Origin of the sequence: Streptomyces sp. NPDC058985 (assembly GCF_042740985.1) — a bacterium.
Lineage (GTDB): Bacteria > Actinomycetota > Actinomycetes > Streptomycetales > Streptomycetaceae > Streptomyces.
The window spans coordinates 6786-63423 of sequence record NZ_JBHYJX010000018.1; the positions used below are offsets into that span (position 1 = coordinate 6786).

General features: G+C 72.2%; 51 protein-coding genes and 1 pseudogene (1 of these 52 running past the window's edge). 25 read left to right on the forward strand and 27 right to left on the reverse strand.

Translation table 11 applies throughout. The features are described 5' to 3' along the window. Window positions 1–161: 161 nt before the first annotated feature. The 5 genes from ACFW01_RS17915 to ACFW01_RS17935 form a co-directional block, all read right to left on the reverse strand. Complete coding sequence (locus tag ACFW01_RS17915; protein ID WP_234953496.1) at window positions 162–1160, reverse strand: TerC family protein; 999 nt, start codon at window positions 1158–1160, stop codon at window positions 162–164. A 256-nt stretch (window positions 1161–1416) separates the two neighbouring features. Continuing rightward, on the reverse strand, window positions 1417–3456 hold the full coding sequence (locus ACFW01_RS17920) for a TerD family protein (RefSeq protein WP_234953498.1): 2040 nt from the start codon (window positions 3454–3456) through the stop codon (window positions 1417–1419). 125 nt (window positions 3457–3581) lie between these two features. Continuing rightward, complete coding sequence (locus tag ACFW01_RS17925) at window positions 3582–4160, reverse strand: TerD family protein (RefSeq protein WP_122615064.1); 579 nt, start codon at window positions 4158–4160, stop codon at window positions 3582–3584. Window positions 4161–4301: 141 nt separating this feature from the next. Further along, window positions 4302–6443: an excinuclease ABC subunit UvrB gene (gene uvrB, locus ACFW01_RS17930; protein WP_384504479.1), complete on the reverse strand. Its 2142-nt coding sequence runs from the start codon at window positions 6441–6443 to the stop codon at window positions 4302–4304. A gap of 40 nt (window positions 6444–6483) precedes the next feature. Further along, window positions 6484–7362, reverse strand: coding sequence for an MHYT domain-containing protein (locus ACFW01_RS17935; RefSeq protein ID WP_234953502.1), 879 nt, complete (start codon window positions 7360–7362; stop codon window positions 6484–6486). Window positions 7363–7651: 289 nt separating this feature from the next. Between ACFW01_RS17935 and ACFW01_RS17940 the strand changes: the two genes are divergently transcribed. Both ACFW01_RS17940 and ACFW01_RS17945 read left to right on the forward strand, forming a co-directional pair. Beyond that, a complete protein-coding gene (locus ACFW01_RS17940) occupies window positions 7652–8545 on the forward strand; it encodes a glycerophosphodiester phosphodiesterase family protein (RefSeq protein ID WP_234953504.1) in 894 nt (297 codons plus the stop codon). A gap of 82 nt (window positions 8546–8627) precedes the next feature. Further along, window positions 8628–9182 (forward strand): methylated-DNA--[protein]-cysteine S-methyltransferase, encoded by a 555-nt coding sequence (locus ACFW01_RS17945; RefSeq protein ID WP_234953506.1) that lies wholly within the window; start codon window positions 8628–8630, stop codon window positions 9180–9182. A gap of 33 nt (window positions 9183–9215) precedes the next feature. Here the strand turns inward: ACFW01_RS17945 and ACFW01_RS17950 are convergent, their stop codons facing one another. Next, complete coding sequence (locus ACFW01_RS17950) at window positions 9216–9644, reverse strand: VOC family protein (protein WP_234953508.1); 429 nt, start codon at window positions 9642–9644, stop codon at window positions 9216–9218. Window positions 9645–9780: 136 nt separating this feature from the next. Between ACFW01_RS17950 and ACFW01_RS17955 the strand changes: the two genes are divergently transcribed. Continuing rightward, entirely contained in the window at window positions 9781–10689 is a 909-nt protein-coding gene (locus ACFW01_RS17955; RefSeq protein ID WP_234953510.1) for a pseudouridine-5'-phosphate glycosidase, read from the forward strand. Continuing rightward, on the forward strand, window positions 10686–11603 hold the full coding sequence (locus ACFW01_RS17960; protein WP_234953512.1) for a PfkB family carbohydrate kinase: 918 nt from the start codon (window positions 10686–10688) through the stop codon (window positions 11601–11603). The genes ACFW01_RS17955 and ACFW01_RS17960 overlap by 4 nt, the downstream gene beginning before the upstream one ends. Before the next feature lie 184 nt (window positions 11604–11787). Here the strand turns inward: ACFW01_RS17960 and ACFW01_RS17965 are convergent, their stop codons facing one another. Continuing rightward, window positions 11788–12582: a methyltransferase gene (locus ACFW01_RS17965; protein WP_234953514.1), complete on the reverse strand. Its 795-nt coding sequence runs from the start codon at window positions 12580–12582 to the stop codon at window positions 11788–11790. 236 nt (window positions 12583–12818) lie between these two features. Here ACFW01_RS17965 and ACFW01_RS17970 point away from each other — a divergent pair, with 236 nt between their 5' ends. Beyond that, the gene (locus ACFW01_RS17970) at window positions 12819–13946 is read left to right on the forward strand and encodes a magnesium and cobalt transport protein CorA (protein ID WP_234953516.1); all 1128 of its coding nucleotides are present in this window, start codon (window positions 12819–12821) and stop codon (window positions 13944–13946) included. 34 nt (window positions 13947–13980) lie between these two features. On the opposite strand, the gene ACFW01_RS17975 is transcribed toward ACFW01_RS17970, so the two are convergent. Next, a complete protein-coding gene (locus tag ACFW01_RS17975; RefSeq protein WP_234953518.1) occupies window positions 13981–14424 on the reverse strand; it encodes a PPOX class F420-dependent oxidoreductase in 444 nt (147 codons plus the stop codon). Between the two features lie 65 nt (window positions 14425–14489). Next, complete coding sequence (locus ACFW01_RS17980; RefSeq protein ID WP_234953520.1) at window positions 14490–15122, reverse strand: uridine kinase; 633 nt, start codon at window positions 15120–15122, stop codon at window positions 14490–14492. Between the two features lie 163 nt (window positions 15123–15285). Between ACFW01_RS17980 and ACFW01_RS17985 the strand changes: the two genes are divergently transcribed. Further along, window positions 15286–15765, forward strand: coding sequence for an anthrone oxygenase family protein (locus ACFW01_RS17985; RefSeq protein ID WP_234953522.1), 480 nt, complete (start codon window positions 15286–15288; stop codon window positions 15763–15765). 156 nt (window positions 15766–15921) lie between these two features. Further along, entirely contained in the window at window positions 15922–17412 is a 1491-nt protein-coding gene (locus tag ACFW01_RS17990; RefSeq protein WP_234953524.1) for a glutamate synthase subunit beta, read from the forward strand. Between the two features lie 99 nt (window positions 17413–17511). On the opposite strand, the gene ACFW01_RS17995 is transcribed toward ACFW01_RS17990, so the two are convergent. After that, the gene (locus ACFW01_RS17995; RefSeq protein WP_161330137.1) at window positions 17512–17787 is read right to left on the reverse strand and encodes a DUF397 domain-containing protein; all 276 of its coding nucleotides are present in this window, start codon (window positions 17785–17787) and stop codon (window positions 17512–17514) included. Continuing rightward, a complete protein-coding gene (locus tag ACFW01_RS18000) occupies window positions 17788–18648 on the reverse strand; it encodes a helix-turn-helix transcriptional regulator (protein WP_384504485.1) in 861 nt (286 codons plus the stop codon). 258 nt (window positions 18649–18906) lie between these two features. On the opposite strand from ACFW01_RS18000, the gene ACFW01_RS18005 reads away from it, so the two are divergent. The 3 genes from ACFW01_RS18005 to ACFW01_RS18015 all read left to right on the forward strand — a co-directional run bounded on the left by ACFW01_RS18005 (window position 18907) and on the right by ACFW01_RS18015 (window position 22280). Continuing rightward, a complete protein-coding gene (locus tag ACFW01_RS18005; protein WP_234953528.1) occupies window positions 18907–19566 on the forward strand; it encodes an ATP-binding protein in 660 nt (219 codons plus the stop codon). After that, entirely contained in the window at window positions 19557–19997 is a 441-nt protein-coding gene (locus tag ACFW01_RS18010; protein ID WP_234953530.1) for a hypothetical protein, read from the forward strand. The genes ACFW01_RS18005 and ACFW01_RS18010 overlap by 10 nt, the downstream gene beginning before the upstream one ends. A 417-nt stretch (window positions 19998–20414) precedes the next feature. Further along, window positions 20415–22280: an ABC transporter ATP-binding protein gene (locus ACFW01_RS18015; RefSeq protein ID WP_234954635.1), complete on the forward strand. Its 1866-nt coding sequence runs from the start codon at window positions 20415–20417 to the stop codon at window positions 22278–22280. A 9-nt stretch (window positions 22281–22289) separates the two neighbouring features. On the opposite strand, the gene ACFW01_RS18020 is transcribed toward ACFW01_RS18015, so the two are convergent. The 5 genes and pseudogenes from ACFW01_RS18020 to ACFW01_RS18040 form a co-directional block, all read right to left on the reverse strand. Then, on the reverse strand, window positions 22290–22475 hold the full coding sequence (locus ACFW01_RS18020) for a hypothetical protein (RefSeq protein WP_125495301.1): 186 nt from the start codon (window positions 22473–22475) through the stop codon (window positions 22290–22292). A 214-nt stretch (window positions 22476–22689) separates the two neighbouring features. Next, window positions 22690–23379, reverse strand: a complete 690-nt coding sequence (locus ACFW01_RS18025) for a DUF899 domain-containing protein (protein ID WP_384504488.1) — start codon at window positions 23377–23379, stop codon at window positions 22690–22692. A gap of 112 nt (window positions 23380–23491) precedes the next feature. Further along, a complete protein-coding gene (locus tag ACFW01_RS18030; RefSeq protein WP_384504490.1) occupies window positions 23492–24859 on the reverse strand; it encodes an amidohydrolase in 1368 nt (455 codons plus the stop codon). A gap of 53 nt (window positions 24860–24912) precedes the next feature. Beyond that, window positions 24913–26769: an FUSC family protein gene (locus tag ACFW01_RS18035; RefSeq protein ID WP_384504492.1), complete on the reverse strand. Its 1857-nt coding sequence runs from the start codon at window positions 26767–26769 to the stop codon at window positions 24913–24915. 174 nt (window positions 26770–26943) lie between these two features. After that, window positions 26944–27512 (reverse strand): annotated as a pseudogene (locus ACFW01_RS18040) (nucleotidyltransferase domain-containing protein). 151 nt (window positions 27513–27663) lie between these two features. On the opposite strand from ACFW01_RS18040, the gene ACFW01_RS18045 reads away from it, so the two are divergent. After that, entirely contained in the window at window positions 27664–28077 is a 414-nt protein-coding gene (locus ACFW01_RS18045; protein WP_234953540.1) for a RidA family protein, read from the forward strand. Then, entirely contained in the window at window positions 28074–28544 is a 471-nt protein-coding gene (locus ACFW01_RS18050) for a GNAT family N-acetyltransferase (protein ID WP_384504495.1), read from the forward strand. The genes ACFW01_RS18045 and ACFW01_RS18050 overlap by 4 nt, the downstream gene beginning before the upstream one ends. Window positions 28545–28716: 172 nt before the next feature. Here the strand turns inward: ACFW01_RS18050 and pip are convergent, their stop codons facing one another. Both pip and ACFW01_RS18060 read right to left on the reverse strand, forming a co-directional pair. Further along, the gene (gene pip / locus ACFW01_RS18055; RefSeq protein WP_384504497.1) at window positions 28717–29682 is read right to left on the reverse strand and encodes a prolyl aminopeptidase; all 966 of its coding nucleotides are present in this window, start codon (window positions 29680–29682) and stop codon (window positions 28717–28719) included. Window positions 29683–29765: 83 nt separating this feature from the next. Further along, a complete protein-coding gene (locus ACFW01_RS18060; RefSeq protein WP_234953545.1) occupies window positions 29766–30479 on the reverse strand; it encodes a uracil-DNA glycosylase in 714 nt (237 codons plus the stop codon). Window positions 30480–30552: 73 nt separating this feature from the next. On the opposite strand from ACFW01_RS18060, the gene ACFW01_RS18065 reads away from it, so the two are divergent. Continuing rightward, window positions 30553–31092: an RNA-binding S4 domain-containing protein gene (locus tag ACFW01_RS18065; RefSeq protein WP_234953547.1), complete on the forward strand. Its 540-nt coding sequence runs from the start codon at window positions 30553–30555 to the stop codon at window positions 31090–31092. 21 nt (window positions 31093–31113) lie between these two features. Here ACFW01_RS18065 and ACFW01_RS18070 read toward each other — a convergent pair whose 3' ends face one another. Next, on the reverse strand, window positions 31114–31533 hold the full coding sequence (locus tag ACFW01_RS18070) for a DoxX family protein (protein ID WP_384504500.1): 420 nt from the start codon (window positions 31531–31533) through the stop codon (window positions 31114–31116). Between the two features lie 108 nt (window positions 31534–31641). Further along, on the reverse strand, window positions 31642–32328 hold the full coding sequence (locus tag ACFW01_RS18075; protein WP_384504503.1) for a class I SAM-dependent methyltransferase: 687 nt from the start codon (window positions 32326–32328) through the stop codon (window positions 31642–31644). 173 nt (window positions 32329–32501) lie between these two features. On the opposite strand from ACFW01_RS18075, the gene ACFW01_RS18080 reads away from it, so the two are divergent. Continuing rightward, window positions 32502–32759: a DUF6343 family protein gene (locus ACFW01_RS18080; protein ID WP_384504611.1), complete on the forward strand. Its 258-nt coding sequence runs from the start codon at window positions 32502–32504 to the stop codon at window positions 32757–32759. A 43-nt stretch (window positions 32760–32802) separates the two neighbouring features. Here the strand turns inward: ACFW01_RS18080 and ACFW01_RS18085 are convergent, their stop codons facing one another. The 4 genes from ACFW01_RS18085 to rpsA form a co-directional block, all read right to left on the reverse strand. Continuing rightward, window positions 32803–33183 carry a M48 family metallopeptidase gene (locus ACFW01_RS18085; RefSeq protein ID WP_122615035.1) on the reverse strand — a complete coding sequence of 127 codons (381 nt, stop codon included), beginning with the start codon at window positions 33181–33183 and terminating at the stop codon, window positions 32803–32805. A gap of 49 nt (window positions 33184–33232) precedes the next feature. Continuing rightward, entirely contained in the window at window positions 33233–33853 is a 621-nt protein-coding gene (gene coaE, locus ACFW01_RS18090) for a dephospho-CoA kinase (RefSeq protein ID WP_384504506.1), read from the reverse strand. A gap of 70 nt (window positions 33854–33923) precedes the next feature. After that, entirely contained in the window at window positions 33924–34862 is a 939-nt protein-coding gene (locus ACFW01_RS18095) for a PAC2 family protein (protein ID WP_384504509.1), read from the reverse strand. Between the two features lie 183 nt (window positions 34863–35045). Then, window positions 35046–36554 carry a 30S ribosomal protein S1 gene (gene rpsA / locus ACFW01_RS18100; RefSeq protein WP_125495358.1) on the reverse strand — a complete coding sequence of 503 codons (1509 nt, stop codon included), beginning with the start codon at window positions 36552–36554 and terminating at the stop codon, window positions 35046–35048. Between the two features lie 372 nt (window positions 36555–36926). Here rpsA and ACFW01_RS18105 point away from each other — a divergent pair, with 372 nt between their 5' ends. Beyond that, the gene (locus ACFW01_RS18105) at window positions 36927–37751 is read left to right on the forward strand and encodes a class I SAM-dependent methyltransferase (protein ID WP_384504614.1); all 825 of its coding nucleotides are present in this window, start codon (window positions 36927–36929) and stop codon (window positions 37749–37751) included. 67 nt (window positions 37752–37818) lie between these two features. Continuing rightward, window positions 37819–40365, forward strand: coding sequence for an ATP-dependent helicase HrpB (gene hrpB / locus ACFW01_RS18110; protein ID WP_384504512.1), 2547 nt, complete (start codon window positions 37819–37821; stop codon window positions 40363–40365). A 76-nt stretch (window positions 40366–40441) separates the two neighbouring features. Here hrpB and ACFW01_RS18115 read toward each other — a convergent pair whose 3' ends face one another. Beyond that, window positions 40442–42247, reverse strand: coding sequence for a lytic murein transglycosylase (locus tag ACFW01_RS18115; RefSeq protein ID WP_384504515.1), 1806 nt, complete (start codon window positions 42245–42247; stop codon window positions 40442–40444). A 270-nt stretch (window positions 42248–42517) separates the two neighbouring features. On the opposite strand from ACFW01_RS18115, the gene ACFW01_RS18120 reads away from it, so the two are divergent. Beyond that, window positions 42518–43372 carry a DUF4184 family protein gene (locus ACFW01_RS18120; RefSeq protein ID WP_384504518.1) on the forward strand — a complete coding sequence of 285 codons (855 nt, stop codon included), beginning with the start codon at window positions 42518–42520 and terminating at the stop codon, window positions 43370–43372. On the opposite strand, the gene ACFW01_RS18125 is transcribed toward ACFW01_RS18120, so the two are convergent. Further along, window positions 43293–43706: a hypothetical protein gene (locus ACFW01_RS18125; protein ID WP_234953569.1), complete on the reverse strand. Its 414-nt coding sequence runs from the start codon at window positions 43704–43706 to the stop codon at window positions 43293–43295. The two genes, ACFW01_RS18120 and ACFW01_RS18125, sit on opposite strands and share 80 nt — an antisense overlap. A gap of 698 nt (window positions 43707–44404) precedes the next feature. Continuing rightward, window positions 44405–47128 carry a DNA polymerase I gene (gene polA / locus ACFW01_RS18130; protein WP_234953572.1) on the reverse strand — a complete coding sequence of 908 codons (2724 nt, stop codon included), beginning with the start codon at window positions 47126–47128 and terminating at the stop codon, window positions 44405–44407. A 209-nt stretch (window positions 47129–47337) separates the two neighbouring features. Here polA and ACFW01_RS18135 point away from each other — a divergent pair, with 209 nt between their 5' ends. The 8 genes from ACFW01_RS18135 to ACFW01_RS18170 all read left to right on the forward strand — a co-directional run. Further along, window positions 47338–49617 (forward strand): FdhF/YdeP family oxidoreductase, encoded by a 2280-nt coding sequence (locus ACFW01_RS18135; protein WP_234953575.1) that lies wholly within the window; start codon window positions 47338–47340, stop codon window positions 49615–49617. A 79-nt stretch (window positions 49618–49696) separates the two neighbouring features. Next, complete coding sequence (locus tag ACFW01_RS18140) at window positions 49697–50176, forward strand: PaaI family thioesterase (RefSeq protein WP_234953578.1); 480 nt, start codon at window positions 49697–49699, stop codon at window positions 50174–50176. Window positions 50177–50274: 98 nt separating this feature from the next. Then, the gene (locus ACFW01_RS18145) at window positions 50275–50691 is read left to right on the forward strand and encodes a hypothetical protein (RefSeq protein ID WP_384504523.1); all 417 of its coding nucleotides are present in this window, start codon (window positions 50275–50277) and stop codon (window positions 50689–50691) included. After that, window positions 50682–51290 (forward strand): Tat pathway signal sequence domain protein, encoded by a 609-nt coding sequence (locus ACFW01_RS18150; RefSeq protein ID WP_234953583.1) that lies wholly within the window; start codon window positions 50682–50684, stop codon window positions 51288–51290. The genes ACFW01_RS18145 and ACFW01_RS18150 overlap by 10 nt, the downstream gene beginning before the upstream one ends. A gap of 287 nt (window positions 51291–51577) precedes the next feature. Further along, a complete protein-coding gene (locus tag ACFW01_RS18155) occupies window positions 51578–52813 on the forward strand; it encodes a branched-chain amino acid ABC transporter substrate-binding protein (RefSeq protein ID WP_234953585.1) in 1236 nt (411 codons plus the stop codon). A gap of 209 nt (window positions 52814–53022) precedes the next feature. Further along, window positions 53023–53955, forward strand: coding sequence for a branched-chain amino acid ABC transporter permease (locus ACFW01_RS18160; protein ID WP_234953588.1), 933 nt, complete (start codon window positions 53023–53025; stop codon window positions 53953–53955). A gap of 5 nt (window positions 53956–53960) precedes the next feature. Next, window positions 53961–55787, forward strand: coding sequence for a branched-chain amino acid ABC transporter permease (locus tag ACFW01_RS18165; RefSeq protein ID WP_234953590.1), 1827 nt, complete (start codon window positions 53961–53963; stop codon window positions 55785–55787). Between the two features lie 5 nt (window positions 55788–55792). After that, a protein-coding gene (locus ACFW01_RS18170; protein ID WP_234953592.1) for an ABC transporter ATP-binding protein crosses the window boundary here: on the forward strand, window positions 55793–56638 show its 5' portion. It continues 69 nt past the right edge of the window; the window shows 846 of its 915 coding nt (coding positions 1–846); its start codon is at window positions 55793–55795; its stop codon lies beyond the right edge, outside the window.

The following is a 56638-nucleotide window of genomic DNA, read 5'->3' on the forward strand; positions in this document are numbered from 1 at the left end:
GGTTATTTGGGCGCTTCGGTGGCTGGGGGGTCGGGCCCCCTATTTTGGTCCAACCGGGCCGGGGGGGGTGGACGCGGGGGGGGCCCCCCCCCCCCCCCCCGCTCCCGGTGGCGGTCGCCTGCGACCGGTCTACGACCGACTGGGGATCGGACCGTGTCCGGTCACGCTTCGACGCTGTCCTTCTCGGCGTCGTCGCTTCCGGCCACCGCTTCCGCCTCGGCCTGCTTCTTGGAGGCCCGCAGGCTGGTGATCGTGGTGATGATCAGGACCGAGCAGATCACGCCGAGCGAGACCGGAATGCTGATCTCGGGGACGTGCACCCCGGACTCGTGCAGGGCGTGCAGCACCAGCTTGACGCCGATGAAGCCCAGGATGACCGACAGGCCGTAGGAGAGGTGTACCAGCTTCTTCAGCAGACCGCCGATGAGGAAGTACAGCTGGCGCAGACCCATCAGGGCGAACGCGTTGGCCGTGAACACGATGTACGGGTCCTGGGTCAGACCGAAGATCGCCGGGATGGAGTCGAGCGCGAAGAGCACGTCGGTGGTGCCGATCGCGAGCATCACGACCAGCATCGGGGTCATGATCCGCTTGCCGTTCTCCTCGATCCACAGCTTGGTGCCGTGGTATCGGTCGGCGACACCGAAGCGGCGCTCGGCGGCCTTGAGGAGCTTGTTCTCCTCGAACTCCTCGTCCTCCTCGTCGGCCCGGGCCTCCTGGATGAGCTTCCAGGCGGTCCAGATCAGGAAGGCACCGAAGATGTAGAAGACCCACGCAAAGCTGGCGAGGATCGCGGCGCCCGCGGCGATGAAGATCGCCCTGAGGACCAGGGCTATGAGGACGCCGATGAGCAGCACGCGCTGCTGGTACTGCGAGGGCACCGCGAACTTCGCCATGATCAGGACGAAGACGAACAGGTTGTCCACGCTGAGGGACTTCTCGGTGATGAAGCCCGCGAAGAACTCGCCGGCGGGCTGGCCGCCGCCGAAGATGAGCAGGCCGACTCCGAAGAGGCCCGCGAGGACGATCCAGACGATCGTCCAGATTCCCGCTTCCTTGATCGATACGTCGTGCGGCTTGCGGCCGATGAAGAAATCGACCGCGATGAGGGCGGCGAGGCCCACGATGGTCAGGACCCACAGGGTCGCAGAAACTTCCACTACGCCTCCGGCAGTGCGTCACACGGCAAATGTCAGCGTCGTCGCTGCCGGAGGTCTCTTCCACCCCGGGTGTCCGGAACGCGCGACGCGTCCGCGGAACCCACGGGCCGACGCCCCGGGATCTGGCCTGATCCGTATTGACGGGGTCGCCGCACAGACAGGGAGTACTCCCCTCCGTACGGATGACAGTACCCCATTCCCCAAGGGAAGGTAAAGAGATTTGCAAATTACGCTCAAAAGCCCAGCTCGGGGCCCTTTACCCGCCCCACGAACGGCGGGCCGCCGCGACCTGAGCGAGGACCTGCTGGAGCACCTGGCTGCCGGGCGGCACGAGCGCCGGCTCGTACGTCCACGCATGTCCGACCCAGGGGTCGGCCAGGTGGTCGTCGGGCACCGGTGTCAGCCGGAGCAGTGAACGCCACAACGGGTCCAGCAGCGGCCCGTACCCCGCGGACTCCTCCCGGTCGGCGACCATCATCAGGTGGACGCCGACGGCCGGCCCCTCGTCGGCGAGGTAGCGCAGCTGGTTCACCGCCCGGTCGTCGAAGCCGTGCGGGAAGTCGTTGACGATCAGGAGCTGCTGGGAGGTGTCGACACCGGGCGGCAGCGCGTCGGGAGCACCGCCGCGCAACGCCATCTGCACCAGGTCGACGCGCTGGGTGAGGCGGGCCAGCACGTCCGCCGTCCCTGCCGCGCCGAGGGCGGGCGGGGCGGCGAGCACTCCGGTCTGCACGAGGGGTGCCAGCGGCTGGGCACCGGATCCGGCCGGGTCGATGACGTGCACGGTGAACTCGCCCGCCGGGTACACGGCGAGCAGCCGGGCCGCGTGCGCGACCGCCGTCTCCAGGCCGAGCCGCCGCGTCTCGTGGGAGTCCGAGACCGAACCGTCGAGCGAGGCGGAACGCCCGCTGTCGATCCACAGACCGCGCTCCAGCGGCAGCCGCATCAGCAGCGGGATGCGTACCCGGTCGGCCTCCGGCAGGTGGAGATCGCCCAGCCGCAGGGCCATCGGTATCTCCATGGGGACGCGGTAGGCGTGCCAGACCGGGTTGTCCCAGCGCGCGAACGCCGCGGGGAGGGCGGGCTCGACGACCTCGGCCTCGGCGACCAGCTGGGCGACGTCCCGGTCCAGGACCTCCCTGGCCTGGGCGACCAACTGGTCGTGCCGGGCCCGTGCCGCCTCGCGGGCGGCGTCTCCCTGTCCACCGATCCGGCTGCGCGGGTCGGAGAGGGCCTGGTCGAGTTCCTTCTCCATGCGCGAGTCGGCGAAGTCGACGGCGCTGCGGTACGCGGCCGTGGTGCGGGACAGGTCCTCGAACATGCCCCACACCTGGTTGTAGAGCCGCTCCTCCATGGACCAGCCGGTGGCGTCACCGGCGACGGGCCGGGCGGGCCGTCCCGGTTCGGACGGGGGCGCGGCCGGCGGAGGCGGAGGCGGGGCCGCGTTCTGACGGCGCGGGTGGCTGTAGTCGATGGGGCCGCCGCCGGTGGGCGTGGACGCCTGGCCGGCCGATGCGGGGTCGCCCGTGCCGCCCCGATGCGGCTGCTGTGCCCCGTGCTGTCCCGGCCCGCCGGGTGTCTGCGGGCCGGCAGGGCTCTGGGTGTCGTACGGGGACACCGGCGATGCGGGGCCGGGCGTGCCCTGGGGTGCGGCGCCGTGGTCGGGACCGTGCGCCGGGGCGGCGGTCTGACGGGGGCGGTCGGCGTCCGCCGCGCGGGCCGGAGGGGCGGGCACCGAACGGGCCAGCCCGCGCGCCACCGCCTCGTGGATGGTCCCGGCCAGCTGGTGGGCCTGGGACAGGTTCTGGTCGGTGAGCAGTTCGGCGAGGCCGCCCGCGTAGCCCTGGCCGACGGCGCGCACCTTCCACGCGTCCTGGCGCCGGTAGAGCTCCAGGGCGACGAGCGCGGACTCGCGGTCCAGGCCGGTGACGGTGTAGCTGGCGACTTCGTCGCCGTCGAGGTCCGTGACCGCCACGAAGGGGGCGGCGACGGCTCCGAAACGCACCGGGCCCTGCCCGGCGGCGGGCAGGGCGAGCAGCACGCTCACGCGGTGCACGGTGTCCGGGAGTGCGTCCAGGTCCACCGCGAGGCGGTGCTCGGCGGCCGCCTGCCGGGAGACCTCCAGGCCCGGCAGGGTGGGGGTGCCCAGGTGGGCCACCCACTCGACCCCGTGGACCGTGCCCTCCTCGTCGCCGAGCGTGGCTCCGGCCACGATCGGCGTGCCGGCCGAGACCCGGATCTCCAGACGGGTCCGGGGAAGCGGGTGGTTCTGTCCCCGCGTCAGCTCGGCCGTCATCGCCTGTCCCCCTGTGTCACTCGTGCGTCACTCGTGATGTGCCGTGCGGCGCTCGCCCGCCCCGCTCCCGGGACGGGGTGTTCGGCCGGCCCCTCACGGGACCGGCATTCCGGCTTCCTCGCCCGTCAGAGGACCGGCAGGATCGCCGGCATCAAGTCCTGGAAGGTGCGACCGTTGGCCGGGGTGCCGATGGCGGTCATCGACCAGCCCTGGCCCGCACGGTGCACCTTGGCCATGATCTGCGCCGTGTAGGCGCCGCCGCCGGCCAGCGTGTAGCGGGCGAGTTCCTGCCCGTTGGTCTCGTCGACAAGGCGGCAGAACGCGTTCTGCACTTCCTGGAAGGTCTGGCCGGTGAACGAGTTCACGGTGAAGACGATCTGGTCGATGTGGACCGGGATGCGCTGGAGGTCGACGAGGATCGCCTCGTCGTCGCCGCCCTGGCCGACACCGCCGACCAGGTTGTCCCCGGTGTGGCGCACCGAGCCGTCGTCGCTCACCAGGTGGCGGAAGAAGACGACGTCGACCGGCTGCTTGTCCGCGAAGAGGACCGCGGAGGCGTCCAGGTCGATCTCCCGGGTGCGGGAGCCGAACAGGCCGCGCCGGGGAGCCGCCTGCCAGCCGAGACCCATGCGCACCGACGTCAGGCTGCCGCCGTCGTTCTTCTGCAGACTGATGGCCTGACCCTTGGTCATGTTGACGGTCACGCGCTGATCCCCTCTCGAACTGTCCCCTGTTGCCGCGGAGCCCGCGGTTGACCTGAACCCTACGCAGGGGCACTGACAGTGCCCCACCCCGGTCCGCACTTTGTGTCGGTCTTGCAACACAGCCCGTGCCCGGTCGGGCCCTCAGGCCAGGCCCGCCTCCTTCATCTGACGCAGTTCCTTCTTCATCTCGGAGACCTCGTCGCGCAGCCTCGCCGCGATCTCGAACTGGAGGTCGGCGGCGGCCGCCCGCATGCGGTTGGTCAGTTCCTCGATCTGTTCGGCCAGCTCCGCGGCGGGACGGTCGGTCGGCACCGTCTCCTTGCTCTTGCCCTTGCCCTTGGCCGGTTTCGCACCCGCCGCCTGGCCACCGAGGGAGGGCACGGGGGCCTTGGCGCCCTTCCCCTCCTTCACCTGGCGGTAGCCGGAGCCGAGCAGCTGCTCGGTGTCGATGTCCTCGCGGGCGATCTGCGCCACGATGTCGTTGATCTTCTTGCGGAGCGGCTGCGGGTCGATGCCGTTCGCCTTGTTGAACGCGACCTGCTTCTCGCGTCGGCGGTTGGTCTCGTCGATCGCCTTCTCCATCGCCGGCGTGATCTTGTCGGCGTACATGTGGACCTGGCCGGAGACATTGCGCGCCGCGCGGCCGATGGTCTGGATCAGCGAGGTGCCGGAGCGCAGGAAGCCCTCCTTGTCGGCGTCCAGGATCGCCACCAGCGAGACCTCGGGCAGGTCGAGGCCCTCCCGCAGCAGGTTGATGCCGACCAGGACGTCGTACTCACCGGCGCGCAGTTCACGCAGCAGTTCGACGCGGCGCAGGGTGTCGACGTCGCTGTGCAGGTAGCGGACCTGGATGCCCAGTTCCAGGAAGTAGTCGGTGAGGTCCTCGGCCATCTTCTTGGTGAGGGTGGTGACCAGGACCCGCTCGTCCTTCTCGGTCCGCTTGCGGATCTCGTGCACCAGGTCGTCGATCTGGCCCTCGGTGGACTTGACGACGACTTCCGGGTCGACGAGGCCGGTGGGACGGATGATCTGCTCCACGGCGCCGTCCGAGCGGGAGAGTTCGTAGGCGCCCGGGGTCGCGGACAGGTAGACGGTCTGTCCGATGCGCTCCTGGAACTCCTCCCACTTCAGCGGGCGGTTGTCGAGTGCGGAGGGCAGCCGGAAGCCGTGGTCGACCAGAGTGCGCTTGCGGGAGGCGTCGCCCTCGTACATGGCGCCGATCTGCGGCACGGTGACGTGCGACTCGTCGATGACGAGCAGGAAGTCGTCCGGGAAGTAGTCCAGCAGCGTGTTCGGCGGGGAGCCGGGGAGACGGCCGTCGAAGTGCATCGAGTAGTTCTCCACCCCGGAGCAGCTGCCGATCTGGCGGAGCATCTCGAGGTCGTACGTCGTGCGCATCCGCAGTCGCTGGGCCTCCAGGAGCTTGCCCTGCTTCTCCAGCTCGGTCAGGCGCTCGGCCAGCTCCTTCTCGATGTCGTTGGCCGCCCGCTCCAGGCGCTCGGGGCCCGCGACGTAGTGGGAGGCGGGGAAGACGTAGAGCTGCTGGTCGTCGCTGATGATCTCGCCGGTGACCGGGTGGAGCGTGGACAGGGCCTCGATCTCGTCACCGAACATCTCGATGCGGACGGCGAGCTCCTCGTAGACCGGGAAGATCTCGATGGTGTCGCCGCGCACGCGGAAGGTGCCGCGGGCGAAGGCCATGTCGTTGCGCGTGTACTGGATGTCGACGAAGCGGCGCAGCAGCTCGTCCCGGTCGTGTTCCTCACCGACCCGGAGGGGGACCATGCGGTCCACGTACTCCTGGGGGGTGCCCAGGCCGTAGATGCAGGAGACGGAGGCGACCACGACGACGTCGCGGCGGGTGAGCAGGGAGTTGGTCGCGGAGTGCCGCAGCCGCTCCACCTCCTCGTTGATCGAGGAGTCCTTCTCGATGTAGGTGTCCGACTGGGGGACGTAGGCCTCGGGCTGGTAGTAGTCGTAGTACGAGACGAAGTACTCGACCGCGTTGTTCGGCAGCAGTTCGCGGAACTCGTTCGCCAGCTGGGCGGCCAGGGTCTTGTTCGGGGCCATGACCAGGGTGGGCCGCTGGAGCTTCTCGATCATCCACGCGGTGGTGGCGGACTTGCCGGTGCCGGTCGCGCCGAGCAGGACGACGTCCTTCTCGCCTGCTTCGACTCGCCGGGCCAGCTCGGCGATGGCCGTCGGCTGGTCGCCGTTCGGCTGGTAGGGGCTGACGACCTCGAAGGGCGCCACCGTGCGTTCGATCTGGGAAACGGGCCGCATGGGTTCCACCGTACGACCCCCCACTGACAACGGGTCCGGATCAGCGGTTCTGCGGGGTGCGGGAGCGCCGGTGGGCGAGGGGGCGGCGCAGGTGGCGGGCCGGGTGACGGGCCGGACGGTGGACCGTGCGCGGGATCTCGGAGTGGGCGGGGATGCCGGGCTTCCGCTCGACGGGCGGGGCGGCGGGCTGGCCCATGACCATCAGCGGGTCGAGCAGGACGACGACGCCGGCCAGGACGAGGAAGGCGAGGGGCCCGATCAGCATCGGGGCGAGCAGCTCGGCGGGCGATCCCCCGACGCTGGGCTCGGACGTGCCGCTGACATGGACGTCGAGGGCGGCCATGCCCGTGTAGTGCATGCCGGTGACGGCCAGTCCCATGATCAGGGCGGCGCCCACGCTCCACAGGAAGCCCCGGACCTGTCCGGCCGCCCACAGTGAGGCGGTGGCGGCGGCCATGGCGATGACGACGGACACGGACACGGTGAACGTGTTGTAGGTCAGCTGTCCGTCCAGGTGCATCCCGGCCATACCCAGGTAGTGCATCGAGGCGATGCCCAGGCCAGTGACGGTGCCGCCGGTGAACAGGGCGGTTCCGCGGGCGCCGCGGTAGCCGACGATGAAGATCCCGATCCCCACCATCACGATGGCGACGGCCAGGCTGGCGAAGGTCATCAGCCAGTCGTAGCGGATCGGCGTGTGTTCGATCGTGAACCCCATCATCGCGATGAAGTGCATGGTCCAGATGCCGGAGCCGATCGCCGCCGAGCCCAGGGCGAGCCACCCGGGGCGCCAGGAACGGGTGACCAGCATGGCCCTCGTGGTGCAGCGCAGCCCGAGGGCACCGCCGAGGCACGCCATGAGGTAGGCCACCAGTGGTGTGACGAGTCCGTAGTTGAATCCGTCGACCGTGCCTTGCATCTGCGGCTGCCCTTCCGCCTTCTTACGCCCCGGTGGAGTCCCGGATTCTCCTGATGTGCACCCTTCGCGGGCCTGAGCGAACGACCGGGGCCGAGGCAGAGAGTATGACGCCCACCGGAATGGTCGAACGATTCTCCGGCAAAGAATCACGGCCTCGCCCCACTTGTGCCGCCCTGGTGAGCGTAGTTGAGCCACTCCATTCAGCCAGTGGCCATTCCGTACCCCTCTTCCGTTGACTCTCCGGTGTCACAGTGGAGCTGTCCGTGATCGCTCGACGCGAGGAGTACGCATGCACGTGCGCACAGTTGCCGTCACGACCACCGCGCTTCTGGGAGTCGCCCTGACGGCGCCCCTCTCGCACGCCCGGGACACCGGGGCGGGCGACGACGGGCCCAGGGTCGTCGCGCACCGGGGCGCTTCGGCGTACGCGCCGGAGAACACGCTGGCCGCCGTCGACAAGGCGGCCGAGCTGGGCATCCGCTGGGTCGAGAACGACGTCCAGCGCACCAAGGACGGCGAACTCGTCGTCATGCACGACGACAACCTGCGGCGTACCACGGACGTGGAGGAGGTCTTCCCCGACCGGTCCCCCTGGAAGGTGAAGGACTTCACCGCCGCGGAGATCGCGCGGCTGGACGCGGGGAGCTGGTTCGGGTCCAAGTACGCGGGCGCGCGCGTGCCGACGCTGAAGCAGTACGTGGACCGTGTGGAGCGCAACCACCAGAAGCTGCTGCTGGAGCTGAAGAGCCCCGGCCTGTACCCGGGCATCGAGCAGCAGACTCTCAAGGTTCTCGCCAACGAGGGCTGGCTCGACCGCCGCCATGTGACCGGCCGGCTGGTGGTGCAGAGCTTCAGCGCGGACAGCATCCAGACGGTGCACGAGCTCAAGCCGGCCGTCAAGACGGGCTTCCTCGGCACGCCTCTCGTGTCCGACCTGCCCGAGTACGCCGAGTTCACGGACCAGATCAATCCCTCGCACGGCTCCCTCTCGATGACCTACGTGGCCTCGGTGCACGCGTTCAAGGGGCCGCACGGCAAGCGGATGGAGGTCCTGACCTGGACGGTGGACACCGCCACCGCCGCCCGGCGGGTGGCCGGGTACGGCGTCGACGGCATCATCACCAACAAGCCGGACGTGGTGCGGGACGCCGTCGGCGAGGACGCGGTCTCGTTCGCACGCTGACCCCCCCCTTCATGCCCGGGACGGACCGGCCGCGCAGGCCACTGTCCCGGGCATTGTCAGTGGCCCGCCGTACCGTGGGCGCATGGACAGCCCTGGGCAGAACGAACAGCGGGTCGTGTGGACCGTCGTCGGCACGGACATCGGCCCGCTGATGCTGGCCGCCACCCCCGACGGCCTGGTCAACGTCGTGTTCCACGCCACCGATACCGCCCGCGACCAAGCGCTCGAACGGCTCGCGGCCCGGCTGGGCACGGAGCCCGTGGAGGCGCCCGGCTCCCCGTTGCTGGCCGAGGCGATACGCCAGGTGGCGTCCTACTTCGCCGGGGCCAGGCAGGACTTCGACCTGCCGCTGGACTGGTCGCTGATCTCGGGCTTCAACCGGGAGGTACTGCGTGAGCTGGCCTCCGGCGTCCCTTACGGCTCGGTCGTCGGGTACGGCGACCTGGCCGGCCGGGTGGGCCAGTTGGGCGCGGCCCAGGCGGTCGGCATGGCCATGGGTGCGAATCCGCTGCCGGTCGTCGTGCCCTGCCACCGCGTGGTGGAGAGCGACGGGGGCATCGGCGGGTTCGGCGGCGGGGTCGAGACCAAGCGGCGGTTGCTCGCGCTGGAGGGCGTACTGCCCGAGCCGCTGTTCTGAGCTCGGGCCCCGGGATGCCGGTGGCGGGCGGAGCTAGTCGTAGTGCCTGACCTCGATGATGTTGCCGTCCGGGTCTCCGAAGTAGAAGCTGCGCCGGGCCATGCCGCGGGCGCCGTAGGAGTCGTGGGAGAGCTCCGAGACCGGGACGGACTGCTCCTCCAGGCGGGCGCGCAGCGCGTCGAAGTCGTGCGCGGGCAGGGACAGGCAGACGTGGTTGACGGGATGCCCCGCGCTCTCGTCGGCGCCGGGCACGACCCGCATGTGTGCCGCGAGGGAGTGCGGCGCGAGATCGAGGATGGTCTCTTCGTTGAGCCGCACGGAAGGGAAGCGCACGGTCCCCGCGGCGTACTCGGTGAGACGCAGGGGCTCAAGGCCCAGGTTCTTCTCGTAGAAGCCGGCCGCGGCGACCGGGTCGCGCACCCAGAGGACCACGTGGTCGAGACGTGTCGTGTAGTCCGTCATGGTCCCCGGGCTGGTGCCCTCCGCCGGGACCCGCAAGAGGCCGGTGCGGCCCGCTCGGGGGTTTGACCCGGTCCCTTGCCCGCCAGGGATGAGGGAGACCGGAGCCGGGGGAGACCGTCGGACAGGAGGCAGGCGCGTGATGCTGGTGGTGTCGGAAGAGGTACGGGCGGCGATCGACGCGCGTGAGCCCGTGGTGGCCCTGGAGTCCACGATCATCGCGCACGGGTTGCCGCGCCCGCGCAATCTGCTGGTGGCCAGGGAGCTGGAGGAGGTGGTCCGTCGGGAGGGCGGCGTCCCGGCGACGATCGCCGTCCTGGACGGGCGGCCTCATGTGGGCCTCGACAAGGAGCAACTGGAGCGGGTCGCCAACGAGGACGGCATCCGCAAGCTGGGCCACCGGGACCTGCCGCTCGCGGTGGCGGCCGGAGCGAGCGGCGCGACCACCGTGTCGGCGACCGCGCTTCTGGCGGCTCTGGCGGGCGTACGGGTGTTCGCGACAGGTGGGCTGGGCGGTGTGCACCGGGAGTGGACGGTGACGCAGGACGAGTCGGCCGACCTGGGCCTGCTGGCACGCACCCGGATCACCGTGGTGTGCGCGGGGGTGAAGTCCATCCTGGACGTACCGGCGACCCTGCAACGGCTGGAGACGCTCGGCGTCTCGGTGGCGGGCTACGGAACGGACCGCTTCCCCGGCTTCTACCTGTCCGACTCCGGGCACCCGGTGGACTGGACGCTGGACAGCCCGGAGCAGGTGGCGGCGGTCATGCGGGCGCAGGACACGCTGGACGGGCCGCGGTCCGCGTTCGTGGTCGCCAACCCGGTCCCCGAGGAGGAGCAGCTGGATCCCGCACTGCACGCACGCGTGCTGGCCGACGCGCTGCGCGTGTGCGAGGCGGAGGGGGTGACCGGGCAGGCGGTCACCCCGTTTCTCCTCGACCACTTGGTGCGCCACACCGACGGCGCCTCGCTGAGCGCCAATCTGGCGGCAGTGCGTGGAAACGTACGGCTGGCGGCCCGTATCGCGACGGCCTGGGCCCGGGCATGACCGTGCGGCCGGACGGGGCGTTGCTGGTCGTCGGCGATGTCGTCACGGACGTGATCGCCCGCCATCGGAGGCCGCTGGCCGCCGGTACGGACACGGCCGCCTCGATCCGTCGGCTGCCCGGCGGTGCGGGTGCCAACGTGGCCTGCTGGGCGGCCTGGGCGGGGCACGGGAACGTCCGGCTGCTGGGCCGGGTCGGCGCCGACGCGGCCGACTGGCACGAGCGGGAGCTGACGGCCTGTGGGGTGCGTCCACTGCTGGTGGTCGACCCGTCGACGCCGACGGGGACGGTGATCTGCCTGGTCGACGCGGGCGACTCGGCCGAGCGGACCTTCCTCACGGACAGCGGGGCTTCGTTGCGGATCGGGCCGGGTGACTGGTCGGACGCGCTGCTCGACGGCGTCGCCCGACTGCACTTGTCGGGCTACCTGCTGTTCGCGGAACCGAGCCGCGCTCTGGTGTCGGTCGCCCTGGCCGCGGCACGCGCGCGCGGCGTGCCGGTCAGCCTGGACCCGGCCTCGGCGGGGTTCCTCGCCGGGCTGGGCGTGGACCGTTTCCTGGGTCTGGTCGACGGGGTGGACGTCCTGCTGCCGAGCCGTGACGAGGCGTGCCTGCTGACCGGGCTGCCCGATGCCGCGGACGCGGCGGCCAAGCTGAGCCGGCACGTTCCGCTGGTGATCTCCAAGCAGGGGGCGGAGGGCGCCCTGGTGGCCCGGGCCGGCGCCGTGTGCGCCCGGGTCCCCGCAGTCCCCGCGTCGCCGCGGGACAGTACGGGCGCCGGTGACGCCTTCACCGGCGCGTTCCTCGCCGCGCTGCTCGCGGGCGCGACGCCCGAGGAGGCGGCGGCCTCGGGGTGCCGGGCGGGAGCGACGGCGGTCGGACGAGTGGGCGGGAGACCTCCGCGGGCCGTCGGCTGATCAGCGGCGGAGACCTGGCAGGCAGGATTGCGTGCTCTCCGTGCCGTGAGCAGGCCCGAACCGGACATCCGGGCCGACGTGACTGACCGGCCGCCGTGACTGACGGGGGGCGTGACTGACGGGGGGCGTGGCTGACGGGACGGACAGGCCGATGAGAGGGCGACGGGCCGCCGGTAGGTGCTCCCTACGCCTTGCGCCCCCACGCCGAGATCATCGGAGCCGTCGCCAGGTCCATGCTGCCGGACGCGACGTTGGCGAGATGCCGGTCGATGTCGTCGTGGGTGGCCACTCCCGCGCCGACCAGCTCGTCACGGATCTGACGGACGGTCGCCGACTCCAGGGCGGCACACGCGGGCGAGGTGACCGGGAAGTAGGCGTCGGCCTCCACGCGGCGCAGTCCGGCCTCCCGGAGCAGACGCGGCAGCCGACGGCCGTAGGAGAGGTCGGCTCCGCGGCGGGACAGCAGCTGGCGGAAGCCCTGCCGAAGGCGGTTCGCCAGTTGCTGCTCGGGGCCGTGCTCGTCGGGGCAGAGCAGGGGCTGCAAGGCGGGATCGGCGTCCTCGACCAGAAGGCGGCCACCGGGACGCAGGGCCTTGGCCATCGACCGCAACGCCTGCTCCCGGTCCGGGACGTGGACGAGCACCAGCCTCGCGTGCACCAGGTCGAACCCCTCCCCCGGCGGCTCCTGCGCGCCCACGTCGTGCACACGCACCTCGACCGGCGGTCGCCCGGCGGGCGCGACCCGCGAGGTGTCGATGTCCGTCGCGAGCACCCTGCCGGTCGGCCCGACCTTCTTGGCCAGCCACGACACCACGGAGGTTCCGCCGGCCCCGACCTCCCAGCAGCGCCAGCCGGGTCCGACGCCGAGCGTCTCGAGGTGCCGGAACGTGGTGGGGTCGAAGAGCTTGGCGAAGGCGTCGAAGCGCTCCGCAGCCTCGGCCTGCCGGTTGTCGAGGAGGTATCCGTCGGTTCGCGTCATGCTGCGATCATCCCAGTTGTCCGGCTTGCCGGAAGGGGGCGACGCTCCGGCGCGAGGGGCCCGGACGGCCGGTCGGGGCGGCTCCGGTGGTGTGCGGCCGGTGGTTCGTCCACAGCCGGGAAGGAAGCGGAATGCTCCGTTTCCACAGGCCCGAACGGCGTTCGCGCAGGACTGGCAAACTGGCCTGCCAAGGCGCGGGAAGCACGGCGCGAGGGGACCCACGCGAGGAGATTCGGATGACCATGGCAGGGAATCTGCGCAAGGTCACCGGCCTGGGAAAGGTCGGCGGTCTGCGCAAGGTGGCACAGCTGGGCCGCCGTCGACGGCGGGTGGACCTGAGCCACCCGGTCCGCTCCCCGCTGGGTTCCTCGGTGGTGAACTGCGTGACCTACCGGGACGGTGTCCGCACCCCCGAGGGCGGCGATCCGGCCGACGTGGTGGCCAGGATGCGCAAGCGCGCTGCGGGCTTCGTCTGGCTCGGCCTGCACGAGCCGACTGACCAGGAGTTCGCCGGCGTCGCGGAGCTGTTCGAGCTGCACCCGCTGGCGGTGGAGGACGCGATCGAGGCCCACCAGCGGCCGAAGGTGGAGCGGTACGGCGAGACGCTCTTCGCCGTGTTCAAGACCGTCTGCTACGTGGGGCACGAGGAGCTGACGGCCACCAGCGAGGTGGTGAGCACCGGCGAGATCATGGTGTTCGTCGGCCAGGACTTCGTGATCACCGTGCGCCACGGACGGCACGGCTCCCTGGGTCCGCTGCGCGAGGAGCTGGAGTCCGATCCCGCGCAGCTCGCCAAGGGGCCGTCGGCGGTGCTGCACGCGATCGCGGACCACGTGGTGGACGACTTCCTGACCGTCATCGACTCGGTCCAGGCGGACGTCGACCATGTGGAGACGGAGGTGTTCGCGGAGAACGGCGCGCGGGTCGACCCGGGGCGGATCTACCAGCTCAAGCGTGAACTGCTCGAACTGAGGCGGGCCGTGGTACCCCTCAGCCGGCCACTGGAGGAGCTGGCCACGCGGCCGTACCGAGTGGTCGACCAGGAGATACAGGCGTACTTCCGTGACGTCTCCGACCACCTGCTGCGGGCCGGCGAGCAGATCGCGGCGTTCGACGAGCTGCTCAACTCCATCCTCCAGGCGCACCTCGCCCGCGTGACGGTCGCGCAGAACGAGGACATGCGGAAGATCACCGCCTGGGCCGCGATCGTCGCCGTCCCCACGATGGTCTGCGGGGTGTACGGCATGAACTTCGACCACATGCCCGAGCTGCGCTGGCGGTACGGCTACGCCCTGGTCATCGGGGTGATAGCCGTCGCCTGCCTGGCACTGCACCGCGGCTTCCGGCGCAACGGCTGGCTCTGAGGGCGGAGCGAGCGGTTCGGGCACCGGGCCGGTCTCAGGCCGAGAAGCGCACGATCTTCCGCGGCAGGACACGGATGATCACACGGGTCTCCTCGTCCTTCTCCGCCGGCGGGTCGATGCCGAGGTACTTGTGGGAGAGGTCGCGCGAAAGTCTATTCCCCTCGTCGGGGACGATCTCGGCGGTGCCGCGGATCTCCACCGAGGTGTACGGGTTGGCCAGGTCGTAGACCGACAGGCTGACGCGCGGATCCCGGCGGAGGTTGCGCACCTTCTGCCGTCCGTCCACGGAGGAGAAGAGCACGGTGTCACCCTCGCGCTTGATCCAGACCACGGAGTTCTGCGGGGCGCCGTCGGGACCGAGGGTGGCGACCGAGGCGAAGTTCTTCCCGTCCAGGAGGGCGCGGACCGGCTCGTCGAAGGAGGGGGCAGAGATACGGACGTCAGTGGTGACGGCGCCATCGCCGGAGTCAGTGGTCATACCGACACCCTAGTTACATGCACGCGCATATAGAAGTGCTTTGGGAAAACTGACGCCCCGCACCGTCAGCCGCTCCATGCGGGATGGCGTGGATCGTCGGCCCGCACCACGACGTCGGCGGTGCCGGCGGGCTCGGTCTCCTCGTCGTAGCGCTCGAAGGCGGGCAGGGTCCACTGCTCGGTCTCCGCGGTCCGGCGGCGCAGTGCTCCGGGCGTGAGGACGAGATGGACGCTCAGATCGAGGGGGAACCAGTGACGCAGCAAGAAGGGGCCGTGCAGCAGCAGCACACCGCCGGGAGGGAGTTGGACATGGGGACTGCGGGTGGCGCGGTCGGTGACCGGGTCCCACAGGTCGGGCAGGGCCCGCCCGTTCCCCTCGGGCCCGAGGGGGTCGAAGACCTCGCGCCACAGGGCACCGATGTCGTACCAGCCGTTGTAGTAGGACTCGGTGTCCCGGTGCCCGTACTCCAGGCGCAGCGAGGCGGGGCGCAGGAAGCCCTCCGTCCCGACGACGAGGGAGGGCCGGCCGCGGACGCGCAGCGCCTCACAGACACGTTCGGCGAGGTCGCCGGGTCGGGCGGCGGGGGCGCCGTCGAGGGCGACGCGGGTCCAGGCGCTGCCGTCCGCGGGTTCGAGGTCGAGGAGGCGCTCGGCGAGCCGGTCGCCGAGCCGGTCCCAGGTGATCGCTTCCAGTCGCACCCGCCCATGATGCGCCACTCGCCGGTGCGCCCGCTTGGACGCTCGCGCATGGGCGGGCGCGGGTCGGCCATGGTCACGGCGCTCGCGCGGCGGTTGACTTGGGGTGACCGACGGCGGAGGGCGCCGGTCGGGCGACCGGTCGACGGGTGGGAGTTGACACGACATGATCGACGGACCGTACTTCGTGCTGACGGTGCTGGGTGTGCTCGGGGCCGGTCTGACGGCCGGGGTGTTCTGCGCCTTCTCGACCTTCGTCATGCGGGGGCTGGCCGCGCTGCCGCCGGCCCAGGGGGTCGCCTCGATGAACTCGATCAACAAGGCGGCGGTGCGCCCGCCCTTCATGGCGGTGTTCCTCGGGACGACGGTGCTGGCCGCGGTGATCGCCGTGGTGACGTTCGCGGTGTGGCCGCAGGAGGCCGCGGTGGAGCTGCTGCTGGGCAGCGCGCTGTATCTGACCGGGTCGTTCGGGGTGACCGTGGCCGCCAACGTGCCGCGCAACACCGCTCTGCTCGAAGTGGAGCCGGGCTCCGCGCAGGCGGCCGACCGGTGGACCGCGTACGTGCGCGAGTGGACGGCGTGGAACCACGTCCGGACGATCGCCGCGGCCGCGGCGGCGGTGGCCTACGTGCTCGCCCTGCGCTGAGGGAGCGGGCGCCGCCGCGCGGGGCGCGCCCGGGGGCGGGAAAGGCGTGCGGCGCTCTGCGTCCGCGGCGGGCCGGACGTATCGTGGGGCGCAAGAGCGCCGCCCCGAACGCCGAGCGCCGCACGGCCCGCCACCCCGCACGCAAGGGAGAGGGCCATGGCCGATCCGAAGGGTTTCCTGACGACCCCCCGCGAGGAATGGCCCCGCAGGCCGGCCGAGGAGCGGGTGCGGGACTGGGACGAGGTGTACGTCCCGGGCGCGCTGCTGCCGATCGTCGGCGCGCAGGCCGACCGCTGCATGGACTGCGGAGTCCCCTTCTGCCACGAGGCATGTCCGCTGGGCAACCTGATCCCGGACTGGAACGATCTGGTGGCCCGGTCGGACTGGCGTGCGGCGAGCGAACGGCTGCACGCCACGAACAACTTCCCCGAGTTCACCGGCCGTTTGTGCCCCGCGCCGTGCGAGGCGGGCTGCGTCCTCGCCATCAACCAGCCGGCCGTGACCATCAAGAACGTCGAGTGCGCGATCGCCGACCGCGCCTGGGAGGAGGGCTTCACCCCGCCACGGCCGCCGGACCGGCTCTCCGGGAAGACGGTGGCGGTGATCGGCTCGGGACCCGCCGGTCTCGCGGCGGCGCAGCAACTGACCCGGGCCGGGCACACGGTGGCGGTGTTCGAACGGGACGACCGGATCGGGGGGCTGATGCGGTACGGCATCCCCGCGTTCAAGATGGAGAAGCGTCATCTGGAGCGGCGCGTCGAGCAGATGCGGGCGGAGGGGACGAAGTTCCGGACGTCGACCGCGGTCGGCCGGGACGTGGGCGCGGCGGAGCTGCGGAGCCGTTACGACGCCGTGGTGGTCGCCACCGGCGCGACCGCCTGGCGCGAGCTGCCCGTGCCCGGGCGGGAGCTGGCGGGGATCCACCAGGCGATGGAGTACCTGCCACTGGCCAACCGGGTGTGCGAGGGAGACCTGGAGCGCTCCCCGCTGTCCGCCGCGGGGAAGCACGTCGTCATCGTCGGCGGTGGCGACACCGGCGCGGACTGTCTGGGCACGGCGGTACGGGACCGGGCGGCCTCCGTGACCCAGCTGGACATCTACGCGCAGCCGGGTGCGGAACGGGACGAGGAGGCGGAGCCGTGGCCGGTCTATCCGCGGCTCTACCGGCTGTCGGCGGCGCACGAGGAGGCACGCGATCTGCGGTTCGCGCCGGCGGCGGACGCGGACGCGCGGCTGTTCGCGGCGTCCACGCTCCGCTTCACCGGGGACGACGAGGGGCATGTGCGGTCGCTGCACCTGGTCGGAGTGGACGCGGGGCGCCGACCGCTGCCCGGCACCGAGCGCTCGCTCCCCGTGGATCTCGTCCTGCTCGCCCTCGGCTTCTCGGGGCCCGACCGCGAGGACGGGCTGGTCGACGGGCTGGGGCTGGAGTTGGAGCCCCGCGGCACGATCGCCCGGGACCAGGACTTCGCCACCGGCGTTCCGGGGGTGTTCGCCGCGGGGGACGCGGCGCGCGGGCAGTCGCTCATCGTGTGGGCGATCGCGGAGGGACGGGCGGTGGCGGCGGCCGTCGACCGCCACCTGTCCGGCGGCCACACCAGGCTCCCCGCCCCCGTGGGGCCCTACGACCGGCCGATGAGGGTCTGAGCGGCCCGCCGGTGACGGGCCGCGAAAGGCAATCAGGTCAGGTTGGTCAGGTCAGGTCAGTACCAACAAGCTTAAAGAGCAACAAGATCAAGACACGTCTCAGGACAGCAGGAAGTCCGCCTCTCCCGCCTTCGCTCCCTCGATGAAGGCCGTCATCTCCGCGGAGGTGTAGATCAGCGCCGGCCCCTCCGGGTCGGTGGACTGCCGGACCGCGATCCGGCCGTCGGCGAGCTTCATGGCCTCCAGGCAGTTGCCTCCGTTGCCGCCGCTCCACGGCTTGTGCCAGCCCTCGCTGCCCAGCTCGCCGGCGGGCATGCCGTTGTAGATCCGCTCACCGCGGGTCCGTGGCGAGCGCTGGGGTTTGATGCGGTTCATTCACAGCTCCTTGCGGAGATCCCGGAGGATCTCCTTCGTGCGATGTGCCGTGGCGGCCTGCGCCGCCATGCGGTCCATGACCTCGAGATGGGTCGCCACCTCGGCGCGCGCGTCCAGATAGACGGCGCCGGTCAGGTACTCGCTGTAGACCATGTCCGGCAGTTCCGGCATGGCGAATCGGAACAGCACGAAGGGCCCGTAGGTGCCGGGGTGCGGCCCGTTGGAGAACGGGGCGACCTGCAGCGTCACGTTGGGCAGCTTCGTGGCCTCGAGCAGCCTGTCGATCTGGGCACGCATCACCTCCGGGCCCCCGACGGGGCGGCGCAGCGCGGTCTCGTCCATCACGACCCACAGCCGGGGCGCGTCCTTGCGGGTGAGCAGTCCCTGGCGTTGCATGCGCAGGTCGACGTGGCGCTCGATGTCGTCGGGCCTGGTCTGCCCGATGGCCCCCGAGCGCAGCACGCCACGCGCGTAGTCCTCGGTCTGCAGCACTCCCGGGACGAAGTGCGGCTCGTAGGAGCGGATCAGGGCGGCGGCGCCCTCCAGGCTGACGTACAGCGAGAACCAGCCGGACAGGATGTCGTGGAAGCGCTGCCACCACCCCGGCTTGTTGGCGTCCTCGGCCAGGCGCACGAAGGCTTCGGCCTCCTCGTCCCCGACGCCGTACGCCTTCAGCAGGAGCTGGAGGTACGGGATCTTGAGGGCGACCTCGGCCATCTCCATCCGGCGGACGGTGGCGGGGGCGACACGCAGGATGCGGGCGGCTTCCTCACGCTTGAGGCCCGCGCGTTCCCGCAGGTCCAGCAGGCGCCGGCCGAGTACGACCTGGCCGACCGTCGGCGCGGACCGCGGCTCACTCACCGCCCACCTCCTGAAGAGTCCCGAAGAGTCCTTGCGTCCCTGCGCCCCGGCGCCCGTGCGGTGGCGCCCGTGCCTGGTGCGGACAGCCCGGCGGCGCCATCCGAAGACCTGTTCGAAAACCTGTGCAGGCCTTCGACGGACTGAAGTGGCGCCGCTCGACGTGCTGTTGCGAGCAGTGTGCCACGGCCGTCCAGAACGTCACACAGCACTCTGCATTTTTCAGAGTGACACTTGCCAAGTGTTCACGGCGGGGCGATAGTGGCAAGCGTGATTCCGTCCGCGCCCTTAGGAACAGACGCCACCGCGGGCTCCCTGGGCCTCGGTGCCGCCATGGGAGCCGGCCCTTCGGGGACCGCAGCCGCCGAGCGCCGGTTCCGTTTCGAACTGGCCGCACATCCGAGTTCCCCCGCGCAGGCGAGACGCCTGACCCGGGCTCGGCTGAACGGCTGGTCGGTGTGCGAGGACACCTGCGACACCGCGGCCCTGGTCGTCTCCGAACTGGTGACCAACGCGATCGTGCACACCGCGAGCAGACACATAGTCTGCGAGCTGCACGACGGGGACGAACTGGTCCGCATAGCCGTGCGCGACGAGGGCTGCGCCCCCGGCCAGCCCCACCCCGCGGACGATCAGCAGCCCGAGGACGAACACGGCAGAGGGCTGCTCCTCGTCGACGCCCTGTGCGACGCGTGGGGCGCCCACGAGCACGGCCCAGGCCTCCTGGTCTGGGCGGAGCTGCCGCGCAAGGCCGACACCCCGCGCGACCCGTCGGAGCCCCACAACGACCTCGGCTGGGGCGCCCGCCCGAAGCCCGGCCCCGCCGACGACACGGGCGACGGGGGCGAGGCGGAGAACCACCGCCGGTCGCCCCGCGGTACGGAGACCGAATGGCGCGGGACGGGGACCGAATGGCTGTGAGGGCCGCATCCGGCATCCGACCGCTCGGTCTGGACACGATGGTCCGCCTCCAGCGCGGACGACGCGCCTCCGGCACACCCCCGCGACTCCCCGTGCCGGACGGCATGACGGTCCCGCTGGGCTGCGACGCGGTGGCGGTACCCGACGACCTCGCCCAACAGGTGCTGCCGCGGCTGCCCCGCGTCGGGTGCATCTACGCCGATGAGACGCACTGGTGGTGGATCGTTCCGTCCGACTCCGACTACGCCCTGGAGTGGCCCGCGCCCGCGCGGTACGTCACCGGAGCGGTCGTCCCCGACGCCTCGGGCGTTCCCGGCCTCCTCCACCGCCCGGACGGCACGGTTCCGTACACCCCGCCCATCCCGCTCTACCTGGCGCTGTGCAGGCTGACGAACACGACGCCCACCTGGTCCCGGCCGGTGAGCGCGTAGGCGTCGCGGCGCCCTGCCACTCCCTCCGCGCGCGGTAGGCGCCGCGGTGCCCTGCCAACTACCCGGCGCACGGTAGGCGTCGCCGCGCCCCGCCACTCCCCCGCGACCCCGCGTCCACCGCTTCCCCGCCCCACGCTCCCTCCTCCGCGGCGCCGGCCCGCCCGCACGCCCGCACGAACCGCTCCGGGATCCGGCCGCTTCGCCCCACGCGCCCCCTTCCGGCTCCGCCGGGTCCGGTGTGCGCCCGCGCGCTCCGCCCTCCCCCTCCCGCGCCCTGCCCCCTGGAGTCCCACCCCGCGATAGTGGCCGTCCGTCCACGATCGGGGGAGGCCGACGGTGCGCAGGAAGGGCAGCACGGAACCTGCCGGGGTGTCGGAGTCGGAGCGGCTGCTCTTCGGCGGCCCCCTGCGCTACGACATGGGCTGGAACCAGCACGCCGACGCCTTCCTGGAGCTGGGCTTCCGCGCGATGCTGACCCGGCTGCCGTCCCTGCTCGCGTCCAGCCTCCGGCTCGCCCGGCAGGCCGACCCGCGGGCGGCACGGACGGTGCTCGCGGCCGAGGTGGGCCGGGGCCTGGCACAGGCGGTCAGCCTCCTCGCCGTCAACAGCGCGCTGGCCGGGCTGATGTCCGCCGGTCCGATCGAGGAGCGCCTGCGCGGGGCCGTCCCCGCACTGGTCACGGTGGCCGGGGTGATGCTGGTCGCGGCCCTGCTGCGGGCGGCGTCGACGTACGCGACCGGGCGGCTGGAGCCGAAGGTCGAGCGGGTGGCCACCGAGCGGTATCTGGAGCGGGCGGCGGCCGTGGAACTGTCCGCGATCGAGGACCACGCCTTCCACAAGCTCCTGGACACCGCCCAGTACGGCGCGGCCTCCGCGCGGCGCATGATCTCGTTCGGCACCCGCGTGGTGAACGCGATGATCTCGTTGATCGCCGCGGCCGGCGTCCTGACCGTGCTGCACCCGGCGCTGCTGCCGCTGCTGGTGACGATGACGCTGCCGAGCGCCTGGAGCGCGCTGACCCTGGCCCGTCGCCGATACGAGTCCTTCCACGCCTGGGTGCAGCACGAGCGGGCGGGGCGGCTGCTGGGCAGTCTGCTGATCGAGCCGGCCGCGGCCCCCGAGATCCGGGTGCACTCGGTGGGCCCCTTCCTGCTGCGGCACTTCCGCGCGATGTCGGAGACCGCGGAGGCGGAGCAGGCCAGGCTGGCCCGGCTGGCGGCCCGTACGGGGCTGATCGCGTCGGCCTGGACGGGGGTGGCGACGGCGGCGACGTACGCGACCCTCGGCGGGCTGCTGCTGGGCGGCGCGATGGCCCTGTCCGTGGCGGGCACCGCGGTGATCGCCATCCGCACCGGCTCGCAGAGCCTCGGCACCCTGGTCGTCGAGGTCAACGCGCTCCACGAGGAGGCACTCTTCGTCGGCGACCTGGACCGGCTGCACGTGGAGGCGGCCGAGCGGGCCATCCCGCTGGGCGGCGCCGCGCTTCCCGAGGACCCCAAGGAGATCCGCTTCGAGAACGTCACGTTCAGTTATCCGGGCGACGCGACCCGCCCGGCGCTCGACGACGTGACGCTCTCGCTGCCGCTGGGCCGGATCGTGGCCCTCGTCGGTGAGAACGGCTCGGGCAAGACCACGCTGGTCAAGCTGCTCGCGGGCCTCTACACGCCGGACCGGGGCCGCGTCACCTGGGACGGTGTCGACGCGGCGACGGCGGACCGGCACGCGCTCGCCGAACGGGTCGCGATGGTGGCCCAGGACTTCAAGCGCTGGCCGTTCACCGCGCGGGTGAACGTCGCCGTGGGCCGCTCGTCGGTGCCCCTGGGCGACGAGCGGGTGGCCGACGCGGTCGCCGAGGCCGGCGCCGAGGACGTCGTCGCGGATCTGCCGCGCGGCCTTGACACCTTGCTGGCCCGCAATTTCAGCGGGGGGCACGAGCTGTCCGGCGGTCAGTGGCAGCGGGTGGGCATCGCGCGGGCGGCGTACCGGCGGGGCCACATCCTCATCGTCGACGAACCGACGGCGGCCCTGGACGCCCGAGCCGAGCTGGAGGTGTTCGAGAAGATCCGCGCCCTGGCCGGCAGCGGACAGACCGTCGTCCTGATCACCCACCGGCTGGCCTCCGTGCGCCACGCGGACCTGGTGCACGTCCTCGACCAGGGCAGGCTGGTGGAGTCCGGGACCCCGGACGAGCTGCTGGCCACCGGCGGGGTCTACGCCGAGCTGTACTCGCTCCAGGCGGAACAGTTCACGAAGGCGCCGGTACCGGCCCCGGAGGCGGGCTGACCCGGGTCGTCAGGCCACCGCGTCACTCGCGGCGACGGCGCCGCGCACCACGACCAGGAACATGTCCGTGGCGAGGTCCATGACCACTTCGGCGGGCTGGCCCTCCAGCCGCCGTGCCTGTGCGAACTCCTCCGCCGGCCAGGATCCTCGCGGTCCGCCTGCGGGAAAGCGTTCGAGCACTGTTCGCCCGTTCACTCCGCACCTCCATGCAGCGCTGTTACTCGTAGAGAGTTAAACGCCAACCATGGAGCGAAAGCCTCGCGCGGTGATGGTACTGAGACATAGTTGACACTCGTTCACCGCAAAGTGTGAGCCGTGACGCAGCCGTTCGGTCGTTTCCGCTACGGAGAGACTACGGAGCGTCTCAGATCTCTCAGACCTCTCACTCCTCTCAGTCCTCTCAGTCCCCTCAGTCCTCGTACTCGTCGTGGTAGCGGACTCCCTCGCCGCCCGCGGGCGCGCCGAGAGCCGTCGCGCGTCCCGCCGGTTTCTCCCACGGCTCCTGCCGGCCGAGCGCGGTCAGGTCGAGCAGGCTGGTGGTGGAGCCGATCCCGTCGAGGCCGCGCTCGTACGTCGAGTAGGTGTGGAAGACGCGCTCACGGTCGCGCAGGAAGCAGCTGAGGCCCGGCCGCTCGACCAGCTCGCCCTCGTGTTCGAGGGTGACCTCGAAGTCGGCGTTGAAGTCGCTGACGTACGACGAGTACCAGGGCAGCGTCCAGCCCATCCGCGCCTTGAACGGCAGGATCTTCGGGTACGGCGCCCGGGAGACGGCGGCGAAGGCCGTACCGCGGGCCCTCAGGTGCGCGAGGTGGCCGATCTGGTCCAGGAAGGCGGAGCAGCTGCGGCAGCCCGCGTCCCACTCAGGTGCGAACATGAAGTGGTAGACGACGAGCTGGTCGCGGTCCTCGAAGAGGTCGAGGAGGGGGGCCTTGCCGTCGCCGCCCTCGAACACGTACTCCTTGTCGACCTCCACCATGGGCAGCCCGCGCCGTTCGGCGTTGAGGGCGTCACGCGCGCGGGTGGCCGCCTTCTCCTTGGCCAGTAGGGCCGCGCGCGCCGCGCGCCAGTCGGCGCGGGTCACGATCTCGGGCAGCGACATGGCTCCAGCTCCTCCATTGCGACGGAACGTCGAAGGATGGTGACCGCCGGGAGGAGAAGAACTCATCGCGGCTCGGAGAACTTTCTTTTCCGGGCCGCCGCGCGGATGCGGTTCAGGTGTCGTACTCCTGGACACGCCGTCCGTGGCCGCGGTCGGTCAGGGCAGGCAGCCGCTCCTCCAACTCCCGCACCACGGCGGGCACGTCGAGGGTGAGCAGCACGCGGTCCCGCATGAGGACGCGGCCGTCGACGATCGTCGTGCGCACGTCGGCGGAGCGGGCGCTGTGCACGAGGGTGGCGGCGAGGTCGTGCACGGGCTGCGTGTGCGGTCCCGTGAGGTCGACGAGGATCAGGTCGGCCCGCAGGCCCGGCGCGATGCGGCCGACGGTGCCGGCGAGCCCGACCGCGTCGGCGCTCTGCAGGGTGGCGTGGTGGAGGGCCTGACGGGAGGTCAGCCAGCGCGGATCGTCCTCGGTGGACTTCTGGATCAGGGAGGTGAGCGCCATCGACTCCCACACGTCGAGGGAGTTGTTGGAGGCGGCGCCGTCCGTGGCGAGGCCCACGGGGATGCCGATGTCGCGCAGGGCGCGCACCGGGGTGGTGCCGGGCCAGGCGAACTTGAGGTAGCCGCGGGGTGCGGTCGCCACGGCCGTACGGCCCTCCGCACGGGCGAGGAGCGGCAGATCGTCCCCGGTGATGCCGGTGCCGTGCGCGATGAGCACGTCGGTGCCGAGGATGCCGGTGCGCTCCAGGACCTGGATCGGGGTGGCGCCGTGCCGGGCGAGGCTGGTGTCGGTCTGGTCCCGGTTCTCGGCGGCGTGGAGGTGCACGGGCAGTCCGTGGTCGCGGGCGAGCGCGGCGGTGGCGGCGAGGTCGGCGTCGGTCACCGTGTAGGGGGCGTGCGGGGCGAGGGCGGTGGTGATGCGGCCGCCGGCGGCGCCCCGGTGCCGCAACGCGAACTCCAGTGACGCTTCCCGCCCCTCGGCGCCCTGCGAGGAGAAGTACGCCTGGCCCAGCTGCGCCCGCATCCCGCACCCGGCGACGACGGCGGCCACGGCGTCCATGTGGAAGTAGCTGTCCGCGAAGGTCGTCACCCCCGCGCGGATCATCTCGGCGCAGGCCAGCCGGGCGCCCAGGGTCACGTCCCGTTCGGTGAGGTTGGACTCGACGGGCCAGACGACGTCGTTGAACCACTCCTCGGTGGGCAGGTCCTCGGCGAGGCCCCGCAGGGCGGCCATCGGCGCGTGCGTGTGGCAGTTGACCAGCCCGGGAAGGGCGACCTGGCCGTGGGCGTCGATACGGTCGGCGGCGGCCAGGCCGGCGACGGCGGCGGCGGCGGTCGTCACGGAGTCGACGGCTCCGTCCCGTACGACGATCGCGGTGTCCTCCTCGAAACCGATCCGCTCCCGGTCGTCGTGGACGAGGACGGTGCAGCCGGTGATGACGAGATCCGCGGGCTTCCCGTGCGAAGAAGGCGTCATCACGCCAACCTACGGGGGCGGGCTCCGGCGCGGCACCGGTCAGCCGGGGGCGCTCACCCCGCGAGCGGCAGTTCGGGGCGGTCGCCGCCCACGCGGCCGCGCCGCTGGGCCAGTTCGTCCCCCAGCTCGGCGAGCCGGGCAGTGTGGCGGGGCGTGAGCCGGCCGGTGTCGTCGAGGTGGACGGCGCAGGCGGTGGTGGTGTCGACGAGCCGTTCGAGGACCGCGGCGACCTCGTCCGTGCCCTCGGAGTGGCGGGCGAGGGCGGGCAGTTCGGCGGCGGCGCGGTCGATGGCGGCGCGTGCCTCGGCGAGCGTGCGGTAGGCCTCGCGGCGCAGCGTCCACCGGGTGGCGCGGTCGCCGGACCCGCTCAGTACGTGCGCGAGGTAGGCCTGCGCGGCGGCGTCGGCGGCTCCGATCCGGGCCCGTACGCCGCCGCCCCGCTGTCCCGGCATCGGCAGATGCCCGACGACCAGCACGATCGCGCAGGCCAGCAGCGTCTCTCCGATGCGGCCGGCGGATGCCTGGGGTTCGCCGCCGACCATGACCAGGGCGAGGACGAGGACGGTGACCACCGTGGTCTGGGCGGCGAAGTGCCGCGCGGCGACCGGCACCAGGGCACCGCACACGGCGACCAGCGCGACCAGTCCCTCGGGCCGGGGCAGTACGGCCGCGAACCCGGCGAACAGCAAGGCCCCGAGCACGGTCCCGGCCGCCCGGCACAGGACCCGCGACACGAGCGGACCGAGATCGGGCTTGACGAGGAAGACGGCGGTGGCGGGCAGCCAGTACCAGTGCTGGTGGGCGCCGTACCAGTGGCCGTGGTGCAGCGCCTGGGCGACAGCGGCACTTGCTCCGAAGCACAGCCCGACCCGCAGCCCGTACTCCCGTCCGCCCGCCCCGAGGATCTCGCGGGCGAGGGCGGCGGCCGACCGCCTGCGGGTGTGCAGGTCCCGGCCCCTGCCCAGGTCGAAGGCGACCGCGGCGTGCAGGAGGGCGTCGTCCAGGGCGCGCAGCGCGGGGTCGGTGCGCTGGGGCGCGGGCAGTGGTCCCGCGTGGGCGTTGCCGCGTACGGCGGCCGCGAGCCGCCGGGGCCCTTCCGAGGCACGGGCGGGCACGGGCCGCTCGGCCCACGCGAGCGCGGTCGCGGCTTCGCCGAGGGGCAGCGCGGCCGCGTACTGGGCGTGCAGTCGGCGTTCGGCCGCGGTGGAGGCACGGCGCCGCAGCCGGGGTCCGGCGAGCGCGTCCTGGGCGTGGTCGAGGGCGGCGGTGAGCGCGGCCCGGCGGGCCACGGCGTGCTCGGTGCCGACGGCGTCCAACAGTGCGGCGACGGCGTCGTACACGCCGGCGACGGCGGCGCGCTCCCCGTCGAAGCGGAATCCGCCGTTCAGAGAGCCGGGCGTGGGCAGGACCAGCCGCAGCAGGAGCAGCCATCCGGCGCCGGCGAGGAAGGCCAGCACGCTCTGCCACCCGGGGTCGGGCAACAGCATCCCGGCGCCCACCGCGCTGCCGACCAGCAGCTGCGTCCCGGTCTGGGACGCCACGGGCCCGACGGCACTGACGCCGCCCGCGACCAGCCCGAGCCCGGTCAGCACCAGGGTCAGCCAAACGGCGCCCAGCTGCTGTCCGGCGTACGTCCCGACGAGCAGCCCGGCCGCGCCCGCGAGCGCGGGTACGCCGATCCGCCGCACGGACGTACGGCGACTGCCCGGCCGGTCGTTGATGCCGGCCAGCATGGCGGCGATCGCGGCGACGACTCCCAGGGAGGCCCGCCCGGCGGCCAGCGCGGCGACCAGCAGCGGCCCACCGGCCAGCGCACCGCGCGTGACCGCGTTCCAGGGCACGGGACCGCGCTGGGCGTTCAGAGTATGGGCGAGCCACGGCGGGAGCACACGGGCGGCGGTGCGGAACAAGGGGCGCGGCCTCCTGTCGTCGGGTCGAGGGCGATGACGAGCCTTCGGGCGACGGTGGCCGGGCTGGGCGGTGCGGTGCGGTGCGGTGCGGTGCGGTGCGGTGTCAAGCGTACGACGGGATGGCGCGGGGGCGGAAACGCGCGTGTTTCCGGAGGATGACGGCGGCCTCGGCGCCTACGCCAGGCCCTCCAGGGCGACGCGCAGCAACGTCTCGGTGTGTTCCACCGAGCGGGTCAGGGAGCGCGGCTCCGGCGTCAGTCCGGCGACCAGCTCGTCGATCCCGCCCAGCCCGGCGCGCTCGACGATGCCCTTCTCGTTGGTGACCCACTCCCCCTGTGCCGCCGGCATCGCGTGTGCCGTCCGGGTGGTGGCGAGGGCGATGGCTCCGGCGACCTGGATAAAGGCTCCCTTGGGGCGTGGCCGTTTCTCGCGTAGGCGAGGGTGGCCGTGGCCGCGCCGTGCCCGCGGTCGGGGGCGGTGGCGCGCAGGGCGTCGGGGTAGTCGGGGCGGGGCAGTTCGCCGCGCAGCGTCCGGTTGTCACCGGCCCAGCCGAGGGCGCGGAGGTCGCCGGGGTCGAAGTCGCCCCGGTAGTGGACCGCCATGTCCCAGTCGCTGTCGGGTCTGTGCGTGCCCTGGGCCCGGGAGCCGCCGAGGGTGACCGCCCGGACGGTGGGCAGGGCGGCGAGCCGGCCGGCGGTGGTGTCGAGGAAGGCACCGTCCGTGGGGTCCGTGAGGGAGGGCACTGCGGTGGGCTCCTGGCGGTGACGAGGCGACGGAACGGACACCGGAAGCCCAGGCGTGCCCGGGCGCGGGCCGCGAGGGAAATCCGGGTGCGCGACGTGGGCCGGGAGGCGGACGATCGGGAGGTTGTCCGTCCAGCTTTCAGGAGCCCACGTGATTCAGCGCGTCACCGTGTCCGGTCTCTTCCCGCCGCCCACCTACTCCCACGCCTCCGTCGTCGAGGCCGGCACCAGGCTCGCCTTTCTCGCCGGGGCCGTTCCGCTCGACGCGGACGGGAAGCTGGTCGGCGAGGGCGACCCGGTCCGTCAGGCCGAGCAGGTCGTCGCGAACCTCACCGAGCAGTTGCGTGCCGTCGGCAGCGACCTGCGGTACGTGGTGTCGACCGACGTGTACGTGGTGGGTACCGAGCCCGCCGAGCTGTCCGCCGTCTGGGACGTCGTCGAGGCGTCGGGGCTCAGTACCGGCCCGCATTCCTCGACGCTTCTCGGAGTGAGCTGCCTCGGGTACACGGGACAGCTGGTGGAGATCACGGCAACGGCGGTCGTGCCCGAGGAGGCCCGTCCGTGAGCCCGGACACGGGGGCCGGCGCGTTCGTCCTGCGGCGCGCGTCGGCCGGCGACGCGCGTGCCGCCGCCGACGTGTGGCTGCGCTCCTTCGCCGCCGCGCTGCCGACCGTGGTCCGGCCCCGGACCGACGACGAGGTCCGGGCGTACTTCCGGTACGTGGTGGTGGAGCAGCACGAGGCGTGGGTGGCCGAGGAGACCGATGGTGCGGTGGCGGGGGTGATGGTGCTGGAGGGCGAGGAGTTGTCGCAGCTGTATCTCGCCCCCGAACGGCGCGGGCGCGGGCTCGGCGACCGGTTCGTCGCCCTGGCCAAGGAGCGCAGGCCGGCCGGGCTCGAGCTGTGGACGTTCCAGGTCAACGCGCCCGCGCACCGCTTCTACGAGCGGCACGGGTTCACCGCGGTGGAGCGGACGGACGGCGCCAGGAACGAGGAGCGGGAGCCGGACGTGCGGTACGTGTGGCGTCCGTAGGCAGGGGTCGGTAGGCGCAGGGGTCGGTAGGCGCAGGGGTCGGTAGGCGCAGGGGTCGGTAGGCGCAGGGGTCGGTAGGCGCAGGGGTCGGTGGGCGCAGGGGCCCGTAGGCAGGCGTTCGCAGGCAGGGCGTCCGGCGCGCCCGGCCGCCGCACCCACGTCCGTACGCCGCTCAGGCTTCGCGCCGGGCGTAGGTGTCCGTCGCCGCCACGAGTGCCTCGTCCCCGACGGCTCCGGCGTCGTGTCCGGCCTCGTCCACGACCACCAGCTCGCTGTCCGGCCACGCGTGGTGGAGCCGCCATACGATGCCCAGGAGGTTGCCGAAGTCGAGGCTGCCCTGGACCAGGGTGCCGGGGACCCCCTTCAGCAGGTGCGCGTCCCTGAGGACCACGCCCTCGTCGTTGCCCTCGCCGAGGAAGTGGCCGTTGCCCCAGTAGTGCGTGACGGTGCGGGCGAAGCCCAGGCGGAACTCCGGGTCCTCGAACCGGGCGACCGAGCGTGGCGGCGCCGGTATGGTCGCCGTCTCCCAGTCGGTCCAGGCACGGGCGGCCCGCTCCCGCACCGCGGCCTCCGGCGACTCCAGCAGCCGGTTGTAGGCGGCGGCCGGATCGCCGTCGCGCTGGTCAGGGGGGAGCGCGGCGAGGAATCGCTCGAAAGCCTCGGGGAAGATCTTGCCCAGCCCTCGGGTGAGGAGGGCCACCTCGGCGTTGGAGCCGGTCGCGACGCCGGTCAGCACCAGCTCGGACACCACACCGGGGTGCGTCTGCGCGTACCGCAGGCCCAGGACCGATCCCCACGACACGCCCCACACCAGCCAGCGCTCGATGCCCAGGTGGGCGCGGAGCCGTTCCAGGTCCGCCATGACGTGGGCGGTGGTGTTGACGCTCATGTCGGTGTCGTGTGCGCTCGCGCCGGGCAGCGACCGTCCGGCGCCGCGCTGGTCGAGGAGGACGATCCGGTAGGCGGCCGGGTCGAAGTACCGCCGGTGCCCCGGGCGCGCTCCGCTGCCCGGCCCGCCGTGCAGCACCAGCGCGGGCTTGCCGTGCGGGTTGCCGCAGGTCTCCCAGTAGACGCTGTTGCCGTCACCGACGTCGAGCATGCCGTGGTCGTACGGTTCGATCTCCGGATACAGGCCCATCGGAGCACCGTAGCGCCGCCGGGCGGGAGCACTCATCCGCTTTAAAAGGGGCGCGCATCCGCTTACAGGGGCGCCCATCCGCTCTACCGGGTAGGCAGGCCCGCAGCGTCCGCCGCCGCGCGCAGCACGTCGCGGAGCATCTCGGGAGTCAGCCGGCCGGTGAAGGTGTTGCGCTGGCTGACGTGGAAGCAGCCGAAGAGGCGCAGGCCGGGCCCGTCGGGCGCGCCCAGGGTGACCTGCCCGCCGTGTGCGAAGGGCGGACGGGGGCGGGGCACGGTCCAGCCCGCGTCGGCGAACGCGGGCAGCGCCGCCTGCCATCCGAAGGCGCCGAGCACGACCACCGCACGCAGCGTCGGCCGCAGCAGGTCCAGCTCCTGGACGAGCCAGGGACGGCAGGTGTCGCGTTCGGCGGGGGTGGGTTTGTTGGCGGGCGGGGCGCAGTGCACCGGCGAGGTGACGCGCACGCCGAGCAGTTCCAGGCCGTCGTCGGCGGAGACCGCGGTGGGCTGCGAGGCGAGGCCCACGTCGTACAGCGCCTGGTACAGCACGTCTCCGGAGCGGTCGCCGGTGAACATCCGGCCGGTGCGGTTGCCGCCATGGGCCGCGGGGGCGAGTCCGACGATCAGCAGGCTCGCGCCGGGCGGTCCGAAGCCCGGCACCGGACGGCCCCAGTACGTCCAGTCGGCGAAGGCCGCCCGTTTCGTACGGGCCACCTCCTCCCGCCAGTCGACCAGCCTCGGGCAGGCCCGGCAGTCCGCGATCCGCTGGTCGAGGGTGGAGAGGCCGCCGGTGTCCATACGTCCACCGTAGAACGATCCTCCGGCGGAAATTGCGGTCCCTCCCGCCGGGGCGGGCGGCTAAGGTCGGAGCATGGCTTCCGAGCATGACGAGGGCAAGGTCCCGGCGGACGGGGCGGGCGTCCCGCAGGACGCCCCTCGGGCCCCGGAACAGGACCCGAAGACCGCCGCCGCGATCGCCGCCGCCGAGGCGGCCGGGCCGCAGAGCGGTGAGAGCGTCCGGGTGGACAGCTGGATCTGGGCCGTCCGCCTGATCAAGACCCGCTCCCTCGGCGCCACCGCCTGCCGGGGCGGCCACGTCCGGGTGAACGGTGACCGAGTGAAGCCCGCGTACTCACTGCGCGTGGGCGACGAGGTGCGCCTGCGGCACGAGGGCCGGGAACGCGTCGTCATCGTGAAGCGGCTCATCCGCAAGCGCGTCGGTGCCCCGGTCGCCGCCCAGTGCTACGTCGACAACTCCCCGCCGCCCCCGCCCCGCGAGGCCGTCGCCCCGGCCGGGATCCGTGACCGCGGCGCCGGGCGGCCGACCAAGCGGGACCGCCGTGAGATGGAGCGCCTGCGCGGGCTGGAGAGCCTGGCCCGCGCTCGTAAGGACGCCGAGACCAGGCCCTGATCCCGTCCTCGGACCGCTCGCTCAGCCGCGCCGGGCCCGGAGCAGCCGGAGCAGCTCCCCGTTGTGCTCGCGGCGGGCCCGGGCGATGACCAGGAGCGGCACCAGCAGGATGAGCGGCGTCACCGCGTTCTCACCGTCGAAGTAGGTCAACTGGACGACGAACGCGCCGATCATCAGCGCGCCGAGCGCCGTCGCCGCCACCGACTGGAGCACCGGGATCAGCAGGGCGACCGCTCCGGCCAGCTCCAGGACTCCGATCGCGTACATGCCGGCGTCGCCCCAGCCCATCGTGGCGAAGCTGTCGGCCGCCGAGGAGTGCCCGACGAGCTTGGGCGAGGCGCTCGCCACGGCGAAGAACAGCGCGACGAGCACCTGCACCACGCGCAGGGTGATCCGGGCGGTGCGAGCCGTGGGGGCGGCAGAAGCGGCGGTCTCGGCCATGGCGGTCTCCTGAGCTGGTTGGTCCGTGATGCTGTCGGGTGGGTAGACCGCCCGCGGGACCGGAACTCATCGCCGGATCCCTACTCTTGTCGCATCACTCATGTGGCCTCACCCCTGTGGCACCGGAATCGCCCTCACCCACGTCCCGTCGTCGGTCAGGTACCGGTCCACCCGGAGTCCCGCCTCCGCCAGTGCCTGCTCGAACTGTTCCTTCGTCAGCGGCCGGGCCAGGAAGGTCTGGGTCCAGACCGCGTCCGGGAACTCGTACTCCGCGCGTACCGAGTCGACCCCCTCCGCGACCGGGTCCGCCGACAGGATCCGCACGGTGAAGCCGCTGGGGTCGACCCGCTCGCGCGGCAGGTTCGTGTGGTAGTCCGCGCCCTCGCGCTGGATCAGTACGCAGCCGTCGTCCGCGACGTGGCGCGCGCAGGTGCGCAGCAGGCCCCGCCGCACCTCGACGTCCCCGGTGTGGACGAGGAACGACGCCATCATCACCACGTCGAAGCGCTCGTCCAGGTCGAGGTGCTCGATCGGACGGCATATGGTCCGTGCGCCGCGCACGCGCTCCAGCATCTCGGCGGACTCGTCGACCGCGGTGACGGAGAACCCGCGCTCCAGCAGCGGATGGGTCATGCGGCCCACCCCGCTGCCCAGCTCCAGGATGTGCGCACCCCCGGCTACGGCGGCGGCGACGATGTCCGGCTCGGGTCCTGCGGGCAGCCGCGCATACAGCTCGACGGCACAGCCGTCCGGGGTGATGGCGCCGGGGCCCGTCCCCTGGTGTCCCTCTCGCATTCTGAGTTCCATGCCCGTCCAACGGCCCGTCACCGCACACCCGTTCCCATGCGCCGTCGGTTCACCCGACCGAGTGAACGCACGCGGTCCGGTGGTGCGGCGGGACCGCCGAGGCGGCCCGTTTCCCCCTCGTGGGCCCGCCGGAGTACGTTGCTTGAAGGAGTGGTGATCCGATACGTACAGGCAGTGAACCGGCCACCGCGCGCAGTGCCCTGCGGGCGCGGTTCTGGCTGAGCCTGTGGGGGCTGGTCTGGGCGATCTTCGGGACGGCGGCCTTCGCGCTCACCGGCCGTACCGGATGGGCCGTGGCCTGCGGGGTGCTCTGGCTGGTCGCGACGATCGACCTCACGGTGGTCCTGCGGCACCTGCGCCAGGGCCCGCACTACCAGCCGGGCCGGGACATCCCGCCGTACCCGCCGCAGAGGGACTGACCCTCGGGGCCTCAGGGCCTTGGGGGCCTTGGGCCTCAGGGACTCAGGAGTCGAAACGCGCCTGCTGGAGGTACTCCGGGTTCGGGTCCAGGGCCGCCGCCAGCCTGAAGTGCCGCCGGGCCTGGTCGGGGCAGCCCCGGCGCTCGTAGGTGCGGGCCAGCGCGAAGTGCGCGAACGCGTTGTCCGGCTCGCGCTCCAGGACGATGGTGAACTCCAGCTCGGCCGGTCGCAGTTGCGCCGCGGCGAAGAAGGCACGGGCGCGCAGCAGCCGCGCGGCGGTGTTCTCGGGGTGGGCTCCGATGACCGCGTCGAGCAGCTTCACCGCGCCCCGCGGGTCCCGCGCCGCGAGCAGCTGCTCGGCGGCACGGAAGTCGATGACATCCGTCTCCGGGGTACGTCCGGTCGAACCGCTGATCTCGGGCACGGCAGAGTCCTTCCCTCACTGGAAGGGATCAACGCCCGCGCGGGGCACCCTATTCCTGTGCCGTCCGGCGCCGGGCGTGTGCCCGGTGAGCCAGCTCGGTCCACACCTCCGCGACGCGGCGTCGCAGCTCGTCCAGCGGCACGTCGTTGTCGATGACCACGTCCGCGATCTCCCGGCGCTGCTCACGCGTCGCCTGGGCGGCCATGCGCGCCCGTGCGTCCGGTTCGGTCATGCCGCGCAGCCGGACCAGCCGGTCGAGCTGGGTGGCCGGGTCGGCGTCCACGACGACCACGACGTCGTACAGCGGTGCCATGCCGTTCTCGGTGAGCAGGGGGACGTCGTGGACGACGACGGCGTCGTCGTCGGCCGCCTCTTCGAGGTCGCGGGAGCGGTCGCCCACCAAAGGGTGCACGATCGCGTTCAGCGCGGCGAGGCGCTCCGGGTCGGCGAAGACGATCGAGCCGAGCTTAGGCCGGTCCAGGCTGCCGTCCCCGGCGAGCACGTCCTCGCCGAAGGCCGCCACCACCGCCGCGAGTCCCGGGGTCCCGGGCGCGACGACCTCGCGCGCGATCCGGTCCGCGTCGATCAGTACGGCGCCGTGCTCGACGAGCAGCCTCGACACCTCGCTCTTGCCGGCACCGATCCCGCCGGTCAGGCCCACCTTCAGCATGAGCGGAAGCTTAGGGCCTGCCGGTGACGGCACATTCCACGGCCCCGTCCGCGGGCCGGCCCGGGCGAGGTCAGTTGTCGCCCTCCCGGTCCGCCAGGAACTGTTCGAACTCGCGGCCGATCTCGTCCGCCGAGGGGATCTCGACGGGCTCGGCGAGCATGTTGCCGCGGGTCTCGGCGCCGGCGGCCGCGTCGTACTGGTGCTCCAGGCCCTGGACGAGGGCGGTCAGCTCCTCGTCGCCCTCCTGGATCTGCCGGTCGATCTCCGTCTGGGTGCGGTGGGCGTCCGTGCGCAGGGCGTGCGCGATGCCGGGCAGGACCAGGCCGGTCGCCGCGGTGATCGCCTCCAGGACGGTCAGCGCCGCGTCCGGGTACGGGGAGCGGGCGATGTAGTGCGGGACGTGCGCGGCGACACCCAGGACGTCGTGGCCGGCCTGCGTGAGCCGGTACTCGACGAGCGCCTCGGCGCTGCCGGGGACCTGCGCCTCCTCGAAGGGGCTGCGGTGGCCCGGTACGAGGTCGGTGCGGGTGCCGTGCGGGGTGACGCCGACGGGGCGGGTGTGCGGAACACCCATGGGGATGCCGTGGAAGCTCACCGCCAGGCGGACGCCCAGGCGCTCCACGATCTGCGCCACGGCCGCGGCGAAGCGCTCCCACTCGACGTCCGGCTCGGGGCCGGACAGCAGCAGGAACGGCGCCCCGGTGGCGTCCTGGACGAGCCGCACCTCGATGGTGGGCTCCTCGTACTCCGTCCAGCTGTCCCGCTTGAAGGTCAGCAGCGGACGGCGTGCCCGGTAGTCCACGAGCCGGTCGTGGTCGAAGCGGGCGACGACCTGGTGGGGCAGCGTGTCGAGCACGCGCTCGACGATCTGGTCGCCGGTTTCCCCGGCGTCGATGTAGCCGTCGAAGTGGTACAGCATGACCAGTCCGGCCGACTCCTGCGCGAGCGCCATGTCGACGACGGCCAGGCCCTTCGGCTCCCATGCGTACAAATCCTGCGGATCAAGCACAGTGACCGCTCCCCTCCTCGTGTTCGTACCTGACAACGCCTGGACGGGGACGGGCATTCCCGCAAGAGCGAGGACTGTGATCTTGGCGGCCGGCCGGAGGGGCGCTGTCCAGCGCAACGCCAAAGGGCCGTACCTCGAAAGGTACGACCCTTTGGTCTACGGCTTGGCCTCAGTGGCCTGCGCTCAGCTCTGGCCGCCGGCCAGCTTCTCGCGCAGCGCGGCCAGCGCCTCGTCCGACGCCAGGGCGCCGGAGTTGTCGCCGCCCTCGGAGGAGTACGAGCCGCCGCCACCGCCGCCGGACGCGACCGGAGCCGCACCCGCGGTGTCGGCACCCTCGGCCGCGGCCTTCTCGTCCGCCTCGCGGGACTTGATGACCTGGGCCTGGTGCTGCTCGAAGCGCTGCTGCGCCTCGGCGTACTGCGTCTCCCACGCCTCGCGCTGGGTCTCGTAGCCCTCGAGCCAGTCGTTGGTCTCGGGGTCGAAGCCCTCGGGGTAGATGTAGTTGCCCTGGTCGTCGTAGGACGCGGCCATGCCGTACAGGGTCGGGTCGAACTCGACCGTCGACGGGTCGGCACCGAAGGCCTCGTTGGCCTGCTTCAGCGAGAGGCTGATGCGACGGCGCTCGAGGTCGATGTCGATGACCTTGACGAAGATCTCGTCGTTGACCTGGACGACCTGCTCCGGGATCTCCACGTGGCGCTCGGCCAGCTCGGAGATGTGGACCAGACCCTCGATGCCCTCGTCCACGCGGACGAACGCACCGAACGGCACCAGCTTCGTGACCTTGCCGGGCACGACCTGGCCGATCTGGTGGGTGCGGGCGAACTGCTGCCACGGGTCTTCCTGGGTCGCCTTCAGCGACAGGGAGACACGCTCGCGGTCCATGTCGACGTCGAGAACCTCGACGGTGACCTCCTGGCCGACCTCGACGACCTCGGAGGGGTGGTCGATGTGCTTCCAGGACAGCTCGGAGACGTGGACCAGACCGTCGACGCCACCCAGGTCCACGAAGGCACCGAAGTTGACGATCGAGGAGACGACGCCGGAACGGACCTGACCCTTCTGGAGGGTGGTGAGGAACGTCTGGCGGACCTCGGACTGGGTCTGCTCCAGCCAGGCACGGCGGGACAGGACCACGTTGTTGCGGTTCTTGTCCAGCTCGATGATCTTCGCCTCGAGCTCCTTGCCCACGTAGGGCTGGAGGTCGCGGACGCGGCGCATCTCGACCAGGGAGGCCGGGAGGAAGCCGCGGAGGCCGATGTCGAGGATGAGACCACCCTTGACGACCTCGATGACGGTACCGGTGACGATGCCGTCCTCTTCCTTGATCTTCTCGATGGTGCCCCAGGCACGCTCGTACTGGGCGCGCTTCTTCGAGAGGATCAGGCGGCCTTCCTTGTCCTCCTTCTGGAGAACAAGGGCCTCGATCTCGTCACCAACGGCGACGACCTCGTTGGGGTCGACGTCGTGCTTGATCGAGAGCTCGCGGCTCGGGATGACACCTTCGGTCTTGTAACCGATGTCGAGCAGGACCTCGTCCCGGTCGACCTTCACGATGACGCCGTCGACGATGTCGCCGTCGTTGAAGTACTTGATCGTCTCGTCGATCGCGGCGAGGAAGGCTTCCTCGTTACCGATGTCGTTGACCGCTACCTGCGGGGTGGTGGCGGTGGTCTCGGTGCTGCTCGTCATGTGGGAAAGGGCTCCGGTACGGACATTGAAGTCGTAGGTACTGCTTACGCCGGGAGCCCGTTTCGCTCTGCCGAAGCCGGACAGCCAAGGAAGCGTCACCGAAAACCACTGGCGACGCCTCGAGAACCGAGGGGACATACAACAGATGCGAGCGCGGCCTACTACGTCTGAGGCGCGCAGGCCCGCAGCGCAACTTGTAGCATACGGGGGCAGCCGGGCAGGGTCAATGCGCGAAGCCGCACACCCGGGGCAGATCACCGCATACCCGGCACAAAAGCTGTCCCCCGAGGCCACGTGGACCCCTGAGCGTCCCTTGCGTGACCCGGGCCGGCGGCACGGAAGAGCCCGCAGACTAGTACGAGGGAGCCGGTCATCCAAGAGCCCGTAACGTCCGAGACCGCGGCGGCGGAACCCGAGGCCACCCGGCGTGCCGCCGGTGTCACGGAGAGTTCGCGCGCCAACCGCGGCTGGTGGGACCGGAACGCGGACGAGTACCAGACCGAGCACGGCACCTTCCTCGGCGACGACCGCTTCGTGTGGTGTCCCGAGGGCCTGGACGAGATGGAGGCCGAGCTGCTCGGCCCGCCGGAGGACCTGAAGGGGAAGACGGTCCTGGAGATCGGCGCCGGCGCCGCGCAGTGCTCGCGCTGGCTGACCGCCCAGGGTGCCCGTCCCGTGGCCCTCGACCTCTCCCACCGCCAGCTCCAGCACGCCCTGCGCATCGGCGGCGACTTCCCCCTGGTCTGCGCCGACGCCGCCGTGCTGCCCTTCGCGGACGGCTCGTTCGACCTGGCGTGCTCGGCGTACGGGGCGCTGCCGTTCGTCGCCGATCCGCGGCTGGTGCTGCGGGAGGTGCGCCGGGTGCTGCGCCCGGGGGGCCGCTTCGTCTTCTCCGTCACGCATCCGCTGCGCTGGGCGCTGCCGGACGAGCCGGGCCCCGAGGGGCTGTCGGTGTCCGCGTCGTACTTCGACCGCACGCCCTACGTCGAGCAGGACGACGAGGGCCGCGCGGTGTACGTCGAGCACCACCGGACGCTCGGTGACCGGGTGCGGGACGTGGTGACGTCCGGATTCCGGCTGGTGGACCTCGTGGAACCGGAGTGGCCGGACTGGAACACCTCCGAGTGGGGCGGGTGGTCCCCGCTGCGCGGGCACCTGATCCCGGGGACGGCGATCTTCGTGTGCGAGCGCGACTGAGCCGTACGGGCCGTGCGTGCGCACGCGCGTGTGGAGGCCGGTTCCGCGGTCGTACGACACTGGGGGCGTGATCCGTTACGACGCCCTGGACGCGCTGCCCGTGCGCGGTGTCCTGCCCGCACTGCACGACGCCCTGGAAGGGCACGGCACGGCGGTGCTGGTCGCGCCGCCCGGCACCGGCAAGACGACGCTGGTCCCCCTCGCGCTGGCCGGGCTGCTGGGCGAGGGACCCGCGCGGCGCGTGGTCGTGGCCGAGCCCCGGCGGATCGCGGCGCGGGCGGCGGCCCGGCGGATGGCGTGGCTGCTGGGTGAGAAGCCCGGCGCGCGTGTCGGGTACACCGTGCGCGGTGAGCGGGTGGTCGGGCGGCACACGCGCGTGGAGGTCGTCACGACCGGTGTACTCCTGCAGCGGCTCCAGCGGGACCAGGAACTGACCGGCGTCGACGTGGTGGTGCTCGACGAGTGCCACGAGCGGCACCTGGACGCGGACACGGCGGCGGCGTTCCTGTGGGACGTGCGCCAGGCGCTCCGCCCGGAGCTGCGCCTGGTGGCCGCGTCGGCGACGACGGACGCGGAGGGCTGGGCCCGGCTGCTGGGCGGGGCGCCGGTCGTCGAGGCGCGGGGCGTGTCGCATCCCGTGGAGGTGGTCTGGTCGCCGCCGGGGCGTCCGGTGCGGCCCCCGCACGGGACGCGGGTGGATCCGGCGCTGCTCGCGCACGTCGCGTCGGTGGTGCGGCGGGCGCTGGCCGAGCGCGACGGGGACGTGCTCTGCTTCCTGCCCGGCGTCGGGGAGATCGCGCGTGTCGCCGGGCAGCTGGGGGGTCTCGGGGACGTCGACGTGCTCCAGGTGCACGGGCGGGCGCCCGCGGCCGTGCAGGACGCGGTGCTGGTGCCCGGGGCGCGGCGCCGGGTGGTGCTGGCGACCTCGGTGGCGGAGTCGTCGCTGACGGTTCCGGGCGTGCGGGCGGTCGTGGACGCCGGACTGGCGCGGGAGCCGCGCGTCGACCACGCGCGCGGGCTGAGCGCCCTGACGACGGTGCGGGCCTCGCGGGCGGCGGCGCGGCAGCGGGCGGGGCGGGCCGGGCGGGAGGCCCCCGGCGCGGTGTACCGCTGCTGGGCGGAGGCGGAGGACGCCCGGCTGCCGCGCTTCCCGGCGCCGGAGATCAAGGTGGCCGACCTGACCGCGTTCGCCCTGCAGGCGGCCTGCTGGGGGGATCCGGACGCGTCCGGACTGGCGCTCCTGGACCCGCCGCCGGGCGGGGCGATGGCGGCGGCGCGGTCGGTCCTGACGGCGGTCGGGGCGGTCGACTCCACCGGGCACGTCACGCCCCGGGGCATCCGGCTGTCCCGCCTCGGCGTCCATCCCCGCCTGGGACGGGCCCTGCTCGACGCGGCCGGATCGGCGACGGGGGACGCGGGGGCGGGTCGCTCCGGTGGTGGCGGCGGTGGCCCCGAGGTGGTCGCCGAAGTGGTCGGGCTGCTCAGTGAGGAGGCGCCGCGGGAGTACGGGGACGAGCTGGTGTCGGTACTGCGGGCCGCCCGGCGTGGAGGTGACGGCTATGCGGCGCGGTGGCGGGCGGAGGTGCGGCGGCTGCGGGGCGCTGTGGAGCCCGGGGACGGCCGGCGGGGGCTGCCGATCGCCGAGGAGGCTCTCGCCGGGCTGGTGGCCGCCCTGGCCTTTCCCGAGCGCGTGGCGAAGAAGGACGGCGGTACCTATCTGATGGTCTCCGGCACCCGGGCCGAGCTGCCCGAGGGGTCGGCGCTGCGGGGTGCGCCGTGGATCGCCGTCGCCGTGGCCGACCGGCCGGTGGGGCGGGGCCACGCGCGCGTGCAGCTCGGTGCGGTGGTCGACGAGGAGACGGCGCGGCTCGCGGCGGGGGCGCTGCTGGCGGAGCGGGACGAGGTCCACTGGCGCGACGGCGACGTCGTGGCCCGGCGGGTGGAGCGGCTCGGCGCCGTGGAACTCACGGTCCGGCCGCTCACCGGCGCCGACCCCGGACTCGTCCGGGACGCGCTGCTCGAAGGGCTGCGGCAGGAAGGTCTGGCGCTGTTGCGCCGTACGGCAGACGCGGACGCGCTGCGCGCGCGGCTCGCGTTTCTGCGGCGGCACCTCGGTGAGCCGTGGCCGGACGTCTCCGACGACGCCCTCCACGCACGCGTGGACGAGTGGTTGGAGCCCGAGCTGGGCCGGGCCCGGTTCCGGGCCGACCTGGGCCGGATCGACGCCGTGGAGGCGCTGGCGCGGCTGCTGCCCTGGGCGTCCGGGGAGGCGTCGCACCTCGACGAGCTGGCGCCCGAGCGCATCACGGTCCCCAGTGGGTCCAGGATCCGGATCGACTACGGCGACCCGGAACAGCCGGTCCTCGCGGTGAAGTTGCAGGAGATGTTCGGGCTGCAGCGGTCGCCCCGGATCACCGGGGTGCCCCTGCTCGTCCATCTCCTCTCCCCCGCCGGACGCCCCGCCGCGGTCACGGCCGACCTGGCCTCCTTCTGGCGGGACGGCTACAAGGGCGTACGCGCGGAGCTGCGCGGCCGGTACCCGAAGCATCCGTGGCCCGAGGATCCCGCCACGGCGGAGCCGACCCGGTACACGAAGGCCCGGCTCGCAAAGTGACGCGGGGGCCTGGGGAGACGGCGAGGGCGCCCGCCGCCGTGGCGGAGGGCGCCCTCGGTCGTCCGGCCTGGATCGCTTATGCCTTGGGCTCGGCGGAAGGGCTCGTGGACGGCTCCGTGGAGGGGTCGGTCGACGGCTCCGTGGACGGGCCGGGCGTCGGCTCGGCCGCCTCGGCGACCTTCAGCTGGACGTTGAGCGCGCCGCCGCCCGCCGCGGTGACGCGGAGCATGTACGTGCCGGTGGTGTCGTCGGCGTACAGCTTCGGCAGCTTCAGCATGCCCTTGGCGTCGGTCTTGAGGCCGGTCAGGGTGCGGACGGTCTTGCCGTCGGCGTCCTTGAAGTAGGGGCCCTTGTCCGCCTCGGTCGGGTCGAGCACCGACTTGATGAGCGTGGCGGTGACGGCGACCTTGTCGGCGGCGGCGCCCTTGTGCGTGGCCTTCACCTCGACCTGGTCCGCGAACTCGCCGCCCGGCACGCAGGTCAGCTCGGCGTCGCCGACGCGGTCGAGGGCGTCGGCGACGCGTTCGGTGACCGTGGCCTTGTAGTCGAGGCCCACGGTGCGGCCGATCACGGTGGCGCGGACGGTGAAGGCGCCGGTCCTCTCGCCCGCCACCAGCGCGGGCGCGACGGCCACGCCGGAGGCGTTGGTGGTGACCGCGGCGACCTTGTCGCCGCCGGTGAAGGCGGCGTCCGTGTCGCCCAGCACGGTGAAGCGGACGCGTACCTTGCCGACGGCCTTTCCGGCCTTGGTCTCGGCGCGGGCGCTGAGCCTCTCGGAGAAGGTGTCGCCCGCGATCGCGGTGAGCCCGGTGGCGCCCGCGTTCTCCAGGTGGTGCACCGTGTCGGTGGGCGTGGGGGGCCGGGTGCCGGTGGGCGGCTCCGGGTCGGGCGTCGGCTTGGGGGTCGGTGAGCCGGTGCCGGGGTTCGGAGGCTTGCCGGGCTCGGTCGGGGGGTTCGGCTTGTCGCTGCCGGGCGACGTGGAGCCGGAGCCGCCGGGTCGCGGCGTCGGGCTTGTCGCGCCGGGCGAGGTACCGGTGCCGGCGCCGATCGGGTCGTCGCTGCGGCCCACCGGGAGGCTGCCGGTGCCGTCGGGGATCTCGTGGCTGCCCTTGCGGTAGTGCTCCAGCCAGGACAGGACCGTGTGCAGGTAGTCCTGCGAGTTGTTGTAGCTGAGGATCGCGCTCTTGAGGTCGGCCTCGTCGGAGAGGTCCCAGGTGAAGCGGCAGAGGTAGTGACCGGCGGCGAGCGCGGCGTCGTAGACGTTGTTGGGGTCGTCCTTGCCGTCGCCGTTGCCGTCCCGGCCCGCCCACGACCAGGTGGAGGGGATGAACTGCATGGGGCCGACGGCGTTGTCGTAGTTGCTGTTGCCGTCGTAGACGCCGCCGTCGGTGTCCTTGATGAGCGCGAAGCCGTTGCCGTCGAGCTGGGGGCCGATGATCTTGCCGATGGTGGTGCCCTGGGCGTCGACGCGGCCGCCGCGGGCCTGGCCGGACTCCACCTTGCCGATGGCCGCGAGGAGTTGCCACGGCAGGTTGCAGCCGGGCTTGGCCTGGCGCACCGCCGCCTCGGCCTTCTTGTAGGCGTCCAGGACGGTCGCGGGTATGCCGGCCTCGGCGGCGGCCCGGGAGTCGGGGGTGCCGGTGGTGGGCGCGGGGCTGGGGCTGTTGAGCGGCGGCAGGTCCGTGTAGTACGGCGAGTTGCCGGTCGCGCTCTCCTGGGAGGGTGTGTCGGACGTCGGCGCGTTGTCCGCGGTGGTCCGTCTGCCGTTGGCGTCGGCCGTCACGTCCGGGGCCTGGGACGCGGAGAGGGCCGCGACCACGACCGCCGCCACGGTGGTGGTGACCGCCGCCTTGCGGAGCCGCCGGTCGAAATGCGCCGCCATAGAGTGAACCCCTCCCGTGGACGCCCGCGCGTCCCTCTCCGTCCGTGCCCGGCCGCGGTGTCCGGCTGCCGTGCCGGCTGCCGTGCCATCGCCCGTTGTTTCCGCCCTGTTGTGACGATCGGTCCGCGCCGGCGGTTGCACCGCAACCTTCCGAGCGTGGTGTCCGTCTGTTCGACCGGCACGGTGCCGCAGGCGACCCTACGGCAACTTGCTTTGCACGGGCACCCGTTCGCGCCCGATATTCACCGGTTGGCCATAAGAGGAGTTCTGTTGCCCTTCACCCTCAGTCATGCCGCCGCCGTGCTGCCAGGAGTGCGGGGTGACGGGTCGGGCCGTGGACGGCTGATGCCGGCCGTGCTGGTGGCGGGGTCGTTCGCGCCCGACATGACCTATTACGCGGCGAGTTTCCTGCCCGAGGCGATGGAGTTCGGGGACGTCACGCACTCGTTTCCCGGTGTCTTCACGGTGGATGTGGCGGTGGCCTGGGCGCTGGTGGGGTTGTGGCTGCTGGTCCGCGAACCGCTGGTGGCTCTGCTGCCGAACGCCCACCAGGGGCGCGTCGCGCCTCTGTTGCGGTGCGGGGCGCCACGTGCGCGTGTGCTGCCCTCACTGGTGGCGTGGTGGTACGTGTCGGCGGTGCTGGGGGCGCTGACGCACGTGGTGTGGGACGCGTTCACGCACCTCGACCGCTGGGGGATGCGGGTGTTCCCGGTGCTGGGCCGGGAGATCGCGGGCTCGCCGCTCTACTGGTACCTGCAGTACGGCGGCTCCGCGGTGGCGGCGGTCGTGATCGTCGTGTTCCTGACGCGGGCGCTGCGCCGGACGCCCCGGAGCGGGACGCCGGCGGTCGCGGTCCTCTCGGTCCGGGACCGGTGGTGGGCCGCGGCGCTGCTCGGCTGCTGCGCGGTGGCCGGGGCGGTGCGGCGTGCGACGCGGTGGTGGGACTACTGGGGTCACATGGCGAAGCCCTGGGAGCTGATCCCGACGGTGTGCTTCGGGGCGGGCGCGGGGCTGGTCCCGGCGCTGCTGCTGTACGCCGTGGCGGTCAGGGTGTGGCGTCCGGTCCCGGCTCCCACCAGCCGTGCCGGTGCCGGTACGGAGCCGGACCGCCGGGTCGCCCGCTGACGGTGTCGGCGGTGGCGACGAAGACGGTGAGGGTGCGTGCGGGGCGGGGCCGCGGCACCAGGGAGAGGGCCAGTGACAGGTAGCCGCGCGCCAGGTCGGTCCACAGCCGCCAGGCCGGTGTCTCGCGCGGGGTGACGGTCGCCGGGTCCCTGCGGGCGAGTCTGCGGCGGAGGCCGGTCGTGGTGCGGCGCAGGGCCGTGGTGAGGGTGGCGGGGATGCGGCCGGTACTCGCGCCTGGCGCGAGGGCCGGGACCGGCAGCAGTGGCACGCGGGCGGGTCCGTCTGTGCTTGCCCGTGCCGGTGTCGTCCGGTGGTGGAGCATGCGTATACCCATGCCCGCATCCTCACGGGAGAGAAGCGCGGGCGGCGCATCCGCGGGGGCCACCAGAGTGACGAGCCCTCCGGGGGCCGGGGGCGTCGCGGGGAGCCGCGTCGGCACCGGTGACGCCGCGCGGCGACTGTCTCGGGGCTCCCCTGCCGAGGGCGAGCGAACCGGGCCGAGGCCCCCGGGCCGGGACGAGCACACGCGGCGCGCGAGTCGGCGCGCCGGTGCCCGGCGGGGTGCCCGCTGTCCGCATCGGCACGAGCCCCGGGCTGTGCCAGGCGGAACGGCCGCCGCGCCCGGTGAGCACCCGGGCCGGTGTCCGGCGGGAGCCCGGGGGCGCGGGCGGACAGGCGAGCGGAGGCGGAGCCAGGCCGTTACGGACCTTGCGGCGAAGGCCCCAGCCGACGGGACCCCGCTGCCACTGCCGGTGTCACGGCGCAACCGGGCGGACGGCCCGGCCAGACGGCCAGGCGTCCGACTCCCCGCCCGGCGGCTTCCGGGACGGCGAAGCGCCGACCGGCCTCCGGCGTCCACGGGCCACAGGGTGCCGGGGCCGCCACGCCGGACGCATGCGCACGGCCACCCTCACCGGCGCTCCTCACCCCGCCAGCCGCCGGAGACCAGTGGCGCCGGGGAGCCGCCTCGGCCGGCGCGTGCGGTTGGCGGCCCTGGCGCCGCGCTCCCCCACCCCGCCAAACCGCCGGAGGCTAGTGCGCCGCCGACTCCCAGTCCGCTCCCGAGCCCACCGAGACGCCCAGGGGGACGTTGAGCCGGACCGCGTTCGCCATTTCGCGGCGGACCAGTTCCTCCGCCGCCGCGCGCTCGCCGGGGGCGATCTCCAGGACGATTTCGTCGTGGACCTGGAGCAGCATGCGGGAGGAGAGACCGGCCTCGCGGAGCGCCCTGTCCACGTTGAGCATGGCGATCTTGACGATGTCGGCCGCGGTGCCCTGGATGGGGGCGTTGAGGGCCATGCGCTCGGCGGCCTCGCGACGCTGGCGGTTGTCGCTGTTGAGGTCGGGCAGGTAGCGGCGGCGGCCGAAGAGGGTCGCCGTGTAGCCCGTCGCCCGTGCCTCGTCGACCACCCGGCGCAGGTAGTCCCGTACGCCGCCGAAGCGCTCGAAGTAGGCGTCCATCAGGCCGCGCGCCTCGGCCGCCTCGATGTTCAGCTGCTGGGAGAGGCCGAAGGCCGAGAGGCCGTACGCCAGGCCGTAGGACATGGCCTTGATCTTGCGGCGCATCTCCGCGTCCACGGCCGACTGCTCGACGGAGAAGACCTGCGCGGCGGCGGTGGTGTGCAGGTCCTCGCCCGAGGTGAACGCCTCGGTCAGGCCCGCGTCCTCCGAGAGGTGGGCCATCACCCGCAGCTCGATCTGGCTGTAGTCGGCCGTCATCAGGGACTCGAAGCCCTCGCCGACCACGAAGCCGCGCCGGATGGCGCGGCCCTCGTCGGTGCGGACCGGGATGTTCTGCAGATTCGGGTCCGTGGAGGAGAGGCGGCCGGTCGCGGCGACCGTCTGGTTGAAGGTGGTGTGGATGCGGCCGTCCGCGGCGATCGTCTTGATCAGGCCCTCCACCGTGACGCGCAGCTTGGCCTGCTCACGGTGGCGGAGCATGATCACCGGCAGTTCGTTGTCGGTCTGGGCCGCGAGCCAGGCCAGGGCGTCGGCGTCGGTGGTGTAGCCCGTCTTGGTCTTCTTGGTCTTGGGCAGGTTCAGCTCGCCGAAGAGGACCTCCTGGAGCTGCTTGGGCGAGCCCAGGTTGAACTCACGTCCGGCCGCCGCGTGCGCCTCCTTCACCGCCTGCTGCACGGCGCCGGCGAACATCTGCTCCATGGCCTCCAGATGGGTCCGGTCGGCCGCGATGCCGTGCCGCTCCATGCGGGCGAGCAGCGCGGAGGTCGGCAGCTCCATGTCGCGCAGCAGGTCCGCGGCGCCGACGTCCGCCAGGCGGCCCTCGAAGGCCTCGCCGAGGTCGAGGATCGCGCGGGCCTGCACCATCAGTGCCTCGGCCTCGGCGCCGTCGTCCGCGCCGAAGGCGAGTTGGCCGTCGGCCGCGGCGGCCGGGGCCAGCTCGCGGTGGAGGTACTCCAGGGACAGCGCGTCCAGGTCGAAGGAGCGGCGGCCCGGCTTGACCAGGTAGGCGGCGAGCGCGGTGTCCATGCCCACGCCGGCGACGCTCCAGCCGTGCTCGGCGAAGACCCGCATCGCGCCCTTGGCGTTGTGGAAGACCTTCGGCCGGTCCGCGTCGGACAGCCATGCGGCGAACGCCGTCTCGTCGGCCTCGTCCAGCGCCGTCGGGTCGAACCAGGCGGCCTTTCCGTCGGCCGCGGCCAGCGCGACCTCGGCGACCGAGCCGGTGCCCAGGGCCCAGGTGTCGACGGTGGCGACGCCCAGGGGCTGTGCGCCGTGCCCGGTGAGCCAGCCGGCCACCTCGCCGGTGCCCAGCACCACGCCGTCCAGCTCGACCCCGTCCGCCACGACCGGGGTGGCCTCGGCCTCCTCGGCGCCCGGGTCGACGGCGTAGAGCCGCTCGCGCAGGGACGGATTGCGGATCTCCAGGGTGTCCAGGATCATCGCGACGCCCTTGCGGTCGTACGCGGGCCGCTCCAGGTCGGTGACCGCCTTGGGCAGCTCGACCCGACGCTCCAGCTCGGTGAGCCGGCGGTTGAGCTTGACGGACTCCAGGTGGTCGCGGAGGTTCTGCCCGGCCTTGCCCTTGACCTCGTCGACGCGCTCGACCAGGGCCGCGAAGGATCCGAACTGGTTGATCCACTTCGCGGCCGTCTTCTCGCCGACGCCCGGGATGCCCGGCAGGTTGTCGGACGGGTCGCCGCGCAGGGCGGCGAAGTCGGGGTACTGGGCGGGGGTCAGCCCGTACTTCTCGAAGACCTTCTCCGGCGTGAAGCGGGTCAGCTCGGAGACGCCCTTGGTCGGGTAGAGGACCGTGGTGTGCTCGCTGACCAGCTGGAAGGAGTCCCGGTCGCCGGTGACGATCAGCACGTCGAAGCCCTCGGCCTCGGCCTGCGTGGCGAGCGTGGCGATGACGTCGTCCGCCTCGAAGCCGTCGACGGCGAACCGCGTCACGTTCATCGCGTCGAGCAGCTCGCCGATCAGCTCGACCTGGCCCTTGAACTCGTCGGGGGTCTTGGAGCGGTTCGCCTTGTACTCGGTGAACTCCTGCGACCGCCAGGTCTTGCGGGAGACGTCGAACGCCACCGCGAAGTGCGTGGGCGCCTCGTCACGCAGCGTGTTGGCCAGCATCGACGCGAATCCGTAGATCGCGTTGGTCGGCTGGCCCGTCGCGGTCGTGAAGTTCTCCGCGGGCAGCGCGAAGAACGCGCGGTAGGCCAGCGAGTGCCCGTCCATGAGCATCAGCCGCGGGCGGGCGCCGGAGGTGCTGTCGGTCTTCTTCGATGCTGTCTTCGCCACGGCTCCGATCCTGCCATGCGCCACTGACAGTCGGTGCCGGGTGCGCCCGCGGCACGAGCGCGGTATCGCGGCCGCGGGTACGTCGTGGCTTGTCGCGCCGTCCCCGCGCCCCTTTGGGGCGCCGCCGATCGCGACCGGCGTCCGTGGCTGTCGGCGGCGCGTGCGAGGATCGGAGACGTACCTCACACGCGTCAGCGAAGGAGCGCGCGATGGCCACCAAGCCGCCCAAGGGTGATCCCGTCCAGGACGCGCCACAGGTGACACAGCCCCAGCACGCGGCGGCCGGCATCCCGGCCATCGGCCACACCCTGCGGATGGCACAGCGGCAGATGGGCGTGAAGCGGACCGCGCTGACGCTGCTGAGTGTCAACCAGAAGGACGGCTTCGACTGCCCGGGCTGCGCCTGGCCCGAGCCGGACCACCGGCACAAGGCGGAGTTCTGTGAGAACGGCGCGAAGGCGGTGGCCGAGGAGGCCACCCTGCGCCGGGTCACCCCGGAGTTCTTCGCCGCGCACCCCGTGACCGACCTCGCCACCCGCAGCGGGTACTGGCTGGGCCAGCAGGGCCGGCTCACGCACCCGGTGTACCTCCCCGAGGGCGGCGACCTCTACGAACCGGTCACCTGGGAGCGCGCCTTCGGTATCGTCGCGGAGGAGATCGCGGCCCTGGACTCCGCCGACCAGGCGGTCTTCTACACGTCGGGGCGCACGAGCAACGAGGCGGCGTTCCTCTACCAGCTCTTCGCGCGCGAGCTGGGCACGAACAACCTGCCGGACTGCTCCAACATGTGCCACGAGTCGTCCGGCTCCGCCCTGTCCGAGACACTCGGCGTCGGCAAGGGCAGCGTCCTCTTGGAGGACCTGTACAAGTCCGACCTGATCATCGTGGCGGGACAGAACCCGGGCACCAACCACCCGCGCATGCTCTCCGCCCTGGAGCAGGCCAAGGCGAACGGCGCGCGGATCATCAGCGTCAACCCCCTGCCCGAGGCCGGGCTGGAGCGCTTCAAGAACCCGCAGACCGCGAAGGGGCTCACCGCGGGCGCCGCGCTCACCGACCTGTTCCTGCAGATCCGCCTCGGCGGCGACCAGGCCCTGTTCCGGCTGCTGAACAAGCTGATCCTGGAGACCGAGGGCGCGGTCGACGAGGACTTCGTCGCGGAACACACGCACGGCTACGAGGAGTTCGCCGAGACCGCGCGGGCCGCCGACTGGGACGAGACGCTGGCGGCGACCGGGCTCACCCGCGCGGAGATCGACGAGACGCTGCGCATGGTGCTCGCCTCCGAGCGCACCATCGTGTGCTGGGCGATGGGCCTGACCCAGCACAAGCACTCCGTGCCCACGATCCGCGAGGTCGTCAACTTCCTGCTGCTGCGCGGCAACATCGGCCGCCCGGGCGCGGGCGTCTGCCCGGTGCGCGGCCACTCCAACGTGCAGGGCGACCGCACGATGGGCATCTTCGAGCGGCCGGCGCCCGCGTTCCTGGACGCCCTGGAGAAGGAGTTCGGCTTCGCCCCGCCGCGCGAGCACGGCTACGACGTCGTACGGGCCATCCGCGCACTGCGCGACGGGGAGGCGAAGGTCTTCTTCGCCATGGGCGGCAACTTCGTGTCGGCCTCGCCCGACACGGAGGTCACCGAGGCGGCCATGCGCCGGGCGCGCCTGACGGTGCACGTGTCGACGAAGCTGAACCGCTCGCACGCGGTCACCGGCGCGCGGGCGCTGATCCTGCCGACGCTGGGCCGCACCGAACGCGACCTCCAGAGCGGCGGCGAGCAGTTCGTCACCGTCGAGGACTCCATGGGCATGGTGCACGCCTCCCGGGGCCGGCTGGAGCCCGCGAGCGGGCAGCTGCTGTCGGAGCCGGCGATCGTGTGCCGGCTGGCGCGCCGGGTGCTGGGCGAGGGCAGCCGTACGCCGTGGGAGGAGTTCGAGAAGGACTACGCGACGATCCGCGACCGCATCGGGCGGGTCGTCCCGGGCTTCGAGGACTTCAACGCGCGCGTGGCGCACCCCGGGGGCTTCGCCCTCCCGCACGCCCCCCGCGACGAGCGCCGCTTCCCGACGGCCACCGGCAAGGCCAACTTCACCGCCGCGCCGGTCGAGTACCCGGAGCTGCCCGAGGGGCGGCTGCTGCTCCAGACGCTGCGCTCGCACGACCAGTACAACACCACGATCTACGGCCTGGACGACCGCTACCGGGGCATCAGGAACGGCCGCAGGGTCGTCCTGGTCAACCCGGAGGACGCCCGGAGGCTGGACGTCGAGGACGGCTCGTACGTCGACCTGGTCAGCGAGTGGCGGGACGGGGTGGAGCGGCGGGCGCCCGGTTTCCGCGTCGTGCACTATCCGACGGCCGGGGGCTGCGCGGCGGCCTACTACCCGGAGACCAACGTGCTGGTGCCGCTGGACGCCACCGCGGACACCAGCAACACCCCGGCCAGCAAGTCCGTGGTCGTCCGTCTGGAACAATCGGCGACCGACTGAGCGTTTGCTCAGTCGAGCCGACGGCCCCACCGGGCGGCCGGCGCGCCAGCCAGACGGAGCGACGAGACGGAGCCGGCCCATGGGCGAGCAGCAGCAGACGCAGTTCCCGCAGGAAGTCATCGACGAGTACGCCGCGCTCGGCGTCGACCTGCCCGCGCTGTTCTCCGCCGGGCACCTGGGGACGCGCATGGGCGTGCAGATCGTCGAGGCGTCGCCCGAGCGAGTCGTCGGCACGATGCCGGTGGAGGGCAACACCCAGCCGTACGGGCTGCTGCACGGCGGCGCGTCGGCGGTGCTGGCCGAGACGCTCGGGTCGGTCGGTTCGATGCTGCACGGAGGCAGTTCCAAGATCGCCGTCGGCGTCGACCTGAACTGCACGCACCACCGCGGGGCCCGCTCCGGCCTGGTCACCGGGGTGGCCACGCCGGTGCACCGGGGCCGGTCGACGGCGACGTACGAGATCGTGATCAGCGACGAACAGGACCGGCGGGTGTGCACCGCCCGTCTGACCTGCCTGCTGCGGGACGTCAACCCGGGCGACACCGGCACGGCGGGCTGAGGCGCCGGGGGCGGGCCGGGCGGCCCCACGACGTGGCCGGTCAAGGCACTCGCGGCCCGGGCATTGCTCCCGGCCGCGCGCCGCCCTAGTTTCGGGGCATGGGACGGGGAGAGGCCCCCTGGCCGGGGGTGGTGGCTCGGCGGCTCCTTCTCGGCGCCTTGATGGCCGTCACGGCAGTCACCGCCGTCGCCTGCGGCAACTCCGGGGACCAGGTGGCCGGTCCCGGCACCAGCGGCGCGACGACCGGGCCGCCCTCCCCCACGGAAGCCTGCGTCGGTGCCGTCGGCCACTGGGCGCGCGAGCTGCTGGCCGGCGGCGAGCCCTACGGCGACTACCAGTCGATGGGGCTGTCCAACCGGCAGTACGGCATTCTGCGGGAGGTCGTGGCAGCCGCGCGGGACGCCGAGCGGAACCAGGGCGACCGCGCGGCCCGGGAGCTGATCGACCGCCAGGTGCGCGAGGCGTGCGCGGAGCAGTACGCCGGCGGCGGTCCGACCGACGGCCCGTGGCGGTGACGGGCGGCATCGGGCCCGTCGAGCCGGGCGAGGACACCCGCGCCTGGGACGTGGCCGCCCGCGCCCGCCCGCACGGCCGCGTCGCCCGGTCCTGCGAGCGTCACCGCCGGGCCTTTCTCACGACCGTCACCGCCCTCGTCCTGCTGGTCGGCGGCGGCTGCCTGTACGCCGGCCGGACACGGGCGCCGGCGCTCGATCCGCCGCCCTACCCCTCCCAGGCGGTCACGTTCGTGTACCTGGACGCCGTGGACCGCCCGAGCGGGGCAAAGGGCAGCGGCTTCAGCTTCGCGGTGCGGCTGAGCGTCCGGTCGGGACCGCCCGTCACCGTGACGCGGATCGCCCAGCCCTCGGCCGGCCTCTCGGTGACCTCGTCGCCCGCGGCACCTTTCCAGACAAAGCCGCATTCCGCCAGCAAGATCATTGTCACTCTGCGGGTGACGGAATGCGATAAAGCGCCCCGGAACCTCGGATTCCCTTTCCTGGATGTAACGCTGCGTAATGCGCGCGCAATACAAGCCCACAGTTTCATCCTGGGGGCACGCTATGCGCGGCACCTCTCCCAGGCACTTCAGGTCGCTTGCAGCAACGATTCACGGTAATCACCAAAACGCCCCAGACGCCTGAACGCAGGCGGTGCGTCCTGCGAGTTCTCACCATGCGGACAGGGCGAATCGGCCTGAATTCCGCCCTTCTTCCCAACCAGTACCGCTCTGCATTACCCGGTGTCATAACAAGAGCGTCACAGCATGAGTCAGACCCTCCTCCACGTTCCCCACACACGCTTAGAGTCACGGCCAGTCACCGCGCCGTCGGATTGTCACTTCGGCCCAGCGCTCGACTCGGCCGTCTCCACGGGGAAGCGGCTGCGCCAGGGAAAGGACTGATCGTGCGTCAACGTTCGCTCATCGCCATCACCGCCGCTCTGGCGGCGGGAGCGCTCACCCTCACCGCCTGCGGTTCGCGCGACGACGACGGCGGCTCGGACTCCGGAAGCGGCGGTGGCGGCACCACCGTCGTCATCGGCGTCGACGCCCCGCTGACCGGCGACCTGTCCGCGCTGGGCCTCGGCATCAAGAACTCGGTCGACCTCGCCGCGAAGACCGCCAACAAGGACAACTACGTCGACGGCGTCAAGTTCGAGATACAGGCGCTGGACGACCAGGGCCAGCCGTCGGTCGGCCAGCAGAACGCCACCAAGCTCACCGCGAACGACGATGTCCTCGGCGTGGTCGGCCCGCTGAACTCCTCCGTCGGCGAAGCCATGCAGATCATCTTCGACAGGGCCAAGCTGGTCGAAGTCTCCCCGGCCAACACCAACCCCGCGCTGACCCAGGGCGTGGACTGGCAGACCAAGAAGGTCCGGCCGTACAAGTCGTACTTCCGCACCGCGACCACGGACGCCATCCAGGGCCCGTTCGCCGCGCAGTACGTCTTCAACGACTCCAAGAAGAAGAAGGTCTTCGTCATCGACGACAAGAAGACCTACGGCGCCGGTCTGGCCGCCACCTTCACCCAGGAGTTCAAGAAGCTCGGCGGCCAGGTCGTCGGCACCGAGCACATCAACCCGGACAGCAAGGACTTCAACGCCGTCGCCACCAAGGTGAAGAACTCCGGCGCCGACGTCGTCTACTACGGCGGCGAGTACCCGCAGGCCGGCCCGCTCAGCAAGCAGATCAAGGCGGCCGGAGCGAAGATCCCCGTGGTCGGCGGTGACGGCATCTACAGCGCCGACTTCATCAAGCTGGCCGGCGCCACCGGCAACGGCGACCTCGCGACCTCCGTCGGCGCGCCGGTCGAGGAACTGCCCTCGGCCAAGGAGTTCGTCGCCAACTACGAGGCCGCCGGATACAAGGAGGCCTACGAGGCGTACGGCGGCTACTCCTACGACTCCGGCTGGGCGATCATCGAGGCCGTCAAGAAGGTCGTCGAGGACAACGACGGGAAGCTCCCCGACGACGCCCGCGCCAAGGTCACCGAGGCCATGCAGAACGTCTCCTTCGACGGTGTGACCGGCAAGGTCTCCTTCGACGAGTTCGGTGACGCGACGAACAAGCAGCTCACCGTGTACGCCGTCGAGAACGGTGCCTGGAAGTCGGTGAAGTCCGGGACCTACACCGGCTGATCAACCGCACCCACCACTGATCACGTGATCACGAGCCGCGGGGGGCGCCGGTGCCGGCGGCCCCCCCGGCCGCCCAAGCCGCCCCCAACCTCGGAAGTTACCAACGTCACGGGGGGCCCGTGCCGCGGGGGGCGCCTTTCCCGGCGCCCCGCGCGGACTCGCATCCGGCCACATCCGTCGAAAGTTCCGAACGTCTCGGAGGACATGCGGTGAACGAACTGCCGCAGCAGCTGGTCAACGGCCTGCTACTGGGATCCATGTACGGGTTGATCGCCATCGGCTACACAATGGTCTACGGCATCGTCCAGCTCATCAACTTCGCCCACGGCGAGATCTTCATGACCGGCGCCTTCGGCGCGCTCACGGTCTACCTATACATTTTGCCCGACGGCACCTCCATGCTGATCGCGCTGCCCCTGATGCTCATGGGCGCCATGGTGGTCTCCGTCGCCGTCGCGGTCGGGGCGGAACGGTTCGCCTACCGGCCGTTGCGCGGCGCCCCCCGCCTCGCGCCCCTGATCACCGCGATCGGCCTCTCGCTCGCCCTGCAGCAGGCGGTGTGGGCCTGGTACCCGCACGCCAAGTCGGCGCGCACCTTCCCGCAGATCGACGGCGGCCCCTTCCACATCGGCAGCGTGACCCTCCAGACCGGCGACGTCTTCCTGCTCATCGCCGCCCCCGTCAGCATGGCGATCCTGGCGTACTTCGTGATGCGCACCCGCACCGGGCGCGGCATGCAGGCCACCGCCCAGGACCCGGACACGGCCAAGCTGATGGGCGTCAACACGGACCGCATCATCGTGGTCGCGTTCGCGCTCGGCGCCGTCTTCGCCGCCGTCGGCGCCGTGGCCAACGGCCTCAAGTACGGGCAGATCGACTTCAAGATGGGCTTCATCCTCGGTCTGAAGGCGTTCACCGCGGCCGTGCTCGGCGGTATCGGCAACATCTACGGTGCCATGATCGGCGGCGTCGTCCTCGGCATCGCCGAGACCCTGGCCACCGCCTACATCGCCGACATCCCCGGCCTGGACAAGTTCGGCAGCCAGTCCTGGGCCGACGTATGGGCCTTCATCCTCCTCATCCTCGTGCTGCTGTTCAGGCCGCAGGGCCTGCTCGGCGAACGCGTTGCGGACAGGGCGTGACACCGATGACCACACAGACCACAGCTCCGAAGACCTCCGGCGGCGTCGCCGGGGACCGCTCCGCCGGCCTCATCGGGGTCCCCGCGCACCTCGGCCGCGCCCTCGCCACCGGCGGCGGCCTGCTCACCGTCGTCTCCACGTTCCTCGCCTGGACCTGGACCGCCGAGTTCCCCGGTGACCTCACGGTCTACGGCTACCCGGGCGGCCTCCAGGTGCTGGTGCTGATCGCCGGCGCGCTCACCACCGTCTTCGGCCTCGCCTCGTACGGTGTCCGGGGGCTGCGCTGGCTGGTGCCCGCGGGCGCCGACGCGGCCCTGAAGTTCGCCGCGCTCGCCGCCTTCGCCACCACCTGGTACACGGTCATCGCGATCAGCGCCCAGCTGGGCGGACTGGTCAACCTGGAGCCCGGCGCCTACGTCGCGGCCGCGGCCACCCTGATCGCCTTCCTCGGCTCCCTCGCCCTGCCCTTCGAACGGCCGGAGCCCGACCCGTTCGACCCGGACGACACCGGCTGGGAGCAGTTCAAGCACACGAGCGGCAACAACTGGCAGACCGTCAAGGCGGCCTTCGCCTCCGGCACCCCGCGCCCCCTGCGCGCGCTGCCCTCCTACGTCGAGATCCTGATCATCGTCGCCGTCCTGGCGGTCGCCCTCCTCGTCTTCACCTACGGCATCGGCACCGAGTACGACGAACTGTTCGTGGGCTTCCTGATCACCGCCGGCCTCGGCTTCGCCGCCCTGAACAAGGCCGGCCTGATCGCCCGGGCCACGCAGATCACCTCCCGGCACACGAACATCACCGTCTGCGGTGCGTTCATCGCGGCGGCCTGCTTCCCCTTCACCCAGACCGACGACCAGTACGCCACCCTCGGCGTCTACATCCTCATCTTCGCCACGGTCGCCCTCGGCCTGAACATCGTCGTCGGCCTCGCCGGTCTCCTCGACCTCGGCTACGTCGCCTTCCTCGGTGTCGGCGCCTATGCCGCGTCGATGGTCTCCGGCTCGCCCAGCTCGCCGTTCGACCTGCACCTGCCCTTCTGGGCCGCGGTCCTCGTGGGCGCCGCGGCCTCGCTGGTCTTCGGTGTCCTCATCGGCGCCCCGACCCTGCGGCTGCGCGGCGACTACCTCGCCATCGTGACCCTCGGCTTCGGAGAGATCTTCCGTATCACCGCCAACAACCTGGACGGCACCTCCGGTCCGGACGTCACCAACGGCTCCAACGGCATCTCGTCCATCCCGGACCTCAAGATCCTGGGCTTCGACCTGGGCGTCCAGCACGACATCGGCGGCTTCAGCATCGGCCGGTTCGCCAACTACTTCTTCCTGATGCTGATCATCACGGCCGTGGTCGTGCTCGTCTTCCGGCGCAGCGGCGACTCCCGGATCGGCCGTGCCTGGGTCGCCATCCGCGAGGACGAGACCGCCGCGCTCGCCATGGGCATCAACGGCTTCCGCGTCAAGCTCATCGCCTTCGCCGTGGGCGCCACCCTCGCCGGTCTCGCCGGCACCGTGCAGGCGCACGTCACCTACACGGTGACGCCCGAGCAGTACCTCTTCGCCGGCACCACCCCGCCCAACTCGGCGTTCCTGCTCGCCGCGGTCGTCCTCGGCGGCATGGGCACCATCGCGGGTCCGCTGATCGGCGCCTCGCTGCTCTTCCTGATCCCCAACAAGCTCCAGTTCCTCGGCGACTACCAGCTCTTCGCCTTCGGACTCGCGCTCGTCCTGCTCATGCGCTTCCGCCCCGAGGGACTCATCGCCAACCGGCGCCGCAAGCTCGAATTCCACGAAGAGGCCGAAGCGCCCACCACCCTGAGCAAGACAGGGGCCTGACCACCATGACCACCGACACCACCACCAGGGACACCACCCCGGGCGCACCCGCCCCCGGCACCACCGTCCTCGACGCGCGCGGCGTCACGATGCGCTTCGGCGGACTGACGGCCGTCAACGGCGTCGACCTCACCGTCAACAGCGGGGAGATCGTCGGCCTGATCGGCCCCAACGGCGCCGGCAAGACCACGTTCTTCAACTGCCTGACCGGCCTCTACATCCCGACCGAGGGCGAAGTCCGCTACAAGGACAAGGTCCTGCCGGCCAAGTCCTTCAAGGTGACCGCCGCCGGCATCGCCCGCACCTTTCAGAACATCCGCCTGTTCTCCAACATGACGGTCCTGGAGAACGTCCTCGTCGGCCGCCACACGCGGACCAAGGAGGGCTTCTGGTCGGCCGTCCTGCGCGGACCGGGCTTCCACAAGGCGGAGAAGGCCTCCCGCGAACGCGCCGAGGAGCTGCTGGAGTTCGTGGGCCTGGCGAGCAAGGCCGACCACCTCGCGCGCAACCTGCCCTACGGCGAACAGCGCAAGCTGGAGATCGCCCGCGCCCTCGCCAGCGAGCCGGGGCTGCTGCTCCTGGACGAGCCGACGGCGGGCATGAACCCGCAGGAGACGCGGACCACCGAGGAACTGGTCTTCGCCATCCGCGACAAGGGCATCGCCGTCCTCGTCATCGAGCACGACATGCGGTTCATCTTCAACCTCTGCGACCGCGTCGCCGTCCTCGTGCAGGGCGAGAAGCTCGTCGAGGGCGACAGCGCGACCGTGCAGGGCGACGAGCGGGTCATCGCCGCCTACCTCGGCGAACCCCTGGAGAACGACCCCGGTGCCGCGGAGGCCGCCGAGGTG

Coding starts and splice junctions, on each gene's coding strand:
- ACFW01_RS17920 (WP_234953498.1), bottom strand. CDS start 3,456: ATGACGGCCGAGCTGACGCGGGGACAGAACCACCCGCTTCCCCGGACC.
- uvrB (WP_384504479.1), bottom strand. CDS start 6,443: ATGCGGCCCGTTTCCCAGATCGAACGCACGGTGGCGCCCTTCGAGGTC.
- ACFW01_RS17935 (WP_234953502.1), bottom strand. CDS start 7,362: ATGCAAGGCACGGTCGACGGATTCAACTACGGACTCGTCACACCACTG.
- ACFW01_RS17940 (WP_234953504.1), top strand. CDS start 7,652: ATGCACGTGCGCACAGTTGCCGTCACGACCACCGCGCTTCTGGGAGTC.
- ACFW01_RS17945 (WP_234953506.1), top strand. CDS start 8,628: ATGGACAGCCCTGGGCAGAACGAACAGCGGGTCGTGTGGACCGTCGTC.
- ACFW01_RS17950 (WP_234953508.1), bottom strand. CDS start 9,644: ATGACGGACTACACGACACGTCTCGACCACGTGGTCCTCTGGGTGCGC.
- ACFW01_RS17960 (WP_234953512.1), top strand. CDS start 10,686: ATGACCGTGCGGCCGGACGGGGCGTTGCTGGTCGTCGGCGATGTCGTC.
- ACFW01_RS17965 (WP_234953514.1), bottom strand. CDS start 12,582: ATGACGCGAACCGACGGATACCTCCTCGACAACCGGCAGGCCGAGGCT.
- ACFW01_RS17970 (WP_234953516.1), top strand. CDS start 12,819: ATGACCATGGCAGGGAATCTGCGCAAGGTCACCGGCCTGGGAAAGGTC.
- ACFW01_RS17975 (WP_234953518.1), bottom strand. CDS start 14,424: ATGACCACTGACTCCGGCGATGGCGCCGTCACCACTGACGTCCGTATC.
- ACFW01_RS17985 (WP_234953522.1), top strand. CDS start 15,286: ATGATCGACGGACCGTACTTCGTGCTGACGGTGCTGGGTGTGCTCGGG.
- ACFW01_RS17990 (WP_234953524.1), top strand. CDS start 15,922: ATGGCCGATCCGAAGGGTTTCCTGACGACCCCCCGCGAGGAATGGCCC.
- ACFW01_RS17995 (WP_161330137.1), bottom strand. CDS start 17,787: ATGAACCGCATCAAACCCCAGCGCTCGCCACGGACCCGCGGTGAGCGG.
- ACFW01_RS18010 (WP_234953530.1), top strand. CDS start 19,557: ATGGCTGTGAGGGCCGCATCCGGCATCCGACCGCTCGGTCTGGACACG.
- ACFW01_RS18015 (WP_234954635.1), top strand. CDS start 20,415: ATGGGCTGGAACCAGCACGCCGACGCCTTCCTGGAGCTGGGCTTCCGC.
- ACFW01_RS18025 (WP_384504488.1), bottom strand. CDS start 23,379: ATGTCGCTGCCCGAGATCGTGACCCGCGCCGACTGGCGCGCGGCGCGC.
- ACFW01_RS18030 (WP_384504490.1), bottom strand. CDS start 24,859: ATGACGCCTTCTTCGCACGGGAAGCCCGCGGATCTCGTCATCACCGGC.
- pip (WP_384504497.1), bottom strand. CDS start 29,682: ATGGGCCTGTATCCGGAGATCGAACCGTACGACCACGGCATGCTCGAC.
- ACFW01_RS18060 (WP_234953545.1), bottom strand. CDS start 30,479: ATGGACACCGGCGGCCTCTCCACCCTCGACCAGCGGATCGCGGACTGC.
- ACFW01_RS18065 (WP_234953547.1), top strand. CDS start 30,553: ATGGCTTCCGAGCATGACGAGGGCAAGGTCCCGGCGGACGGGGCGGGC.
- ACFW01_RS18070 (WP_384504500.1), bottom strand. CDS start 31,533: ATGGCCGAGACCGCCGCTTCTGCCGCCCCCACGGCTCGCACCGCCCGG.
- ACFW01_RS18075 (WP_384504503.1), bottom strand. CDS start 32,328: ATGCGAGAGGGACACCAGGGGACGGGCCCCGGCGCCATCACCCCGGAC.
- coaE (WP_384504506.1), bottom strand. CDS start 33,853: ATGCTGAAGGTGGGCCTGACCGGCGGGATCGGTGCCGGCAAGAGCGAG.
- rpsA (WP_125495358.1), bottom strand. CDS start 36,554: ATGACGAGCAGCACCGAGACCACCGCCACCACCCCGCAGGTAGCGGTC.
- ACFW01_RS18115 (WP_384504515.1), bottom strand. CDS start 42,247: ATGGCGGCGCATTTCGACCGGCGGCTCCGCAAGGCGGCGGTCACCACC.
- ACFW01_RS18125 (WP_234953569.1), bottom strand. CDS start 43,706: ATGGGTATACGCATGCTCCACCACCGGACGACACCGGCACGGGCAAGC.
- ACFW01_RS18135 (WP_234953575.1), top strand. CDS start 47,338: ATGGCCACCAAGCCGCCCAAGGGTGATCCCGTCCAGGACGCGCCACAG.
- ACFW01_RS18140 (WP_234953578.1), top strand. CDS start 49,697: ATGGGCGAGCAGCAGCAGACGCAGTTCCCGCAGGAAGTCATCGACGAG.
- ACFW01_RS18145 (WP_384504523.1), top strand. CDS start 50,275: ATGGGACGGGGAGAGGCCCCCTGGCCGGGGGTGGTGGCTCGGCGGCTC.
- ACFW01_RS18165 (WP_234953590.1), top strand. CDS start 53,961: ATGACCACACAGACCACAGCTCCGAAGACCTCCGGCGGCGTCGCCGGG.